General features: G+C 72.0%; 48 protein-coding genes and 2 pseudogenes (1 of these 50 cut by a window edge). 27 read left to right on the top strand and 23 right to left on the bottom strand.

All coding sequences use genetic code 11. The annotated features are described in order from the left end of the window. The first annotated feature begins 74 nt into the window (after positions 1 to 74). From ACFU95_RS06535 to ACFU95_RS06525, 3 genes and pseudogenes are all read left to right on the top strand, one after another. Positions 75 to 1,316 carry an endonuclease/exonuclease/phosphatase family protein gene (locus ACFU95_RS06535; protein ID WP_383822624.1) on the top strand — a complete coding sequence of 414 codons (1,242 nt, stop codon included), beginning with the start codon at positions 75 to 77 and terminating at the stop codon, positions 1,314 to 1,316. A gap of 95 nt (positions 1,317 to 1,411) precedes the next feature. Further along, complete coding sequence (locus tag ACFU95_RS06530; RefSeq protein WP_383822622.1) at positions 1,412 to 2,212, top strand: alpha/beta fold hydrolase; 801 nt, start codon at positions 1,412 to 1,414, stop codon at positions 2,210 to 2,212. Next, positions 2,209 to 3,529 (top strand): annotated as a pseudogene (locus ACFU95_RS06525) (cytochrome P450). The gene ACFU95_RS06530 and the pseudogene ACFU95_RS06525 overlap by 4 nt, the downstream one beginning before the upstream one ends. Before the next feature lie 31 nt (positions 3,530 to 3,560). Here the strand turns inward: ACFU95_RS06525 and ACFU95_RS06520 are convergent. The 3 genes from ACFU95_RS06520 to ACFU95_RS06510 all read right to left on the bottom strand — a co-directional run bounded on the left by ACFU95_RS06520 (position 3,561) and on the right by ACFU95_RS06510 (position 6,439). Next, positions 3,561 to 4,748, bottom strand: a complete 1,188-nt coding sequence (locus ACFU95_RS06520; RefSeq protein WP_383822619.1) for a damage-control phosphatase ARMT1 family protein — start codon at positions 4,746 to 4,748, stop codon at positions 3,561 to 3,563. Between the two features lie 31 nt (positions 4,749 to 4,779). Further along, a complete protein-coding gene (locus ACFU95_RS06515; RefSeq protein WP_383822617.1) occupies positions 4,780 to 5,427 on the bottom strand; it encodes a ScbR family autoregulator-binding transcription factor in 648 nt (215 codons plus the stop codon). A 70-nt stretch (positions 5,428 to 5,497) separates the two neighbouring features. Further along, a complete protein-coding gene (locus ACFU95_RS06510) occupies positions 5,498 to 6,439 on the bottom strand; it encodes a ScbA/BarX family gamma-butyrolactone biosynthesis protein (RefSeq protein ID WP_383822615.1) in 942 nt (313 codons plus the stop codon). Positions 6,440 to 6,618: 179 nt separating this feature from the next. Here ACFU95_RS06510 and ACFU95_RS06505 point away from each other — a divergent pair, with 179 nt between their 5' ends. Next, a complete protein-coding gene (locus tag ACFU95_RS06505; RefSeq protein ID WP_383822612.1) occupies positions 6,619 to 7,296 on the top strand; it encodes a ScbR family autoregulator-binding transcription factor in 678 nt (225 codons plus the stop codon). A 171-nt stretch (positions 7,297 to 7,467) separates the two neighbouring features. Here the strand turns inward: ACFU95_RS06505 and ACFU95_RS06500 are convergent, their stop codons facing one another. Next, positions 7,468 to 9,276, bottom strand: coding sequence for a S8 family serine peptidase (locus ACFU95_RS06500; protein ID WP_383822609.1), 1,809 nt, complete (start codon positions 9,274 to 9,276; stop codon positions 7,468 to 7,470). 424 nt (positions 9,277 to 9,700) lie between these two features. On the opposite strand from ACFU95_RS06500, the gene ACFU95_RS06495 reads away from it, so the two are divergent. Next, positions 9,701 to 10,666, top strand: coding sequence for a lytic polysaccharide monooxygenase (locus tag ACFU95_RS06495; protein ID WP_383822946.1), 966 nt, complete (start codon positions 9,701 to 9,703; stop codon positions 10,664 to 10,666). Positions 10,667 to 10,684: 18 nt separating this feature from the next. Here the strand turns inward: ACFU95_RS06495 and ACFU95_RS06490 are convergent, their stop codons facing one another. Then, the gene (locus ACFU95_RS06490) at positions 10,685 to 11,338 is read right to left on the bottom strand and encodes a Tat pathway signal sequence domain protein (protein ID WP_383822606.1); all 654 of its coding nucleotides are present in this window, start codon (positions 11,336 to 11,338) and stop codon (positions 10,685 to 10,687) included. A gap of 696 nt (positions 11,339 to 12,034) precedes the next feature. On the opposite strand from ACFU95_RS06490, the gene ACFU95_RS06485 reads away from it, so the two are divergent. From ACFU95_RS06485 to ACFU95_RS06445, 9 genes are all read left to right on the top strand, one after another. Further along, entirely contained in the window at positions 12,035 to 12,661 is a 627-nt protein-coding gene (locus ACFU95_RS06485; protein WP_383822604.1) for a DUF6230 family protein, read from the top strand. After that, positions 12,661 to 13,095, top strand: a complete 435-nt coding sequence (locus ACFU95_RS06480) for a DUF6114 domain-containing protein (RefSeq protein WP_383822601.1) — start codon at positions 12,661 to 12,663, stop codon at positions 13,093 to 13,095. Before ACFU95_RS06485 ends, ACFU95_RS06480 begins: the two co-directional genes overlap by 1 nt. A 121-nt stretch (positions 13,096 to 13,216) precedes the next feature. Beyond that, complete coding sequence (locus tag ACFU95_RS06475; protein ID WP_383822598.1) at positions 13,217 to 14,020, top strand: SAM-dependent methyltransferase; 804 nt, start codon at positions 13,217 to 13,219, stop codon at positions 14,018 to 14,020. A 252-nt stretch (positions 14,021 to 14,272) separates the two neighbouring features. Next, positions 14,273 to 15,268 (top strand): substrate-binding domain-containing protein, encoded by a 996-nt coding sequence (locus ACFU95_RS06470; protein WP_383822596.1) that lies wholly within the window; start codon positions 14,273 to 14,275, stop codon positions 15,266 to 15,268. A gap of 185 nt (positions 15,269 to 15,453) precedes the next feature. Further along, positions 15,454 to 17,883 carry a nitrate- and nitrite sensing domain-containing protein gene (locus ACFU95_RS06465; RefSeq protein ID WP_383822593.1) on the top strand — a complete coding sequence of 810 codons (2,430 nt, stop codon included), beginning with the start codon at positions 15,454 to 15,456 and terminating at the stop codon, positions 17,881 to 17,883. Positions 17,884 to 17,894: 11 nt separating this feature from the next. Then, a complete protein-coding gene (locus tag ACFU95_RS06460) occupies positions 17,895 to 18,314 on the top strand; it encodes a roadblock/LC7 domain-containing protein (RefSeq protein WP_048586515.1) in 420 nt (139 codons plus the stop codon). Next, entirely contained in the window at positions 18,295 to 18,675 is a 381-nt protein-coding gene (locus ACFU95_RS06455; protein ID WP_383822590.1) for a DUF742 domain-containing protein, read from the top strand. Before ACFU95_RS06460 ends, ACFU95_RS06455 begins: the two co-directional genes overlap by 20 nt. Further along, on the top strand, positions 18,662 to 19,249 hold the full coding sequence (locus tag ACFU95_RS06450) for an ATP/GTP-binding protein (protein WP_383822587.1): 588 nt from the start codon (positions 18,662 to 18,664) through the stop codon (positions 19,247 to 19,249). The genes ACFU95_RS06455 and ACFU95_RS06450 overlap by 14 nt, the downstream gene beginning before the upstream one ends. Before the next feature lie 162 nt (positions 19,250 to 19,411). Next, complete coding sequence (locus tag ACFU95_RS06445; RefSeq protein ID WP_383822584.1) at positions 19,412 to 20,791, top strand: glycoside hydrolase family 43 protein; 1,380 nt, start codon at positions 19,412 to 19,414, stop codon at positions 20,789 to 20,791. Positions 20,792 to 20,860: 69 nt separating this feature from the next. Here ACFU95_RS06445 and ACFU95_RS06440 read toward each other — a convergent pair whose 3' ends face one another. Next, positions 20,861 to 21,817, bottom strand: a complete 957-nt coding sequence (locus ACFU95_RS06440) for an ABC transporter substrate-binding protein (RefSeq protein WP_383822582.1) — start codon at positions 21,815 to 21,817, stop codon at positions 20,861 to 20,863. 312 nt (positions 21,818 to 22,129) lie between these two features. On the opposite strand from ACFU95_RS06440, the gene ACFU95_RS06435 reads away from it, so the two are divergent. The 4 genes and pseudogenes from ACFU95_RS06435 to ACFU95_RS06420 all read left to right on the top strand — a co-directional run bounded on the left by ACFU95_RS06435 (position 22,130) and on the right by ACFU95_RS06420 (position 26,188). Continuing rightward, positions 22,130 to 24,646 (top strand): ATP-binding protein, encoded by a 2,517-nt coding sequence (locus tag ACFU95_RS06435; RefSeq protein WP_383822579.1) that lies wholly within the window; start codon positions 22,130 to 22,132, stop codon positions 24,644 to 24,646. Next, positions 24,643 to 25,122, top strand: a complete 480-nt coding sequence (locus ACFU95_RS06430) for a roadblock/LC7 domain-containing protein (protein WP_383822577.1) — start codon at positions 24,643 to 24,645, stop codon at positions 25,120 to 25,122. The genes ACFU95_RS06435 and ACFU95_RS06430 overlap by 4 nt, the downstream gene beginning before the upstream one ends. Before the next feature lie 23 nt (positions 25,123 to 25,145). Next, positions 25,146 to 25,623, top strand: a pseudogene (locus ACFU95_RS06425) (DUF742 domain-containing protein); the annotation flags it as partial. 37 nt (positions 25,624 to 25,660) lie between these two features. Next, positions 25,661 to 26,188 (top strand): ATP/GTP-binding protein, encoded by a 528-nt coding sequence (locus tag ACFU95_RS06420; RefSeq protein ID WP_383822943.1) that lies wholly within the window; start codon positions 25,661 to 25,663, stop codon positions 26,186 to 26,188. Positions 26,189 to 26,338: 150 nt separating this feature from the next. Here the strand turns inward: ACFU95_RS06420 and ACFU95_RS06415 are convergent, their stop codons facing one another. Genes ACFU95_RS06415 through ACFU95_RS06405 form a run of 3 tightly spaced genes read right to left on the bottom strand, consistent with a single transcriptional unit; the run spans position 26,339 to position 28,844 of the window. Further along, a complete protein-coding gene (locus ACFU95_RS06415) occupies positions 26,339 to 27,007 on the bottom strand; it encodes an ABC transporter permease (protein WP_383822574.1) in 669 nt (222 codons plus the stop codon). Further along, positions 27,004 to 27,690 carry an ABC transporter permease gene (locus tag ACFU95_RS06410; protein WP_383822571.1) on the bottom strand — a complete coding sequence of 229 codons (687 nt, stop codon included), beginning with the start codon at positions 27,688 to 27,690 and terminating at the stop codon, positions 27,004 to 27,006. The genes ACFU95_RS06415 and ACFU95_RS06410 overlap by 4 nt, the downstream gene beginning before the upstream one ends. After that, complete coding sequence (locus tag ACFU95_RS06405; protein WP_383822568.1) at positions 27,687 to 28,844, bottom strand: ABC transporter ATP-binding protein; 1,158 nt, start codon at positions 28,842 to 28,844, stop codon at positions 27,687 to 27,689. The genes ACFU95_RS06410 and ACFU95_RS06405 overlap by 4 nt, the downstream gene beginning before the upstream one ends. A 220-nt stretch (positions 28,845 to 29,064) precedes the next feature. Between ACFU95_RS06405 and ACFU95_RS06400 the strand changes: the two genes are divergently transcribed. Next, positions 29,065 to 31,002: an ArnT family glycosyltransferase gene (locus tag ACFU95_RS06400; protein ID WP_383822565.1), complete on the top strand. Its 1,938-nt coding sequence runs from the start codon at positions 29,065 to 29,067 to the stop codon at positions 31,000 to 31,002. Positions 31,003 to 31,039: 37 nt separating this feature from the next. Here ACFU95_RS06400 and ACFU95_RS06395 read toward each other — a convergent pair whose 3' ends face one another. Beyond that, a complete protein-coding gene (locus ACFU95_RS06395; RefSeq protein WP_383822562.1) occupies positions 31,040 to 32,506 on the bottom strand; it encodes a sensor histidine kinase in 1,467 nt (488 codons plus the stop codon). Next, positions 32,503 to 33,192, bottom strand: coding sequence for a response regulator transcription factor (locus tag ACFU95_RS06390; protein WP_383822560.1), 690 nt, complete (start codon positions 33,190 to 33,192; stop codon positions 32,503 to 32,505). The genes ACFU95_RS06395 and ACFU95_RS06390 overlap by 4 nt, the downstream gene beginning before the upstream one ends. A gap of 152 nt (positions 33,193 to 33,344) precedes the next feature. Between ACFU95_RS06390 and ACFU95_RS06385 the strand changes: the two genes are divergently transcribed. The 4 genes from ACFU95_RS06385 to ACFU95_RS06370 all read left to right on the top strand — a co-directional run bounded on the left by ACFU95_RS06385 (position 33,345) and on the right by ACFU95_RS06370 (position 36,673). Further along, positions 33,345 to 34,682, top strand: coding sequence for a ferric reductase-like transmembrane domain-containing protein (locus tag ACFU95_RS06385; RefSeq protein WP_383822558.1), 1,338 nt, complete (start codon positions 33,345 to 33,347; stop codon positions 34,680 to 34,682). 19 nt (positions 34,683 to 34,701) lie between these two features. Then, positions 34,702 to 35,115, top strand: coding sequence for an FMN-binding protein (locus ACFU95_RS06380; protein ID WP_383822554.1), 414 nt, complete (start codon positions 34,702 to 34,704; stop codon positions 35,113 to 35,115). A gap of 22 nt (positions 35,116 to 35,137) precedes the next feature. Next, positions 35,138 to 35,857, top strand: a complete 720-nt coding sequence (locus ACFU95_RS06375) for an FAD:protein FMN transferase (protein ID WP_383822940.1) — start codon at positions 35,138 to 35,140, stop codon at positions 35,855 to 35,857. Between the two features lie 108 nt (positions 35,858 to 35,965). Continuing rightward, a complete protein-coding gene (locus ACFU95_RS06370) occupies positions 35,966 to 36,673 on the top strand; it encodes a DUF2470 domain-containing protein (protein WP_383822551.1) in 708 nt (235 codons plus the stop codon). An 80-nt stretch (positions 36,674 to 36,753) separates the two neighbouring features. On the opposite strand, the gene ACFU95_RS06365 is transcribed toward ACFU95_RS06370, so the two are convergent. From ACFU95_RS06365 to ACFU95_RS06320, 10 genes are read right to left on the bottom strand one after another with little or no spacing between them, the layout of a single operon-like run. Next, positions 36,754 to 38,304 (bottom strand): ABC transporter ATP-binding protein, encoded by a 1,551-nt coding sequence (locus tag ACFU95_RS06365; protein ID WP_383822548.1) that lies wholly within the window; start codon positions 38,302 to 38,304, stop codon positions 36,754 to 36,756. Continuing rightward, positions 38,301 to 39,095: an ABC transporter permease gene (locus ACFU95_RS06360; RefSeq protein ID WP_383822546.1), complete on the bottom strand. Its 795-nt coding sequence runs from the start codon at positions 39,093 to 39,095 to the stop codon at positions 38,301 to 38,303. Before ACFU95_RS06360 ends, ACFU95_RS06365 begins: the two co-directional genes overlap by 4 nt. Next, positions 39,092 to 40,060 carry an ABC transporter permease gene (locus tag ACFU95_RS06355; RefSeq protein ID WP_383822937.1) on the bottom strand — a complete coding sequence of 323 codons (969 nt, stop codon included), beginning with the start codon at positions 40,058 to 40,060 and terminating at the stop codon, positions 39,092 to 39,094. Before ACFU95_RS06355 ends, ACFU95_RS06360 begins: the two co-directional genes overlap by 4 nt. 59 nt (positions 40,061 to 40,119) lie before the next feature. Further along, a complete protein-coding gene (locus ACFU95_RS06350; protein WP_383822543.1) occupies positions 40,120 to 41,685 on the bottom strand; it encodes an ABC transporter substrate-binding protein in 1,566 nt (521 codons plus the stop codon). 25 nt (positions 41,686 to 41,710) lie between these two features. After that, positions 41,711 to 42,493: a class I SAM-dependent DNA methyltransferase gene (locus ACFU95_RS06345; protein ID WP_383822541.1), complete on the bottom strand. Its 783-nt coding sequence runs from the start codon at positions 42,491 to 42,493 to the stop codon at positions 41,711 to 41,713. Then, the gene (locus tag ACFU95_RS06340; protein ID WP_383822538.1) at positions 42,490 to 43,698 is read right to left on the bottom strand and encodes an MFS transporter; all 1,209 of its coding nucleotides are present in this window, start codon (positions 43,696 to 43,698) and stop codon (positions 42,490 to 42,492) included. Before ACFU95_RS06340 ends, ACFU95_RS06345 begins: the two co-directional genes overlap by 4 nt. Then, positions 43,682 to 44,728, bottom strand: a complete 1,047-nt coding sequence (locus tag ACFU95_RS06335) for a dipeptide epimerase (RefSeq protein WP_383822535.1) — start codon at positions 44,726 to 44,728, stop codon at positions 43,682 to 43,684. The genes ACFU95_RS06340 and ACFU95_RS06335 overlap by 17 nt, the downstream gene beginning before the upstream one ends. Beyond that, positions 44,725 to 45,801 (bottom strand): PLP-dependent cysteine synthase family protein, encoded by a 1,077-nt coding sequence (locus ACFU95_RS06330; RefSeq protein WP_383822533.1) that lies wholly within the window; start codon positions 45,799 to 45,801, stop codon positions 44,725 to 44,727. The genes ACFU95_RS06335 and ACFU95_RS06330 overlap by 4 nt, the downstream gene beginning before the upstream one ends. Then, complete coding sequence (locus tag ACFU95_RS06325; protein WP_383822530.1) at positions 45,798 to 46,643, bottom strand: hypothetical protein; 846 nt, start codon at positions 46,641 to 46,643, stop codon at positions 45,798 to 45,800. The genes ACFU95_RS06330 and ACFU95_RS06325 overlap by 4 nt, the downstream gene beginning before the upstream one ends. Continuing rightward, on the bottom strand, positions 46,640 to 47,896 hold the full coding sequence (locus tag ACFU95_RS06320) for an ATP-grasp domain-containing protein (RefSeq protein ID WP_383822526.1): 1,257 nt from the start codon (positions 47,894 to 47,896) through the stop codon (positions 46,640 to 46,642). Before ACFU95_RS06320 ends, ACFU95_RS06325 begins: the two co-directional genes overlap by 4 nt. A gap of 142 nt (positions 47,897 to 48,038) precedes the next feature. On the opposite strand from ACFU95_RS06320, the gene ACFU95_RS06315 reads away from it, so the two are divergent. Beyond that, positions 48,039 to 49,547: an alpha/beta hydrolase gene (locus ACFU95_RS06315; protein WP_383822523.1), complete on the top strand. Its 1,509-nt coding sequence runs from the start codon at positions 48,039 to 48,041 to the stop codon at positions 49,545 to 49,547. 21 nt (positions 49,548 to 49,568) lie between these two features. On the opposite strand, the gene ACFU95_RS06310 is transcribed toward ACFU95_RS06315, so the two are convergent. Continuing rightward, positions 49,569 to 52,460, bottom strand: a complete 2,892-nt coding sequence (locus tag ACFU95_RS06310) for a SpoIIE family protein phosphatase (protein ID WP_383822520.1) — start codon at positions 52,458 to 52,460, stop codon at positions 49,569 to 49,571. 184 nt (positions 52,461 to 52,644) lie between these two features. On the opposite strand from ACFU95_RS06310, the gene ACFU95_RS06305 reads away from it, so the two are divergent. Together ACFU95_RS06305 and ACFU95_RS06300 are read left to right on the top strand one after the other, a co-directional pair. Beyond that, positions 52,645 to 53,679, top strand: a complete 1,035-nt coding sequence (locus tag ACFU95_RS06305) for an alpha/beta hydrolase family protein (protein WP_383822518.1) — start codon at positions 52,645 to 52,647, stop codon at positions 53,677 to 53,679. 119 nt (positions 53,680 to 53,798) lie between these two features. Further along, positions 53,799 to 54,548, top strand: coding sequence for a DUF4142 domain-containing protein (locus tag ACFU95_RS06300; protein WP_383822515.1), 750 nt, complete (start codon positions 53,799 to 53,801; stop codon positions 54,546 to 54,548). A gap of 69 nt (positions 54,549 to 54,617) precedes the next feature. Here ACFU95_RS06300 and ACFU95_RS06295 read toward each other — a convergent pair whose 3' ends face one another. Continuing rightward, complete coding sequence (locus tag ACFU95_RS06295) at positions 54,618 to 55,199, bottom strand: hypothetical protein (RefSeq protein ID WP_383822512.1); 582 nt, start codon at positions 55,197 to 55,199, stop codon at positions 54,618 to 54,620. A 173-nt stretch (positions 55,200 to 55,372) separates the two neighbouring features. Between ACFU95_RS06295 and ACFU95_RS06290 the strand changes: the two genes are divergently transcribed. Further along, positions 55,373 to 56,528 carry the beginning of a beta-N-acetylglucosaminidase domain-containing protein gene (locus ACFU95_RS06290; protein WP_383822509.1) on the top strand. Its footprint extends 1,946 nt past the window's final position, so 1,156 of the gene's 3,102 nt are visible here — the first part of the coding sequence; its start codon is at positions 55,373 to 55,375; its stop codon lies off the right edge, out of view.

The following is a 56,528-nucleotide window of genomic DNA, read 5'->3' as shown; positions in this document are numbered from 1 at the left end:
GCCTTGTGGCGTTCATCTCTACGCGCGCAGACTTCTCCCACCTCATGTGTCCACCTCCCTTTTCCGGAGTCGCGATGAACCTCACCGGATCGCTCTCACGCCGCACGGCGCTCGCCTCCCTCGCCGGGGCGGCTCTGGCCACGACCGCGGCGCTCCCGGCCTCGGCGGCCGAGCGGCACGGCCGCCGGTCCGTCCGGTTCGCCACCTTCAACGCCTCCCTGAACCGCTCCACCCAGGGCGCGCTGATCACCGACCTGTCCACACCGGACAACGCCCAGGCGCGCAACGTGGCCGAGACCATCCAGCGCGTCGACCCGGACGTCCTGCTGGTCAACGAGTTCGACTACGACGAGCAGGGCAGGGCGGTCCGTCTGTTCCTGCGCAACTACCTGGCCGTCGGTCACAACGGGGCGAGGCCGGTCCGCTTCCCGTACCACTACACCGCTCCCGTGAACACGGGCGTCGCCTCCGGCGTGGACCTCGACGGGAAGAACGGCGCCGTCACGACGCCCGGTTCGGACGCGTACGGGCAGGACGCCTACGGCTACGGCTGGTTCCCGGGGCAGTACGGCATGGTCGTGCTGTCGAAGTTCCCGATCGACACGCGCGCGGTGCGCTCCTTCCAGCGCTTCCTGTGGAAGGACATGCCGGGGCACGTCATGCCCCCGGCCTACTACAGCGACGAGGCCCGCGCGATCCTGCGGCTGTCTTCGAAGAGCCACTGGGACGTACCGGTGTGCGTCGGGAACTCCACCGTGCACTTCCTGGTCTCGCATCCGACGCCGCCCACCTTCGACGGCCCGGAGGACCGCAACGGCCGCCGCAACCACGACGAGATCCGACTGTGGGCCGACTACATCGGCGGGCGGCGCCGCAGTTCCTACCTCTACGACGACAAGGGCAGGCGCGGCGGGCTGCGGCCCGGTGCGCGGTTCGTGATCGCGGGCGACAACAACGCCGATCCGTACGACGGTGACAGCTACTCCCACGCCATACGGCAGTTGCTCGACCACTCCGCGGTGAATCTTCCGGCCGGCCCGCCGGCCAGTGCGGGCGGCGTGGAGGCGGCGAGGCTCCAGGGCGGCGCCAACGCCTCGCACCTCGGCGACCCGGCGTACGACACGTCCGACTTCGGTGACACCGCTCCCGGGAACCTGCGCGTCGACTACGTCCTGCCGTCCAAGGGGCTCACACCTGGTGCGAACGGTGTCTTCTGGCCGACGTCCGACGACCCGCTGTACCGGCTGGTGGGGAACGGTACGACGGTGCCGACGTCCGATCACCGGCTGGTGTGGCAGGACGTGCGCGTGGGCTGAGCGGCGGGTTGAGGGAACGCCGACGTGGACGAACAGCACACAGACCCGGACGCGTCAATCTGTCGGTCTTCACCGATATGCGCCACCTTGGTCGCATGACCTCCTTCACACTCCCCCACGAGCTGCACGGCGATGGCGCCCACAAGGTGTTCGCCGTGCACGGATGGTTCGCCGACCGGTCCGCCTACGCGGGCGTCCTCCCCGACCTCGACCGAACGGAGTTCACCTACGCCCTCGTCGATCTGCGCGGCTACGGCGACGCGAAGGACGCCGCCGGCGCCTGTACGACCACCGAGGCGGCCCTCGACCTGGTGGAACTGGCCGACCGGCTCGGCTGGGAGCGGTTCTCGGTGGTCGGGCACTCGATGGGCGGCGCGGTCGGGCAGCGCCTCCTCTCCGTCGCCCCGCATCGACTGCGCAGGCTGGCCGGGGTCTCCCCCGTGCCCGCGTCGGGGCTGGCCCTGCCGCCGGAGCAGTGGGAGTTGTTCGCGGACGCGGCGCACACTCCGGGCAACCGGCGCGCCATCATCGACATCACCACCGGTGGCCGTCGGCCGGCCGCCTGGCTGGACCGTATGGTCGCCCGTTCGCTGGCGGTCAGCGACCAGAAGGCGTTCCGCGCCTGGCTGGACTCCTGGGCCGGGGAGGACTTCCACACACAGGTCGAGGGCTCGCCGATCCCCGCGCTCGCCGTGACCGGCGCCCTCGACCCGGCCCTGTCCACCGACCTCGTCCGCCTGACGTGGATGACCTGGTATCCGCGGGCCGAGCTGCGTGAACTGCCCGCCGCGGGCCACTACGCGATGGACGAGACCCCGCTGGAACTGATCCGCGTGGTCGAGGACTTCCTGCGCGCGGACGGCTCGGACCGCGCGGCCCAAGGCGAGCGGGCGTGACCGTCCCCGACGCACCGCCCGTCCCCGATGTCTTCGACCCCCGGCAGTACGCCACCGGCGTGCCCTACGACGCCTATCGCGTCCTGCGCGACCGGCACCCCGTGGTCCGGCAGGAGGAGCACGAGGTGCTGGGCCGGCCGGCCGGGCCCGGGTTCTGGGCGGTGACCCGGCATGCGGACGTGGTGCGGGTACTCAAGGACTCGGCGGCGTACTCGTCGCACCTCGGCGCGACGCAGATCCGCGATCCCGACCCGGACGACCTGCCGTTCATCCGGCGCATGATGCTCCATCAGGATCCGCCGGGGCACGGCCGGTTGAGACGGCTCGTGAGCCGGGCCTTCACTCCCGGCCGTATCGAACGGTTCACCAGGATCACGGAGCGGCGGGCCCGCACGCTCCTCGCGCGGGCCCTGGAGACGGCGCGCGCGGCGGACAGCACCGTCGACCTGGTCACCGCCGTGACCGACGACTACGCCCTGCTCAACCTGGCCGACCTGCTCGGCGTGCCGGAGGCCGACCGCAAGCTTCTGCTGCACTGGACCCAGCGGGTGATCGGCTACCAGGACCCCGACGAGGCGGGGCCCCCGGTGCTGGACGCGCACGGCAGACCGGTCAATCCGCGGTCGCCCGCGATGCTGCGGGACATGTTCGGATACGCCCGCCAACTGGCCGCGCACAAACGGCGCTGCCCCGACGACGACGTGATGACCACCCTCGCCCTCCCCCAGTTCTCGAATTCGCTCGAACCGGGCGGTGCCCCCATCGCCGAACTCACGGGGCCCGAGCTGGAGATGTTCTTCTTCCTGCTCACGGTCGCGGGCAACGACACCGTCCGCGGCGCGGCACCGGGCGGGCTGCCGGCACTGGCGGAGCACCCGGAGTCGTACCGGCGGCTACGCGCCGGTCAGGCCGAACTCCCGTCCGCTGTCGACGAGTTGCTGCGCCGGCATCCGCCGGTCCTCACCTTCCGCCGCACCGCCGCCCAGGACACGGAGCTGGCCGAGCGGCGTATTCGCGCGGGCGACAAGGTGGTCGTCTTCCACGCCTCCGCCAACCGCGACGAACGGGTCTTCACCGACCCGCACCGGCTGGATCTGTGCCGCGCCCCGAACCCGCATGTCTCCTTCGGCGACGGCCCGCATGTCTGCCTGGGCGCGCTCCCCCAGAGGGGGTACCCCCATCGCGCGGCTCCAGCTGCGGGTCCTCTACCGGGAGGCCCTGCGGGTCCTGCCGGAACTACGGACGGCCGGGCCGCCCAGGCGGCTGGTGTCCAACTTCATCAACGGACTCAAGTCGCTGCCCGTGCGGATCACTTGAGCCGAGGGCGCCGACCGGCGGGACGGGGCCGTCAGCTCCGCACCTGGATCAGCGCATGCGTCCCGCCCGTCCGCCACCGCTGTCCCTCCGCGGCCACCAGCGCCGCCTCCGTGCGCGCGTCCAGGCCGGTGATCACGTCGGACTTCAGGGTGCGCAGGGCGGCGACCGGGCCCGGAAAGTGGGCGGTGACGTCGGCGAACGGCGTGGTCGGCGGCCAGCGGCGGTCACCGACGAGGCGCCGGTAGTTGAGGTCGCCCTTGAGGACGGTGAGGGTGGCGGCGGCGAGCTCCGCACGGAGGTCACCGGGCATCTCGGCGTAGGGCAGCGGGGCGCAGGAGAAGGGGTGGGCGCGGACGGTGAGGCGGCCGTCCGTCATCGCCGACCAGAGGACCTGGCCGTACGCGGCCGCCGCGCCCGGTGCCGACGTCAGCCGGCGCAGGGCGTCGAGCACGTCGGAGTGCGTGGCGTCGGAGACGTAGTACGGATGCGTCTTGATGTGCAGGACGGCCCGTCCGATCCGCCCCGTGGTGAGGAGGTGGGCGATGAGGAGCAGGTCGGGGACGAGCTCGCGGCCCGCGTTGTCGGCGATCAGGCACAGGGTGGCCGAGCCGGAGGGCGGGAGCAGCGACCAGAGGGCCTCGCTGTCGTCGGCCACCAGGGGCGGGGTGTCCGCGGAGGTCCCGTCGGGCGCGGCCGACAGCCGGAAGCCCAGGTCCGCCCGGTTGCCCCAGAGGGAGCCGTGCAGCAGCGCCCGGTCCTGCTCGTCGGTGGGCAGGTCCGCGAGGGCGTCGAGGGCGGACAGTTCCTCGTCGGTCTCCGGGGCGTCGAGTTCCGCGCTCTTGGAGGGGCGGAAGGGGTCGATGCCCTGCCAGGGACCGGGGGTGAAGTAGCCGACGGCTTCGAGGAGTTGGCGGTAGAAGTAGCTCTCCGACCACAGCCACGGTACGTCGAACCAGGACCGGCCGGTGTACGCGTCGGCGCCCCAGGCCGTCCAGCGGTCGCCGTCGTGCGCGTCGGCCGGGAGCGGTTCGATCACGCCCTTGGTGCACTGCGCGAGGAGCGCGTCCAGCGCGCGGTGCCGCTCGGGGCCGTACGGGAAGGACTCCCGCACCTGCCGGATGATCGCCGGATGCCGTTCGGCGAGGACGCTGTGCGGGAACGAGCCGGGTTCGTTCCCGAGGAGCAGGGGCGCGGGCGGGGTGTCGGACCTCTCGGGCATGCGCCTCACGGTACCGCGCGTGCCATACGGCTCATACGGCTCTGATCTCCCGCTCCAGCTGTGTCGCGAGCGTCAGGTAGCGGGCCCGGCGGGGTACCGGGACGAGGCCGCGGATCATGATGTGCCACATCTCGGCCACCCGGCGGGGCTGGCGTGCGACGGGTTCGAGGGAGCGGCCGACGACGCGGGTGCCGACGAAGAAGCAGACGAGGGAGTGCGCGGCGGCCTCGGCGTCGATGTCCGGGTGTATGTCGGACTCCTTTGCGGCGCCGAGGAGTCTGCGGGTGGTGATGTCCAGCAGCTCCGTGTAGGGGTGCCGCAGCGGCGGCCGTATCACCACTCCCCCGGTGGCCAGGCGCAGGCCGGCCCGGGGGATCGGGCCCTCGACCGACAGGCGCGCTATGCCGAACGTCGTGCGTATCAGGGCCTCCAGCGAGGTGTAGCCCCGGCCGTCCATCTCGGTCGCCACCTGCCGGGACGCCCGGGACTGAAGCTCCATGATCGCCTGGGCGAGGTCCTCCTTCGCCGCGAAGTGGAAGTACAGGGCGCCCTTGGTGACCTGGGCCTGCTCGACGATGTCGCTGAGACTGGTCGATTCGTAGCCGTGACGGTCGAACAGTTCGGCGGCTGCTGTGAGGATCGTGGTGCGGGTCTGTTCAGCGCGTAACTGCCTCGCCATCAGCTGGACTCTCCTGTGACGGAAAAGAACGGGTCGTGCCGTTTGTTTTCTCCTGCCCGCACACGATATCTCAGTACTCCTCCGTACCCACCCCGCACTCGAATACCGTCGACTCTCCCTGCCGTCCCACGACTTGCACATCGGTGCCGTGCGCTCCTGCCCGTCCCTCGGCCTCGATCCAAAGGGGCAGGTCAAGTTCCGCGTACTGATGGAAGACGGCATGGAACGAAGCCGCTGTCCGGCGGGCGGTCCGGGCCTGGGCCCGCACGGCCTGGCGGACGGCTTCCAGGAGCAGCATGCCGGGTACGTGGTCGAGCGGGTGGTCGAAGAAAACAGCATGGCCGGTATCGACTCGCAGTTGCCAGCGGTCGGGGTGCCCGGCCGGGGCGAGTACGACGTCGTCGGGCAGGGCACGGTCCACCGCGGCGGGCGGCAGACCGGGCGGGACCGGCAGCGCGGACACCGTCGCCGCGGTGCGGCCGCCGCGCAGTCGGCGGTAGACGGCCGCGCTGGTCCAGGTGGCGGCCACGTGCGCGGTCGCGACGCGCACTTCGCCGAGGCGTATCTGCGCCACGTAGCGGAATCCGGCCGGGCGGCCGCCGCGCCTGGTGACCTCGGGGACCGTGATGTGCAGGACGGGTTCGGCGGGCGCGGCGCCCATGACCAGGTGCTCGGGATGCGTGGTGATCCGTAGCTCCTGCAGCACGAACTGGTGGCCCAGGGGTACTTCGTAGGCGGTGTGGGCGATGAGGGTGCCGGCCTGGCGGACGGTTTCGGCGACGAGCAGGGGCTCGTAGGCCGAGCGGTCCGGCGACACGTGTAACTGATGAGCACGCGGCCACTCGGCGAAGACGGTGAACTGGTCTGTGGCAGGGCTGGTCGCGCCCGTGAGAAACGTTTCCGCGACCGAAGCGCGGTGGACGAGCTGGCGAGGTACGGTGGCGGTCAGGCCCTCCGGTACCGTCGGATGCTCGGCGAGCGGCGTTGTGGCGAGTGGCCGCGGATAAGGCATGTCCCCTCCTTGGGTCCCCCGTATGTGCGCTGACAGACGGCGAGGTACCCGTGCCGCGAGCGTTAGAGTACGAGGCGACCGGTTTGTTTTCAATGCGGCCCAGGGTCGCCCGGCAGTGCCCGACCCGCTCCGGCGCACGCCCGGCGCAGAGGCCAACTCGGCGCAGCGGAGGGGCTGTTATGGCGAGGCAGGAGCGCGCCATCAGAACGCGGAGGATGATTCTCGAGGCCGCCGGCGCGGTCTTCGACGAGCACGGGTACACCGCGACGACCATCTCGATGGTCCTGGACCGGGCCGAAGTGACGAAGGGCGCCCTGTACTTCCACTTCTCCTCCAAGGAATCCCTCGCCCAGGCCGTGCTGGACGAGCAGACGCCGTTCGGAGCGGTCCCGCCGCAGCCGTGCAAGCTCCAGGAACTGGTCGACATGACCTTCGTGTTCGGGCAGCGGCTGCTCGGCAACTCCCTGCTCAAGGGCAGCGTGCGGCTGGCGGTGGACCAGAGCGCCCCGCGCGGCGTCGACCACTCCGGCCCGTTCCTGCAGTGGGCGGACCTCCTGGCCGGGCTGCTCGAACAGGCCGGTGAGCAGGGCGAGTTGCTGCCCACCGTGCAGCCGCGGCAGACGGTGGAGATGCTGGTCGGGGCGTTCGCGGGCATCCAGTTGATGTCCCGCGCGCTGACCGACCGGGAAGATCTGGCGGAGCGGATCTCAGTGCTGTGGGGACATGTCCTGCCGAGCATCGCGGTGCCGGGCCTGCTGCTCGGTATCGACCGGGAGCCCGACCGCGGGGCCCGGGTGCTGGCCGCCCTCGACGAGGCCGGCACCGGGCGGGCCGTCGTCGACGCGCCCGGCCGCTGAGCGGGCGCGGTACCGACCGGAGCGGCGGTTTCCGCCCCGGCCGTGGTGGTCGCCACGCACGACGGGCCGGCCGATGCCCCATCCGCATCGGCCGGCCCGCCCGTTCGTGGTGCGCGCCCGTCGCGGGCGCGCGGTCGGTCGTCGGCCGCGAGGCCGGTCGACCAGGTCGAGCTAGAAGGTCAGCTTCCAGCTGTTGAGCGTGCCCGTGTCCTGGGCCGCCGTGTCCTGGACGCGCAGCTTCCAGGTGCCGTTGGCGCTCTCGCTGGAGGCGTTCACCGTGTAGGTGGTGCTGACGTTGTCCGCGGAGTCCGAGGAGCTGGACTTCAGGCGGTAGCTCGTGCCGTCCGGCGCCACCAGGTCGATGACCAGGTCACCGCGGTAGGTGTGGGTGATGTCCACGCCGACCTGGAGGGCCGACGGGGCGTTGCCGCTGCGGCCGCTGACCGCGATGGAGGACTCGATCGCGGCGCCGTTGTCCGGGATGGCGGCGGCCGAGGTGCTGGTGAAGGTGGTGCCCCCCGTGGAGCCGCCGGAGCTGCCGCTCACCGCCTGCACCGTCTTGGCCGCGTCCGCGAGGCCGGAACCGCAGCCGCCGGAGCAAGTGCCGGGCAGCGTGCGGGCGTTGGACTTGATCGCCGACTCGATCTGCGCCGGGGTCAGGGACGCGTTGGCCGACTTCATCAGCGCGGCGAGGCCCGCGATGTGCGGGGCCGCCATGCTGGTGCCCTGGTAGTACTCGTAGCTCTCGCTGGACGGGCCCTGGGAGCCGGAGTTCAGCGTGGACAGGATGCCGTTCGCGGTGACGGAGTTGGTCTCGCCGCCCGGCGCCGCGATGTCGACGACCGATCCGAAGTTGGAGTAGTAGGAGCGGTTCCCCTGGCGGTCGGCGGCCGCCACGCTGATCACGTTGTTGCAGCTGGCCGGCGAGTAGTTGGCGGCGTTCGCGTTGCTGTTGCCCGCCGCGACGACGACCGTCGTGCCACGGTTCACCGCCGCGTTGATGGCGCTCTGGGTGGCGGTCGTGCAGGCGCCGCCCCCGCCGAGGCTCATGTTGATGACCTTGGCGACGTTGGTGTTCGCCGGGACACCGGAGACCGAGCCGCCGGACGCCCAGGTGATGGCGTCGATGATGTCGGAGTCGTATCCGCCGCACTGGCCGAGGACCCGCAGCGGGGAGACCTTCGCGCCGTACGCGATGCCCGCGACGCCCTTGCCGTTGTTGGTGACGGCGGCGATGGTGCCCGCGACATGGGTGCCGTGCCAGGAGGAGGTGGTGGCCGTCCAGTCGGCGGCGCACTGGCCGTCGGTGGTCCAGTCGCCGGTGTCGGCCGGGTTGCTGTCACGGCCGTTGCCGTCGTTGGAGACGGCGGTGTCGGAGATGAAGTCGTAGCCGCCGACGATGTTGGCGCCGAGGTCGGAGTGGGTGACGTAGCCGGTGTCGATGACGGCGACGGTCACCCCGCTGCCGGTGGCGACGTCCCAGGCACCCGGCACGTTCATGCCCGCGGTGGACTCGAACAGGTCCCACTGCTTGCTGTACTCGGTGTCGTTGGGGGTGGCCAGCGGCTTGTTCAGCCGGTCCGGTACGACGTAGGCGACCTGCGGGTCGGCCTGGTACTCGGCGACGACGTCGGCGACGTCGCGCTTGGTGAGCCTCTCGCCCAGGTCGACGAGGGCGGCGCCGGAGCCGAGGCGGCGCTGGAAGTCGAGGTCCTCGCCGGCCTCCTTGCCCTTGGCGGCGGCGTCGGCCTCGGCGGCCTTGTTCGACTTCGCCTCGGCGGCGCCGGACTTGTAGCCGACGATGAGGCGCTCGGCCGGGGTGCCGGGGGCGGACTCGGTCCGGTCCGCCGGGACGGCGGCGGCTTCCCGGGTGGGGGAATCCTGGGCCACGGCGACCGAGGTGGTGGTGGCCGTGAAGAGCGCGGCGGAGACCGCGGCGACGGATATCAGCTTCCGTCTGAGAGAGGCAGAGGTACGCAAGGGAGTGCCCTTTCGTGGCCGGCCGTACTCCGGGCAGCGCGGAGCGGCGGTCGATTCGCTTCGTCCTCGAAGCGGCGGGGGTCCGCCGGGAGGGCGGGTGGGGGAAATACCGCGAAGGCGGGTGGGGCGGTGCGACGAACGCGGGTGGGGCAGTGCGGGGCGCGCGGCGGCCGGCCTGGCGCGAGCTACGACCCGTTCGGGGTTGCCTGTGGGTCGGCTGTGGTCGAACGATAGGCAAAGAGAAGGTCATCGGGATACAGGGGAAACCCTCGATCCGGCCGGAAAGCCACCCTCTACGTCGGACGGTTGACCGGTAATGCCGGGCTTTGCCCGGCTCGTCGGGCGGTGAACGCGCCGGGCCGGTTTCCCGTACTGCACGAGGACACTTGCCGCGTCGGCCGAGGAGACGTTCCGGATGTCCCGGATGCCCTGGATGAGATCACACCGCACCGCCCTGGCGGCCACCGCCGTCGCACCACTGCTGCTCACGGTGTGGGCGGCGGGCCCCGCCGGTGCGCACGGTGCGCCCACGGATCCGGTCAGCCGGGTGTACGCCTGCTCCCCCGACGGCGGCGGCGCGTCCCGGTCGGCGGCCTGCCGGGCGGCGGTCGCGTCGAACGGGGCGCCCTTCACGGCCTGGGACAACCTTCGGATCGCGAACGTGAACGGCCGGGACCGGCAGGTCGTCCCCGACGGACAGCTGTGCAGCGGCGGCCTGCCCGCCTACCGCGGCCTGGACCTCGCGCGCGCCGACTGGCCGTCCACGCGGCTCACGCCGGGTTCGCCTCTGACCATGCGGTACGTCTCGACGATCCCGCACACCGGCACCTTCAAGCTCTATCTCACCAAGCCCGGCTACGACCCGGCGAAGCCGCTGGCCTGGTCCGACCTCCCGGACAAGCCGTTCGCGCAGGTGAAGGATCCGGCGTTGACGGAGGGGGCGTACCGGATCAGGGCGACGCTGCCGTCCGACCGGACCGGACGCCATGTGCTGTACACGATCTGGCAGAACAGCAGCACGCCGGACACGTACTACTCGTGCTCGGACGTGGTGTTCCCGGCGGGCCGGGACGGGGACGGTGAGTCCGAGGGGAGCGGCGGCGGGGGCACGGCTTCCGCCGCCGCGAACGCGGATCGGGACAACGGCCCCACGGCCGCCGGTTCCTCGCCGGCGGCCGAGTCGCGCGGGACCGTCTCACCGACACCGTCCGCCCCGGCCGACGCCGAGGCCCGGCGCACGCGGGACGCCGCCACGCCCGACAGCACGCCGGTGGCCGCCACCGGCGGCGCCGGTTCGGGGCCCTCGACACCGCTGCTGGCGGGCGGCGCCGCCGCGGTGCTGGTACTCACCGGGGGCGCCGCCCTGGCGCTGCGACTGCGTCGGGGGTGAACTTGCCTTCGGTGGGCGTCAGTTGACGTAAACGGCCTCCCCGCCGCTGGTCACCGGGGCGTACTTGGCGGTGAAGTAGCCGTTGGCGAAGCAGAGGGACGAGCCGGAGACCTTGGTGAACTGGGCGGCAGCGAAGTTGATCGTGTTGTCGGCGTTGCTCGCCGTGCCGGACAGGCTGGGGGCCTGGTAGACGCAGTTGATGCTGCCGAGCAGGGTGCGCAGGACGACCGTGGTCTGGATGGTGGAGCCCGCGGCGGGCGTGACGGTGACGCTGCCGTCGGAACCCACGGCGGAGCTGTACGGCAGGTTGTTGACCGTGATGCCGGTGACGCCGAGCACGCCGACCACGTTGGCGGTGCAGCTGGCGGCGTCGAAGGTGTGTGCGGAGACCGACTCGGTCGCGGTGCCGGGCGCGCCGGGGTTGTCCGTCACCGTGGCCGTGAACTGCGACGACGTGCAGGAGATGCCGCTCGTACCGGTCGCGCTGGAGTAGAACGTGGCGGCGGTGCCGCTCGCCAGCGGCGCGGTGAGGACCTCGCCGGCCGCGACGGCCGTACCGCCGACGGACCCGGTGGTGAGAACGGCGCCGTCGGCCGCGGACGCGGAGCCCGCCATCGGGAGGGTGAGAGCTGCGACGGTGCCGGCGAGGGTGATGAGGGTGCGGGTGCGCATGGGGGTGTACCTCGGCTTTCGTTGCGGGGGTGTGCCCTGAGGGCCCTTGGGGCTCAGGGGGATCGGGGAGTGGGGGGGGTGCGCGAGTCGGTGTGTGCCGTCGCCGGTCCGTGGCGCCTTCTCCGTCCGTCCCGGACCGGCGACGGCAGCCCGGCCGGTGACCGGACGGAGACCCTGGGGAGGGCTCCGTCCGGACCGGGCGGGGGGCGTCCTGCACGGGCCGAGGGGGGAAGCGACCGTGACGGCGCCGTGGAGTGATCTCGCGGAATGTGAAGGACATCAGGTCCGGGAACGCGGGCAGAGGCCGCGCGGCACGGCGGATCCGGCGCCACGGATCCAGGGGGGAGCCAGGGAGAGTTGTAGACCTGAGTGTCAGTCAACGTCAAGCATTTACAAGGGAGTTGATGGTTCCGGACGAACTTTTCGAGGCCCCCCGGGGTGTATGACTCACAGACGGCACACAATCAACACTCTTTTTGCACAACCACCTTGACCCTCAGGTGTAACCACCGGTAACTTCCCGGCTTGGCTACTGCGGAGTACGAGAAAACCCTTGCATCCGCCGGGAGTTGCGAGGAGTCGTGCGCCGTGGGTGCTGTCCGCGCCAGGACAACGTGCCGCTGATGCCCTACCCGCACTTTCATGCACCTGGGAGCAGTTATGGCCAACACCCCCGAGAACCCGGAAAGCGGTTCCATGTCCGAAGCGTCCGAAACCTCCGACGGTCCCGCGAGACGCGGGCGGGTCCGGGCGCGCCGCGCCGCCGTGATGGCGGTACCGGCCACCCTGGTCGCCGGCGCCCTCGCGGTGCTCACCGCCGAGGGCGCGCTGGGCGTGCAGTTCGCGATCTCCGGCATGCCCTTCACCGTCACCGCGACGGAGCTCAACGGCACCGGGTTCGAGCAGTTCGGCGGCCTCGACGAGATGGCGCCGGGCAGCCCCAACGCGGGGGACACCGGCGGCCAGGTACTGGTCGTCACGTCCGCGATCAAGAACGCGACGCTCACGAAGCTGTGCCAGAGCGTCGACCTCGGCGGCACGAACCTGCTCATCACGGCGGGCAGCGGTGCGGAGAAGGTGTCCGCGAGCGATCTGACCACCGACTCGACCGAGCTGTCGGGTGACGCCGCGTTCAACAACATCGAGATCGGCAACGACGCGAGTACGTTGACCAAGGCCGGGGTGAAGGGGCCGATCGGCGTCTTCAGCCAGCAGGCGGACACCGTGCGCATCGCCAACCTGCGGCAGACCAACTATGCGACCACGGCGGGGGTGTTCAAGCTTCCGGGCCTGAAACTCCGTTTCAGCAGCACGGGTTGCTGATGGACCCGCGTACGGATCCCCGGTCGGCCTTCCGTCGCTGGCGGGCCGACCGGCCGTTCTGGGGCGGGCTGCTGCTCACCCTGGGCGGGGCGGAGGTCCTGCTCACCATGAAGGCGTCCATGAAGGTCGTGCTGCATGTCGGCATGCAGGGACTGGCCGGGTACCTGTTGCCGGCGCTGATGATGCTGCTCGGCCTGTTGATCCTGTTCAATCCGGCGCAACGGCTCTTCTACTCGATCACCGGGGTTCTGGTGGCGTTGGGAACGTGGCTCACGTCGAACCTGGGCGGCTTCTTCGTGGGGCTGCTGCTGGGGGTCGTGGGCAGCTGTCTGGCCTTCGGGTGGCTTCCGGACCAGGAACCGCGCAAGCGCCGTCGGCAGCGGCGGGAGGAGGCCGCGACGAGGGTTGGCCAGGAGGCCGGGGAGCCCGCCTGAACCGGGTTCGCCGGACCTCCCCCGGCGTCCCCGGCCGCACCTGCGCCCCCGGCCAACTTCCCAGTACTGTCGGCCGGTTGGCCGACTGGGCCCGGCCCGTCGCCCACGTCCCGGAGGCCCCATGTCCGCCGACCCCGTCGACACCGAGACCGCGCACTCCGCCCGTATCTACGACTACATCCTCGGCGGCGAGGACCACTACCCCGCCGACCGGGAAGCGGGCGACGCCATGGCGCGTGAATGGCCTGCCCTGCCCGTGCACATGCGGGCCAACCGGGACTTCATGCATCGCGCCGTGCGGTATCTCGCCGAAGAGGCGGGCATACGGCAGTTCCTGGACGTCGGTTCCGGGATTCCCACCTCGCCCAACATCCATGAGATCGCCCAGTCGATCGCGCCCGCGGCACGGGTGGTGTACGTCGACAACGATCCGCTCGTACTCTCGCTCAGCCAGGGCCTGTTGTCCGGCGCCGGTCAGGGCAGGACGGCGTACATCGAAGCCGACATGCGCGAGCCCGCGACCGTTCTCGGCGCCCCGGCGTTGCGGGAGACGCTCGATCTCGGGCAGCCGGTCGCGCTGGCCGTCATCGCGATCGTGCACTTCATGCTGGACGAGCACGACGCCGTGGGGATCGTGCGACGGCTGCTCGAACCGCTGCCGGCGGGCAGTTACCTGGCGATGTCCATCGGCACCGCCGAGTTCGCGCCGGACGAGGTCGGCCGGGTCGCCAGGGAGTACGCGGCCCGGGGCATGCCGATGCGGCTGCGCACCCTCTCCGAGGCCGAGGAGTTCTTCACCGGTCTGGACCTCGTCGAGCCGGGCATCGTCCAGGTCCACCACTGGCGTCCGGACGGCACGGCCACCGAGTCGATCCGGGACGAGGACATCGCCATGTACGGGGCCGTCGCGCGCAAACCGGGTTGAGACCGCGCCGAGCCCGTTTGCGAGCGCAAGCGGTGGGGCGGGGTGCGCGCCGGCCCGCCCTCCCGCCAGCGGTTCATCACGATGTGGCAGCAACGACTCACGCCGTGTGGTTGCACACTTGACTACCGGTGGTCACACGCGATTGGCTCCGCCCCAGCGAGAGTTCACCAGGTCGGGGGCCTCCCCGTTCGACTCCGGCCGCGCTCTCGTTCGTTCCTCCCGCTCGGCCGCACAGCGAGGTGCCGCACCCTCATGAAGACCCCACCCCCCTCCTCCGTTCTCACTCGCGTCGCGGTCGGCACGGCCGCCGCGTGTCTGCTGCTGGCCGGCTGCTCCGCGGTCGGTGCGACCGACGACGCGTCGGACACGGACGCGGCGGGCACCGCACGGCTGAAGGTCACCCTCATCACCCACGGCGGCGAGGGGGACGCCTTCTGGGAGCTGGTGCAGAAGGGCGCCCAGGCGGCGGCCGCCAAGGACGACATCGACCTCACCTACGCCAACGACTCCGACCCCACGGGCCAGGCGCGGTTGATGCGGGACGCGATCCGGCAGAGAGTCGACGGCATCGCGGTGACCCTGGCCAAGCCGACCGCGATGGCCGGTCCGGTCGCCGAGGCGCGGTCGGCGGGCATACCGGTGGTGGGCCTCAACTCAGGTGTGGACGAGTGGCAGTCCGCGGGGCTCCTCGGCTACTTCGGCCAGGACGAGAGCGTCGCGGGCCGCTCCGTCGGTGACAAGCTGGACGACCTCAGGGCCAAGCACGCCCTGTGTGTCATCCACGAGCGCGGCAATGTCGCCCTGGAAGCCCGCTGTGCGGGCGTGAAGAAGGCGTTCGGCGGCGACACAGAGAACCTCTACGTGGACGGCACCGACATGGACGCGGTGACCGACGCCGTGGCGACGCGGCTCTCCCAGGACCCGAGCATCGACGAAGTCGTCACCAACGGGGCGCAGTTCGCGCTGGCCGCGGTGAAGTCGGCCGAGGAGGCGGACAGCAAGGCCCATGTCGCGACCTTCGACCTCAACAAGGATCTGGCCCAGGCGGTCCAGGACGGCGACGTGCAGTTCGCGGTGGACCAGCAGCCGTATCTCCAGGGCTACCTCGCGGTGGACTCCCTCTGGCTCTACCGGACCAACGGCAACACCCTCGGCGGTGGCGCCGCTCCCGTACTCACCGGGCCGGCGTTCGTCACCAAGGCGAACGTCGCCTCGGTCGCCCGGTTCGCCGCCAACGGAACCCGCTGAGCCGACAGTTCTCCCGACGGTGTCGCCAAAGATTCGGTCACGCGTGACGCGTACGCTCACTAGTGCGGATAGCATCCTGCGCACCCCCTGTGACGTGCCGGACACGCCGCCACCCTTGGCGCTCGTCCCCTTCCGCTTCCGCGCTGACCCCCCTCCCGCCCTCCGCTGATCGCCCTAGGACGACAATGTCTCCACGGACAGGTCCCCGGCGCCGCCTCGGCTCCATCCGTCTCTCCCTGATCCTCCTGGCCCTGGTGCCCAGCGTCACGCTCGCCGCCGTCTGGAGCGTGACGACGATCCAGATGTTCTCGGAGGGCCTGCGGCTGCGGTCGCAGACCGGGCTGAGCAGGTCGACGGGGGCCATGGGCACCGAGGCCACGCTCGCGTTGCAGCAGGAGCGCAGCTACTCCGCCGTATGGCTGGCGTCGCGTCAGGAGGAGGCCCGCACCGCCCTGGACGCGCAGCGGAGCAGGACGGACAAGGCGGTGGCCAAGCTCCTGGCGCAGTCGGAGGAGATCCAGCAGGCGCCCGCCCGCATCAAGGACCGGCTGTACTCGGTCGTGGCGTCCGTGAGCAGCCTGGAGTACTACCGGGGGCAGGTGGACAAGCCCACCGACATCCCCGCCGTGCAGGCCCTGGGCCAGTACACGTCGATCATCGACGACCAGATCCACGCCTTCCAGGAGCTGTCCCAGGTCGACGACGGCGATCTGACCTCGCAGGCCGGTCCGCTCGTCTCGCTGGAGCACGCGGCGGAACTGGTGTCCCGGGAGGACGCGCTGCTGACGCTGGCCTCGCCGTCGAGGAAGATGGACGAGAAGACCTGGACCGAGTTCGCGGAGCTGGTGAACACCCGGCGGTGGCTCGTCGAGGACCAGATCCTGCCCTCGCTCACCGGGGGCGCGAAGGCGGAGACCGAGCGGATCCTGGCGAGCCCGCAGTGGCGGACCCTGGAGTCCGTCGAGGACCGGGTGCTCGCGGCGCGGGCGGCGGCGCGTACCGAGGGCGACATCGCCGTTCCCGACGCGCAGAAGGAGTGGCGGGCCGCGCTGGTCAAGGTCTCGGCCGAGTACGAGGTGCTGATCCGGCAGCAGACGACCGGACTGCTGCAACGCAGCGCTGACAACGCGCGCGGCCTGCTGATCAAGGCGGCGTCGCTGAGCATGGGCGGGCTGGTCGCGCTGCTGCTGTGCGTCGGGATGTCGTGGCGGATCACCCGCTCGCTGTCCCGGCGCCTGCACGGCCTGCGCGAGGCCACCCTGAGCCTCGCGCACGAGCGGCTGCCCGACGTGGTGACCCGCCTGGAGCGGGGCGAGAAGGTCGACGTGGAGCTGGCGACCCCGCCGCTGGACTACGGCCACGACGAACTGGGCCAGGTCGCCAAGGCGTTCAACACCGCCCAGCGCACCGCCGTGCACACCGCCGTCGAACTCGCCGACACCCGGCGCGGCTTCCAGAAGGTCATCCTGGGCATCGCCCGGCAGAGCCAGAACCTGGTCAACCTCCAGCTGACCAAGCTCGACGCGCTGGAGCGCGCGCACCAGGACCCCGAGGTCCTCAAGGGACTGTACGAACTGGACTCCACGGCAAGCCAGTTGCGCCGCTACGAGGAGAACCTCGTCATCATCAGCGGCGAGCGGCCCGGCCGCAGCTGGAGCGAGCCGGTCGCGCTGATCGACATCCTGCGCAGTGCCGTCGGCGAGGTCGCCGAGTACCGGCGGGTGGAGGTGCACACCGAGGAGGAGGTGCACCTCGCGCCGCCCGCGGTGGCCGACGTCATCCATCTGCTGGCCGAGCTGATCGAGAACGCCACCCTGTACTCCCCCGCCCCGGCGCCGGTCACGGTGCGGGCCGCGATGGTGGCCAAGGGGCTGGCCGTGGAGGTCGAGGACCGTGGCCTCGGGCTGTCCGAGGAGGACTACGCCTCCTTCAACGCACAGCTGGCCGAGCCCCCGCAGTTCGACGTGGTGGCGCTCGCCGACGACCTGCGCCTCGGCATGTTCGTGATCGCCCGGCTCGCCCAGCGGCACGGCATCGCCGTCACCCTGCGCTCGTCGCCGTACGGCGGCACCACGGCCATCGTGCTGCTCCCGCACGATGTCGTGGTCCGGGACATCGCCGCCCCGGACCGGGACGAGGTGGAGCACGCCGGCGCCGCCGAACCGGAGGAGCCCGTACGCGAGTCCCGCCCGGTCGTACCGGCCCGCACCACGACCGAGCACACCGCCGCGCCCGAACAGAGCGGCACGCCCGAGCGGACCGCCGCGCGCGTCGTCCGCGGTGACGGCCTGATTCCGCTGCCCCGGCGCGTGCCGCAGACCAGCCTGGCCGCCGAACTACGTGAGGAGACCCCGTCCGCCGAAGAGGACGGATGCACCGACGACTTCACCGCCGAACGCGCCGCCTCCTCGCTCTCCTGCTTCCAGCGGGGGACGCTCCAGGCCCGCGACGAAAACGACCACGAGGCACCGAACGCGCCCAAGGCCGAGGACCAGCGGGTCCCGGCCACTCGGGGGGCGCGTGACGACGGGGACCGAGAGGAGCCGCCCACGGCCGGCTCGGCCCGTTCCGCCTCTTCCGCCACGTCCTGCGCTCCGCCCGCCGACCGTTCATGAAGGACATCGTTATGACACGCCCCACCCCCGCCACGGACACCCAGCTCGATCAGTTGCTCACCGGACTCGTGGAGCGGGTCGCCGACGTCAACCATGCCGTCGTGCTCTCCGAGGACGGTCTGGTGGTGAGCAAGTCGACCGGGTTCCTGCGCGACGACGCCGAGCGGCTGGCGGCGACCGCGTCGGGGCTGATGAGCCTCAGCAAGGGCGTCAGTCTGGACTTCAGAGGCGGGCCGGTGCGGCAGGCGCTGATCGAGATGGCCAACAGCTATCTGATCCTCACCTCGGCCGGGCCCGGCGCCCATCTCGTCGTCCTCACCAACCAGGGCGCGGACGTCGGCGTGGTGGCGTACCAGATGAACATGCTGGTGAAGAAGATCGGCGAGCATCTGTCGGCGGCACCGCGGGCCCATGTCGGCCCTGGCGCGTGAGGTGGCCGGAGACGATTCGGCGGGCCGGCTGGTACGTCCCTTCACGCTGACCGGCGGCCGGACCCGGCCCAGCCGCAGCGACTTCACCCTGATCACGACGGTGACGGCGGTGGATCCGCCGCCGGAGCGGGCGCCGCGTCCGCAGCCCGAGCAGACGCGGATCCTGCGGTACTGCGCCCGGCCGCTCGCGGTGGCGGAGCTGGCGGCCCATCTCGACCTGCCGGTGAGCGTGGTGGCCATCATGCTCTGCGATCTGCTGGAGGCGGGTCTGATCACCGTGCACCCGCCGCACCCCGTCACCCCCCGCACCCCGGATCTGGACCTGCTGCAGAAAGTGAGGGACGGCCTTGGCCGGCTCTGACACCACCGTGGGGGCGATCACGGCCCCCGACACGGTCAAGATACTCATCGCCGGCGGTTTCGGCGTCGGCAAGACCACCATGGTCGGGTCGGTGAGCGAGATCGCCCCGCTGCGCACCGAGGAGTCCCTCACCGCCGCGGGGCTGGGCATCGACGACCTCAACGGCATCGAGGAGAAGCGGGCCACCACCGTGGCCCTGGACTTCGGCCGCATCACCATCAACCGGGAGCTGGTGCTGTATCTGTTCGGTACCCCCGGACAGCAGCGGTTCTGGTTCATGTGGAACGACCTGGCGATCGGCGCGCTCGGGGCCGTCGTGCTGGTCGACGTCCGCCGGCCGGAGTCCAGTTTCGCGGCGATCGACTTCTTCGAGCGCCGGGGCATCCCGTTCGTCGTCGGCGTCAACGGCTTCTACGGCGCCCATCCCTACCCGGCCGAGGACATCAGGGAGGCTCTGGCGCTCCCGGAGCACGTACGGGTGCTGCTGTGCGACGCCCGTGAGCGCGAGTCGAGCCGTGACGTACTGATCGCCCTGATCGACCAGTTGATCGCGGACGCCGAGGAGGCCGACTGAGCCGCGAGCGGTCGCGTCCGTGTGGCGGGAATCCGCCAAGGGTGACCATGTGATTGACGTGGCCTCGGCTCTCTCCTAATTTCTGGTCGATTCCCCGAACCACGTTCGAAATATCGGCCGCAGAGTTGTAAGACAAGCCCCCCGCACCCCCTGGAGAGCCGCATGACGCACCCCTCCCGCAGACACTTCCTCGGCATGGCCGCCACCGTCCCGCTCGCCGCGACCGGTGCCCTCACCCTCGGTGCGGGGACCGCCCACGCCGCCGACTCGGCGTACGCGATGGTCTACTTCACCGAGTCCAACACCATGCTGGAGGCCGACTACAACCTCCACCTCGCCGTCAGCACCGACGGCCTGCGCTGGACCCCGCTCAACCAGAACGCCCCCGTCGCCACCCCCACCCTCGGCGCCGGCGGTCTGCGCGACCCGTTCCTGCTGCGCAAGCAGGACGGCACGTTCACCGTCCTCGCGACCGACCTGAGCGGTACGGACTGGACCCGCACCAGCGTCAACATCCACGTCTGGGACTCCACCGACCTGCGCACCTTCACCGGCTACCGGCTGCTGAAGCTGCACGACATGACCACCACGCACAGCTGGGCGCCGGAGGCCTTCTGGGACGCCGCACGCGGCCAGTACGGCATCCTCTACTCGTCGGTGAACAGCAGCGGCCACAACGTCATCATGGTCAGCTACACGACCGACTTCCGTACGACGACCAGCCCCCAGGTCTTCTTCGACCCCGGCTACGACGTCATCGACGGCAACCTCACCGTCGGCGTGAAGGGCGTCAACTACCTCTACTTCAAGAGGAACGGCACCCTGGTCGGCGCCCGCTCGACGAGCCTGAACCCCGGCAGTTTCACCCCGTTCAGCACGGCGGTGAACCACGGGGGCACCGAGGCCCCGACGGTCGTGAAGTCCCTGACCGGCAACACCTGGTACCTCTGGGGCGACACCTACACGCCGAACGGCGTCTTCTACGTCTGGCAGACGGGCGACCTGGCCTCCGGGACCTGGACTGCGCTGGACCAGAAGCTCTACACCCAGCCGCTGAACTCCAAGCACTGCGGCATCCACCCGATCACGTCGACCGAGTACAACAACCTGATAGCCAAGTGGGGCGCCCCCGCCTGGAACCGGCTCAAGTCGTACAACTACCCGGCGCGCTACGTCCGGCACAGCGGCTTCGTGGGCCGGATCGACGAGTACCCCTTCGACCCGTTCCCCGACTCCCAGTGGAAGCTGGTGCCGGGCCTCGCCGACTCCTCCGCCGTCTCGTTCCAGTCGGTCAACTACCCGACCCGGTATCTGCGGCACTACAACTACGCCCTGCGCGTCGACGCGAACGACGGCACGTCGACGTTCGCGGCAGACGCGACGTTCTACCGGACGGCCGGGCTCGCCGACTCCTCGTGGGCGTCGTTCCGCTCGTACAACAACCCGACGCGTTACATCAGGCACTCCGACTTCGCCCTGCGCATCGACCCGGTCTCCACGGCCACCGAACGGCAGGACGCCACCTTCTACGTGGGCTACTGACCGGCCCCGGACAGCCGTGAAGCGGGGTTGTGGCGGCGCCGACCGGCCACAACCCCGCTTCGCGCCACGTCAGACCAGTCCGGCCGACTTCAGCCAGGCCCTGGCCACGTCCAGCGGGTCCTTGTTCTCCAGCTGCACCTGGGAGTCCAGGTCGAGGAGCGTCTTGGTGTCCAGCTTGGCCGAGACCGCGTCGAGCGCGTCGACGCCCTCCTGGGAGAGACCGCTCTTGTAGACCAGCGGGGTCACGTTGGCGAAGCCGAAGAGGTTCTTCGGGTCCTTCAGGACGACGAAGCCCTCCTTGGTGATGGTCGGATCCGTGGTGAAGATGTCCGCGGCCTGCACGGTGTTCTTCGTCAGCGCCGCCTGGGTCAGCGGGCCGCCCGCGTCCAGCGCCTTGAAGGACTTGAACTTCAGCCCGTACTCGGACTCCAGGCCCTTCAGGCCCTGCTGGCGGGTCTGGAACTCGGGCGAGCCGCCGATCACCAGGTCCGGGGCGATGTCCTTGAGGTCCTCGAGGCTGGACTCGGCGGTCAGGCCGTGCTTCTTCGCCGTCTCGGCGTTGATGCTGACGGAGTCCTTGTTCTCGGCCGGCGAGGATGCCAGCAGCGTCAGCTTGGAGTCCAGCTCGCCCTTCACCGCGGTGTCCACGGCGTCGGCCGACTTCTGCTCCGCCTTGGGGTCGAGGTAGGCGAGCAGCGAGCCGTTGTACTCCGGCAGCACCGTGATGGAGCCGTTCTTCAGCAGGCCGTAGGTCGTCTCACGGCTGCCGATGTTGGGCTTGTAGGTGACCTCGACGCCCTTGGCCTTGAGGGCCTCGCCGTAGATGTCGGCGAGCAGGATGCTCTCGGCGAAGTTGTTCGAGCCGACGACGACGGTGTCGCCGCTCGGCTGGTCCTCGGCGAGAGGGTCGGACTTGTCGTCGGAGGAGGAACATCCCGCCAGCAGCGCGGCCGTGGCGGCGAGCGCGACGGCGGCCACGCCGGGATGGTTCCTGAGGGACCTGCTGCGTGCGGCGGTGAAAGTCACGATTCCCGTTCCGGATTCAGGGGGTTGGGAGAGCTCTTCCACTGATCCAATCCAGCGGGTTCTCGGTCAGTCAAGGGCGGTCAGGTCACCGATTGGACTCAAAAATCGGACGGTAACGGGCAGTTGCGCTCCGATGTGAAGGAGGGACGGTTGGGGTGCAGGGGGTCGTAATGGATTCTTGACGTACAGTTCCGGTCACGGAGACCCAGGGGCGGTACCGTCCCTCGCAGAAAGCCGTTTCATACTCGATCAACAACGGTCACGTGCGACCTTCGTGCGCCGTGCGACGCCCACGAAGGAGAAGGAGGCAGGGTGGCCACTCATGAGGTGGGCGCGCCCCGTCCGCGTCGTACAGGCGGCTTCGCCGACCGCTGGCCGTTCCGACGTAAGCTCAACCTCCTGGTCGGTGTGCCGCTGACCGTGGTGGTGGCCCTTCTCGCCTACCTCATCGCCGACCAGACCGCGCAGTCGCGCGACGCCGCCGACGCCGCCCGGCTGGTCCGGGAGAGCGTCGAGGTCGCGACCCTCGTCGACCGGCTGGCCGCCGAGCACCAGCAGGCGATCCTGCTCTCCGTGCGGCACGAGGCCGCCCGGGGCGGTGAGCCCTCGTCCGCCGTCTACCGCACGGCGCAGTCCAGCGTGAACGCCCAGGTCCAGCGGGTGCGCGACGCCTTCGGGGAACGGCTGCCGGAGACCGAGGCACAGGCCCTGCGCGGGATCGAGGGCCTGAGCAGCCTGCGTGACACCGTCGAGCAGGGCTACCTGCCCGCCAGCAACATCGACCCCGCCTACACGCACGCCGCGCAGGCGCTGATCGACGGCCTGGCCCTGGACCGCAACCCGGATCTCGCGACCGCCTTCACCGGCAACCTGCTCGACTCGCTGCTGCGCGCGGGCGCCGCCCACAGTGCCTTCGAGACCGGCGTCTTCTCCGCGTCGACCGGTGACTCCAACGCGCTCATCGAGTTCATCGGCGCGATCGGCGCCTACGACGAGTACACCCATCAGGCCGAACGCTTCGCCCGGTTCGCCACCGAGGCCCAGGCGGACACGCTCGAAGGGATCAGGTACACCCAGGCCCAGAGCACCATCAGCCGGCAGTACGCCGAGCTGCAGATCGACCCGGGCGCGGTGCAGGCCGGTTCGCCCGCCGAGATCCGCAAGTCGCTGGCGCAGGCGCTCGATTCCTACGGCGCCTACCGCGACCAGGCCAGGACCCGGCTGGCGATCACCACCTCGCTCATCGGGCAGATCGCCGACCAGGCGGAGAGCGCCTCGGACCAGGCGGCGTGGCGCGCGCTCCTGCTGCTGGGGATCGCCCTGTTCGGCTTCGCGGTCTGGCTGGTCCTCGCCATGCTGGTGCGCCGCTCGGTGGTCCGCCCCGTGCAGGCCCTCACGGGGGCCGCGCGGCAGGTCGCCGAGGTCGCCGAGCGCGAGCTGGCCCGGGTGGCCGACGACGACGCCGAGGACGACGGCCCGCCCCGGCTGGGCGCGGTGCCGGTCACCGCACGCGACGAGATCGGCGAACTCGCCGAGACGTTCAACCAGGTGCAGACGATGGCCGCCGCGCTGCTGGAGCGGCAGGTGCTCAGCCGGCGCAACACCGCCGAGATGTTCGGCAACGTGGGCCGCCGGGTCAGCAACCTGACCACCCGCCAGCTGTCCCTGATCGACGCGGTGGAGCGGGGCGAGACGGATCCCGCGCTCCTGGAACGTCTCTACTCCATCGACCACATCGCGGTCCGTCTGCGCCGCAACGCCGACAGCATGATGCTGCTCGCCGGCATCCACGAGACGGTCCTCGACTCCGGACCCAGCGCGCTCACCACCGTCGTACGCGCCGCGCTCGGCCAGATCGAGGGCTACCAGCGGGTGGAGCTGCGCGCGCGGACCGAGGCCATGGTGGAGCCGGAGGTCATCGGCGACCTGACGCTGATGGTGGCCGAACTCCTGGAGAACGCGGTGTCGTTCTCGCCGGAGGGCAGCCCCGTCGAGGTGACGGTGGCGATGTCCGGCAACGACGCGGTGATCGTCGTCTGCGACCACGGCCTGGGCATGACCCCCGAACGCCTCACCGAGGAGAACGCCCGGCTGATCCGCCGCGAACGACTCGACCTCGTACCGACGAAGGTGCTCGGCCTGTTCGTGGTCGGCGCCCTGGCGCGCCGCTGGGAGATCGCGGTCGAGCTGTCGCGTACGCCGGGCGGTGGTGTGACGGCCGAGGTGACGGTGCCGACCTCGCTGTTGGTGACGGGGAGCACGACGGGATCGACGGCTACGGCGGCCCTGGCGGCGGTCTCCACCGAAGCGGCGCCCGTCGCCGCGACGCCCGCGGCCCTCGCCGCCGGGCCCAGGCCCTCGGCCGCCGTGCCGGGGGATGCCGTACGGCCGGACAGCGATGCGCACGACGAGGCGGGCGGGGACGGCCCGCGGCCGCTGCCCCGCCGGGTCTCGCACCGTGGGCCGGCGGAACCGCCGTCCGGGAACGGTGACGGCGACGCGACACCCGTCGACCACGCCCGGGCCGACCACGAGCCGGAGCCGGCCGTCGCCACGGCCCGCCCCCTTCGCCGCCGCGTCCGCGGCGCGACCCTGCGTACGACCACCGAGGCCTCCGAGCGGCAGGCGGCGCTGCGGCAGGAGCCGCCGCGGACGCTCGACGCGGAGGCCGTGCGGGCCTCGCTCGACGAGTTCGAGGCCGCCGTGGAACGCGCGCGGCACGACATTCGGCACGGCGACACCGGAGAACACTCCGTCCTCGCCGCGCCCCTCGTCCCGACCCCCCATGTGCAAGACCAGAACGACCCCCCGGAAGGAGCGGAGCAGTGAGCACGTCGTCGACAGGTGGCACCCCGGTGGGAGGCCCCACACAGGCCGAACTACAGGCCGCCGCAGCCGACTTCACCTGGCTGCTGAATCGCTTCGCGAAGGAGACGGCCGGTGTCGTCGACGCCATCGCGGTCTCGTCCGACGGCCTGCTCATCGCGGTGTCGGAGCTGCGTGAGCACGCCGATTCGGAACGGCTCGCCGCGATCGTCTCCGGCATCACCAGCCTGGCCGCCGGTGCCTCCGGCAACTACGGCCTCGGCGGCCTCAACAAGGTCATCATCGATCTGGAGGGCGGCCACGTCCTGGTCTCCGCGATCGGCAGCGGCGCCGTCCTCGGCGTGGTCACCGACAAGGAGGCCAAGCTGGGCAACATCGCCTACGAGATGACCGTGTTCGCCAACCGTGCCGGGTCCGCGCTCAGTCCGCAGCTCGTGCTGGAGCTGAAGAACAGCGTCGGCACCGCGTCGGCCCGCTGACGCCGGGAAGGACGGACAACCCCATGGCGGACGGCACTTCGACGCCGGAGCCGGACGGGTCCGACCCGGGCGAGCCGGAGGAAGCCGGGTCCGGGTCCGCCCCCGAAGGGCGGCCGGAGCCAGTCGGACCCGCCTCCGCCGTGCGGCCGTTCCTGGTCACCGCCGGGCGGGTGGCGGCCGACACCGACGGCCGGTCGATGCCCGTCGAGACCCAGGTGGTGGCCACCACCGAGGGGATCGACTCGCTCGACCGGCTCGCCTTCGAGCAGCACGACATCGTGGCCGTCTGCCGGTTGCCGCAGTCCATCGCGGAGATCGCGGCCCGGCTGCGGCTGCACCTCAACGTGGTGCGCGTCCTCGCCGAGGATCTGCGCGCCGCGGGGCAGTTGACGGTGCACGTGCCCGACTCCGGCATCGTCCACGACGCATCCGTTCTGCGCAGGGTCATCGCCGGCCTGCGCGCCATCCCCGACTCACGAGGGGTCACTCCGTGACGACGACCGAACCGGCCTCCGTACGCCCACCGCTGCCGGTCAAGATGGTGATCGCGGGCGGCTTCGGCGTGGGCAAGACCACCGCCGTGGGCTCGATCTCCGAGATCGAGCCGCTGACCACCGAGGCCGCCATCACGGAGGTCGCGGCGGGCGTGGACGACCTCACGCACACCCCGCTCAAGACCACGACCACCGTGGCCATGGACTTCGGCTGCCTCACCATCGACCCCACCCTGAAGCTGTACCTGTTCGGCACGCCCGGCCAGGAGCGGTTCGGGTTCATGTGGGACGACATCGTCGAGGGCGCGGTCGGCGGGCTCGTCATCGTCGACACCCGGCGGTTCGACGACTGCTACGCCGCCGTCGACTACTTCGAGCACCGTGGCATCCCCTTCGCGGTGGCCGCCAACGCCTTCGACGGCAGGGTCGAGCACACCCTGGAGGAGATCCGCTGGGCCCTCGACGTCACCGACGGCGTCCCGGTCGTCGTCTTCGACGCCCGCGAGCGCACGTCCGTGCGGGACGCTCTGCTGGTCGTACTGGAACTGGCGTTGGCCCGCGCGGCGGGATGACAAGCGCTCCGCAGGAAGTGCCACGACTGGTAGTCGATCGGCTGCGGCGCCGTCGTGGCTGGTCGCGCCCACGCGGCGGAGCCGCACATCGATACAGGCCCGCGCCCCTTGACGGCGCTGCCGAACCGCCGCTGACTTCGCCAGGGCCGCTCAGCCCCGCCTGCGCACCCCCGGCGACACCGCGAGTCGTGACACCGCCCAGAACAGCCCCAGCGTCGCCAACGCCATGGCGGCGACCAGTGTCGCGCCGCCGACGACCTTCTCGTAGTTGCGCTGGTAGAGGCCGTCGATGATGTAGCGGCCGAGACCGCCGAAGCTGACGTACGCGGCGATGGTGGCCGTCGAGACGATCTGGATGGCCGCCGAGCGCAGGCCGCTGAGGATCAGCGGGAGCGCGACGGGCAGTTCGACCCGGAACAGGACCGCGGTCTCGGCCATGCCCATGCCGCGGGCGGCGTCCACCGGGGCGGGGTCGACCGAGCGCATCGCCTCGTAGGTGGTGACGAGGATGGGCGGGATGGCGAGCACGACCAGCGGGATCATGACGGGGGCCATGCCCAGGCCGAGCAGGATGAACATCAGCACCATCAGGCCGAAGCTGGGCAACGCCCGGGCGGAGGTGGCGATGAGGGCGAGCGCGTTGCCGCCGCGCCCGGTGTGGCCCGTGATCAGGCCGACGGGCAGTCCGACCGCGGCGGCGATGCCCAGGGCCATCAGCGTGTATTCGAGGTGCTCGCCGACGCGTGTCGGGATCCCGTCGTAGCCCTGCCAGTGGGCGTTGTCGCTGAAGAAGGAGTTGATGAAGTTCAGGACGTTCACCGGGCGGCCTCCTTCACGGCGAGGGTGCGTGCGTTCTTGCGGGTGGCGCGCGGCATCCAGGGCGTCAGCAGCACACGGAGGCCGATCAGCGCGGCGTCGACGAGGAGGGCGAGGACGGCCGTTCCCACCACGGAGAGCCAGATCAGACGGGGCTGGTTGTAGATCAGGCCGCTGTTGAGCAGGTTGCCCAGAGCGCCCTCGTTGCCGATCAGCATGCCGACGCTGACGAGGGAGATACTCGACACCGACGCCACCCGCAGCCCGGCGAGGATCGCCGGCGCGGCGATGGGCAACTGCACCTGGAGATAGCGTCGTACGGGCCCGAAGCCCATGGCGGTGGCGGCGGCGAGCGTCTCCTGCGGCACCGACCGCACCCCGTCCACGATCGCCGGGACCAGCACCACCAGGCTGTAGACGGCCAGCGGGATCATCACCGTGAGCTCGCTCAGGCCGGTGTAGTCGATGAGGATGACGAAGAAGGCGAGCGAGGGAATCGCGTACAGCACGGTCGTCACCCACAGCACGGGCGCGTACAGCCAGCGGACCCGCACGCACAGCTGGGCGACGGGCAGGGCCACGAGCAGCCCGGCGAGCACCGGGATCAGGGCCTCGCGCAGGTGCAGTGCGACCAGTCCGAGGTAGCTGTTCTGGAGGTCGCTGGGCAGATCGAAGAGTTCGCTCATGGCGCGACCTTCTCGGCCTTGCCGTCCCCGCCGCGCTCCGCGTCCCCACCGCGCTCCGCGTGCGCACCCCGGATGGCCTCGCCGATGACCTGCTGCGAGACGACCCCGGTGGCCCGGCCCTCGGCGTCCACGGCGACGGCCCACCCGGTGGGCGAGAGCACGGCACAGTCGAGGGCGGCCCGCAGGGAGTCGGTGCCGGTCACGAACGGGCGCCCGTACGACAGCAGTCGGCCGGTGGTGATCTCCCCGGCGGTGAGCTCCTGCGGCTCGCTCCAGCCCAGCGGCCTGCCGTCGGCATCGGTGACGAGGACGTACGGGGTGCCGGCCGCGCCGGCCGCGGTGATCCGCTCGGCGGTGGCGTCCACGGCGACGATCGGCTCGGTCAGCAGTTCCAGGCCGGCCGAGGGGAAGAAGGACAGCCGCCGGATGCCGCGGTCGGCGCCGAGGAAGTCCTCCACGAACGCGTCGGCGGGGTGGGACAGCAGCTCGGCGGGCGGGGCGAACTGGGCGAGCTTGCCGCCGGTGCGCATCACGGCGACCATGGTGCCGAGCTTGACGGCCTCGTCGATGTCATGGGTGACGAAGACGATGGTCTTGCCCAACTGCTCCTGGATACGCAGGAGTTCGTCCTGCAGCCCCTTGCGCACCACGGGGTCGACGGCCGAGAACGGCTCGTCCATCAGCAGCACCGGGGGATCCGCCGCGAGCGCCCGGGCCACACCGACGCGCTGCTGCTGACCGCCGGACAGCTGGTAGGGGTACCGCTTGGCGAGTGCCCCGTCGAGCCCGACCCGCTCCATCAGCTCCCGTGCCCGCGCCCGGGACTTCTCCTTGCCCCAGCCGAGCATGCGGGGCACGGTGGCGATGTTGTCGAGGATCGTGCGGTGCTGGAAGAGACCGGCGTTCTGGATGACGTATCCCATGGACCGGCGCAGGGTGTTGACCGGCTGCTGCCGGCTGTCCACGCCGTCGATGAGGATGGTGCCCTCGCTGGGCTCGACCATCCGGTTGATCATCCGCAGCGTCGTCGTCTTCCCGCAGCCCGACGGCCCCACGAGAACGGTGATCGAGCGGTCGGGTATCTCCAGCGACAGCCGGTCGACCGCCACCGTGCCGTCCGCGTACCGCTTGGTGACTGAATCTATCCGTATCAAAACGCCGAATGCCCTTCGGGTTTGGCTGATTTTGCCCGCTTTCGACCACGGGCGTCGGGCCGTTGAGAGTCTAGACGTGTCGTGTTGCGGGATTGTGTTGCGGGTTTACGGCCCTGCCCGGCTCCGCCCCGCTGTGACCTACCTGTGAGTCCGCTGATTCTCAGACTTCCCTCAGCACGGGCTCAGAGATCCCCCAGAAGCAGCCCCGATGGTCACTGCCATGACGACTCTCGCACCGCCCTCCGCACCCGTCCGGAACGCCGGCCCCCGCCGGTTGTTCACCGGTCCGCCGCAGGACCCCCGTTGGGCCCGCCCCGCGTTCTGGGCGGTCCTGGTCCTGGCCGCGGCTCTGTACGCGTGGAACCTGTCCTCCGTCACCGGCAACACCTTCTACAACGCGGCCGTCTACAGCGGCACACAGAGCTGGAAGGCGTTCTTCTTCGGCGCGCTGGACGCCGGCAGCTTCATCACGGTCGACAAACCGCCGTTCGCGCTGTGGGTGATGGGCCTGTCGGCCCGTGTGTTCGGCTACGGCACCTGGCAGTTGCTGCTGCCGATGGCCGCCGTGGGCGTCGGCTCGGTGGCGCTGCTGTACCGGATGGTCAAGCGGGACTTCGGGGTGGTCGCGGCGACGATCGCGGCGCTGGCCCTGACCCTCACACCGATCACCGTCGCCATCACCCGCGACACCAACCCCGACCCGGTCCTGGTCTTCCTGATGCTGCTCGGCGCCGCCGCGCTGATGAAGGCCGTGCGCACCGGGCGGCTGATGCCGCTGGTGTGGTCGGGCGTGGCGATCGGCTTCGCGTTCAACACCAAGATGATGCAGGCGTACGTCGTCCTGCCCGCGTTCTTCCTGGTGTACCTGTGGGCCGCCCACGCCTCCCTGGGCCGGCGGATCCGCAATCTCGCCGTCGGCACGGTCGCGCTGGTGGTGAGCAGCGCCTGGTGGATGGTGGTCGTCGATCTGGTCCCGGCGTCCCAGCGGCCGTACATCGGCGGGTCCACGGACAACACCGTCTGGGATCTCGTCATCGGCTACAACGGCTTCGGCCGGATCTTCGGGGCGAGTTCGTCGGTGGGCTCGCAGGGCAACGGCGCGAGCTTCGGCGGCGAGGCCGGGCTGTACCGGATGTTCAACGAGATCATGGGCGGCCAGATCTCCTGGCTGATCCCGTTCGCGCTCGTGGCCCTCGTCGGCGGTCTGGCGCTGCGCGGGCGGGCCCCGCGAACCGACGCCCAGCGGGCGGCGCTCGTGCTGTGGGGCGGCTGGTTCGTCCTGCACTACCTGACCTTCGCCCTCGCCGAAGGCACCTTCCACCCGTACTACGTCACCGCCATGGCGCCCGGTGTCGCGGCGCTGGCCGGCATCGGCGGTGTGATGCTTGAGTGGGGGAGGGGCTGGGTGCTGCCGGGTGCGGTCGCTGCGAGCGCCGCGTGGGCGGTCGTGCTGCTGGAGCGGGTCTCCGGTTCGGGGACGCTGTACACCGTCGCCGAGGTCGTGGTCGGGGTCGCGGGCGCGGTCGCGGTGGTCGGGCTGGTGGCCGGGCGGTTCCTGAAGCGGCGGCGGCTGATCGGGGTCGCGGCGCTGGCGGCGGCCGTGGCACTGCTGGCCGGCCCCGCCGCGTACTCGGTGTCGGCGGCGACGACCGCGAGCACCAACGGCACGAACCCGACGGCAGGGCCCAGCACCGGGGGCGGTATGGGCGGGGGCGGGGCCATGGGCGGCGGCCAGCGGCCGGGCGGCGGCACCTCCAGCGGTGGCGCGGCCAAGACAGCTGGCTCGGCCAAGACAGGTGCCGGTGGTCAGATGGGCGGCGGCACCCAGGTCACCTCCGAGATGATCACGTACCTGAAGAAGAACCAGGACGGCGCCACCTGGCTGGTCGCGGTGGCCACCGACCAGACCGCCTCCTCGATCATCCTGGAGTCCGGTGAGCCGGTGATCTCCATGGGCGGCTGGTCCGGCACCGACGAGGCCATGACGCTCGCCAAGCTCAAGGCCCTCGTCAAGTCCGGCGAGCTGCACTACCTCGTCATCAGCGGCGACGGCGGTCAGAGCACCAACACCGAGATCGCCACGTGGGTCAAGAAGAACGGCACGGCGGTGAGCGACTACAGCGGCCTGTACCGCCTGGACGCCTCCGACGTCGGCTGACGGCCGGCGGCTGCGCGGGCCGGCGGGGGAAGCCCCCTCACCGGCCCGCGTCGGCCGACCGCGTGCTGTCCACGGCCAACGGGATCGTCACCGTGAACACCGTCGCCCCCGGCTCGCTGGTCAGGTCGATGCGGCCGCCGTGGGCCGCGACCAGTGACTGGGCGACCGCCAGCCCCAGCCCGCTGCCGCCCCGGTCGCGGCTGCGGGCCTTGTCGACGCGGTAGAAGCGGTCGAAGACACGCTCCCGGTCGGCGGGCGGGATGCCGGGGCCGGCGTCGGCGATGCGGGCCTGGGCCGCGCCGTTCGCGACCGACACCGCCACGGACACCTCGGTCCCGGCGGGGGTGTGCACCGCCGCGTTGGTGAGGAGGTTGTCCAGGACCTGGCGGATGCGCTGGGGGTCGAGGCGCAGCTTCAGGGATCCGGGTCCGGGCGCCACCGTCAGCGGGTGGTCGGCGTGGGTGACCCGGAACGCGTCCGCCGCCAGCTCGACCAGTTCCACCAGGTCCGCCTCCTGGAGGCGCAGCGGCGTCTCCACCTCCGCGGCGTCCAGGCGGGCGAGCAGCAGCAGGTCGTCGAGGAGGAAGCCCATGCGGGCGGCCTCGGCGCGCAGCCGGGCCAGGTGCCTGTCCCGCTCCTCGGGGGCGTTGGCGGCGGCGTACTGGAAGAGGTCGGCGTAGCCCCGTACCGACATCAGGGGCGTACGGAGCTCGTGCGAGGCGTCCGCCACGAAGCGGCGCAGGCGCTGTTCGGCCTCCGCGCGCACCGCGAGGGAGTCGTCGATGTGCTCCAGCATCGTGTTGAACGCGGTGCGCAGCTCCTCGACCTCGGGGCCGCCGCTGCGCCCGTCGTGCCGCACCGGCAGCCGTGCCGAGTCCGTCAGGTCGTGCGAGGTGATGCCGCGGGCCGTGTGCGCCATGTCGCTCAGCGGCTTCAGGCCCCGACGCAGCATCCCCCGCCCGAAGACGACGAGGGCCAGCAGCGCGAGCCCGAAGGTGACCACCTGGATCGTGATCAGCTGGCCCACGGTGTCCTCGATGTCCTCCATGGGCGCGGCGCTGACCAGCACCACTCCGGGCTCGACCTCGCAGGCGCGCAGCCGGTACTCGCCCTTGCCCCGGAGGTGCTCGGTGCGCAGGATCTCCTGGTGCGCGGTGTTCTGCGCCTGGGCCAGGGACGCGAAGTCGTCGACGTCCTCCGGCAGGTCCGCGGGGTCCTCGGGGCGGCGCAGCTCCGGAGTGCCGTCCGCCACGTCGTACACGGCGTAGTACCAGCTGTAGTACTTCTTCCCGGACAGCGTGCCGTAGTCCGCGATGCTCTTGGACTGGGCGACCTGGCCCTGCGCCAGCTGGGTGTCGAGCTGGGCCGACAGGTAGTCGCGCATGTACGTCGTCAGCGCGGTGCCCACGACGGCGAACACCCCGAGCGACAGCACCGCGAGGCCCAGCGCCAGCCGGGTCCCGAGCCGCATCCCCCGGTACGTCCGCCGCAGCCGCCCGATCACTCGGCCGCCTGCCGGATCACGTAGCCGAAGCCCCGGACGGTGTGGATCAGCGGGGTGCCGGTGTCCTCCAGCTTGCGGCGCAGCCGGCTGACGACCAGCTCGACGACGTTGGAGCGGCCGCCGAAGCCGTACTCCCACACATGGTCGAGGATCTGCGCCTTGGTCAGCACGGTCGGCGACTTGCGCATCAGATAGCGCAGCACCTCGTACTCGGTCGGGGTGAGCGTGAGCAGCTTGTCGCCGCGGCGCACCTCGCGGGTGTCCTCGTCCATCATCAGGTCGGCCACCCGAAGGACGGAACGCTGGAAGCCGGGCCCGGCGCTGCGCCGCAGCACGGTCCGCAGCCGGGCCATCAGTTCCTCCACCGCGAACGGTTTGACCAGGTAGTCGTCGCCGCCGCGGGTCAGCCCGGCCACCCGGTCGGCGACCCCGTCGCGGGCGGTGAGGAACACCACGGGCACCATCGTCCCGGCGCCGCGCAGCCGGTCCAGGACGCCGAATCCGTCCAGGTCGGGCAGCATCAGGTCCAGCACCACGATGTCCGGATGGAACTCGGCGGCCAGCCGCAGCGCCTCCTCGCCGGAGTTCGCGGTGATCGCCTGCCAGCCCTCGTAGCGGGCGACCGTCGCGACGAGGTCGGCGATGGGCGGGTCGTCGTCCACGACCAGAAGGCGTACTTTCTCCACCCGTTCATACTGCGGCACCGGGCGCCCTTCCCCGGGTGCGGTTCGGGTACCGCGGCCACATCGATAGACACTTGAAAGATGTACGACAGCTTTTCGACAGCTGCGGCCGGACAAGCTCGGTATCCACAGACGAGATCAAGGAGCTGTCGCCCGTGACGACCGTCCAATCGCCCCCTGCGCCCCCCACGGCGATACGCCCCAGGGTGGTCGCCCGCACGGGCCTGTACGCCCTGCTGGCCGCGAACGTGGCCGTGGTGCTCTACTTCTTCTTCGCCGCCGGTTTCGCCTCGAACACCCTCATCGTGCTCGGCCGCCTCACCGGCCTGTTCGGCGCGCTTCTCATGGCCTTCCAGCTGCTGCTGGTGGCCCGGCTGCCCTGGCTCGACCGCCGGATCGGCATGGACCGGCTGACCTCCTGGCACCGCTGGACCGGCTTCAGCGTCCTGTGGGCCCTCCTCGCGCACGCCGTGTTCATCACCTTCGGCTACGCCGAGTCGTCCTCCCTGGACCCGGTCAACCAGCTGATCGACCTCGCGGAGACGGTCGAGGGCGTGCTGCGCGCCGTCGTCGCGCTGGGGATCATCATCGTGATCGGCGTGGTGTCGGCCCGCTTCGCGCGCCGCAGGCTGGCGTACGAGACGTGGCACTTCATCCACCTGTACACCTACGTCGCGGTGGTCCTGGCGTTCACGCACCAGGTCGCCGTCGGTACGTCCTTCACCTCCTCCTCCGCCGCCACGGCGTACTGGTACGGCGTGTGGGGCGTCGCCCTCGCCGCGGTGTTCACCGGCCGGCTGGTCCTGCCGCTGTGGCGGAACTGGCGCCACCAGCTGCGCGTCTCCGCCGTCGTCGCCGAGTCCGACAACGTCGTCTCCGTCTACGTCACCGGCCGCGACCTGGACAGGCTGCCCGCGCGGGCCGGTCAGTTCTTCCTGTGGCGGTTCCTGACGAAGGACCGCTGGTGGCAGGCCAACCCGTTCTCCCTGTCGGCCGCGCCCGACGGCAACCAGCTGCGGCTCACCGCCAAGGCGGCCGGTGCCGGTTCTGCGGGCCTGCGGCACATCAAGGTCGGCACGCGCGTCTTCGCCGAGGGCCCCTACGGCGCCTTCACCACGATGCACCGCACCCGGCCGGAGGCCGTGCTCATCGCGGGCGGCGTCGGTGTCACCCCGATCCGGGCGCTGCTGGAGGAGCTGCACGGCCACGCGGTCGTGATCTACCGGGTGGCCACGGACCGGGACGCCGTCCTGTACGGCGAGCTGGCCGAGCTCGCCCACGCCAAGGGCGCCGAGCTGCACCTGGTGACCGGCCCGCCCGTCCCCGACCGGCTGGCCCCGGCGGAGCTGACGCGGCTGGTCCCGGACATCACCGACCGGGACGTCTTCCTGTGCGGCCCGCCGCCCATGATGAACGCGTTGATCGGCAGCCTGCGCGAGCTGGGCGTGCCCAGGCAGCAGGTCCACTTCGAGCGTTTCAGCCTGGCCGGCTGAGCAGGACGGGAAAGACAACGTGAAGCGAGCAATACCTGTCCTGGTCCTGAGCGCCGTGGGCCTGATCCCGGTGTGGCGCTACGAGCCGTCGCTCGGCACCGCCACGGAGGCCGCCACCCCGGCCTCGACGCCCTCGGCGTCCTCCTCCGCCGCGTCGGGTTCGGGTTCCGGCAGTACGGTCGTCAAGGGCTCGACCGTGCAGACCGAGAAGGGTCCCGTGCAGGTCGAGGTGACCTTCGAGGGATCGAAGATCACGGCTGTGAAGATGCTCCAGCAGCCGAACCACCCGCAGACCACGGCCGCCGTACCGAAGCTGATCGCCGAGACGCTGGAAGCACAGAGCACGGACATCGACACCGTGTCCGGCGCCACGATCACCAGCGACGGCTACAAGGAGTCGCTGCAGGCCGCCATCGACGCCAAGGGCGCCTGACGTGCACCGCGTCGAGCATGTGATGGGGTTCCCGGTCTCGCTGCGGGTCGACGACGAGCACCTCGGCGAACAGACGGCCGACGCCGTGTTCGCGTGGCTGCGTGAGGTCGACGCCCGGTTCAGCCCGTTCAGGGCCGACAGCGAGGTGTGCCGGCTGGACCGGGGCGAGATCGCGCGGAACGAGGTCGGCGCGGACCTCGCCGAAGTCCTCGGCCTGTGCGAGGAGTACCGGGTCGCCACCGGCGGCGCCTTCGACGTACGGCTCCCCGGGCGCGGGCTCGATCCGTGCGCGGTGGTGAAGGGCTGGTCCGTGCAGCGGGCGGCCGAGCTGCTGAAGGCCGCGGGAGCGAGGCGCTTCGTGCTGAACGCCGGTGGTGACGTGGTCGCCGCCGGCGGGCCCTGGCGGGTGGGGATACGCCACCCGGAACAGGCCGACAAGGTGTGCGTGGTGGCCGAGCTCACCGACGGGGCGGTCGCCACGTCCGCGCGCTACGAGCGCGGCGACCACATCATCGACGGCCGGACGGGGCGGCCGGCGACGGGGCTGCTCTCGTTGAGTGTGGTGGCGTCCTCCCTGACCGTGGCGGACACCGTGGCGACGGCCGCGTTCGCGATGGGCGCGGAGGGCGTCGCGTGGGCCGCCTCGCGGCCGGGCTGCGCGGTGTTCGCCGTGGACGCGGAGCGGCGCGTGTTCCGTACGGAGGGCTTCCCGGTGGCGTCCGCGCAGGCGCGGGCGGCGTGACCGGGTAGGTCGTCGTACCCCGGCTCACCGCGTGTCGGCGACCCAGAGACGCCAGAATAAGGTTAGGCTTACCTAAGTCGAACGCCTCAGGCTTCTCGAAGGGTCTCCATGTCTGCTGCCCCCTGCCCTGAGCCGACGCCCGCCGAGCGTGCCCGCTCGGTGCTGGCGGCGGCCGGCTCGCTCACCGTCACCACCCAGGGCCACCGCGTCGAGCTGATCGGCCTGCACACCGTCGACGCCGCGGCACGGCTGCTCCTGCACAACCCGCCGGACAGCCATCTGGCCGCCGAGCTGGCCGTGGCACCGAAGGGCGATCTCGCCACCCTCGTGGAGTTCACCGACGTCGCCGCCGTCGCCGTGCGCGAGCGCGTGCGCTCCCGGCTGACGCTGGGCGGCTGGCTCAGCGCGCTCGGGCCGAAGAACCTGGTGTTCCATCCGGCCCGGGCCGTGCTCACCGAGGACGCCGGGACGACCGTCATCGGCCTCGACGAACTGACCCTCGCCTCCCCGGACCCGCTGGCCCGGCACGAGGCGGAGATGCTGGCCCGGCTGGACGCGGCCCACGCCCACACCGTGGCCCCGCTCGCCCGGCTGCTCCCGGCCCGGGAACAGCTCGGCGCGACTGCCGTACGGCCGCTGCGGCTCGACCGGCACGGCCTGGTCCTCCGGCTGGAGACGCCGGGCTCCCATCACGACGTCCGGCTGTCCTTCGCCACCTCGGCCACCCACCCGGGAGAGGCGGTGCGTCAGATCCACGCCCTGCTCGCCGAGGCCACCGCCCGCCCGCGCGGCCGTCACCTGCCGACCAGGTCGTAGGGCGCCCCAAAACCGCCGACCTCCGGGCCACTCGCGGAGGCCTTCCCGTCTCCTCCGCGAAGGCGCCCGGAGGTCGGCTCTCACCCTCGGGTCCCCGTCTCCAGACGCTCGGTGGTCCGCATGAGGGAGACCGTGAACGGGTGCTGGGGCTCCGTCAGGACCTGCTGCCCCGGCCCTTGTTCGACCAGCTCACCCGCGTCCAGTACGGCGATGCGGTGCGCCAGGCGTGCGGTGTCGAGGTCGTGGGTGATGAGGACGAGGGACAGGTCGTCGCCCTCCCCGACCAGACCCGCGAGGACGTCGAGCAGGGCCCGCCGGGAGACCGTGTCCAGGCCGGACGTGACCTCGTCGCAGATCAGCACCCGGGGACGGGCGAGCAGGGCCCGGGCGAGGGAGGCGCGCTGGAGTTCGCCGCCGGAGAGTTCGCCGGGGCGGCGGTGGGCCAGGTCCGCCGCCAGGCCGAGTCGGTGCAGGGTGGTCAACGCCTCGCCCGTGGCCGCCCGTTCGTCCACGCCGCGCAGCCGCACCGCCGTACGGGCCACCTGGGTCAGCACGGGCCGGTGCTCGTCGAAGGCGGCTCGGGCGTCCTGGAAGACGTACTGCACGGCGGCGAGTCGGGCCCGGTCGCGGTGGCGCAGGCTGCGCGGGAGCGGTGCTCCGTCGAGCAGGATCTCCCCGTCGTGGTCCCGGTGCAGGCCCGCGAGGCAGCGGGCGAGCGTGGTCTTGCCGCTGCCGGAACGGCCGACCACGGCGAGGGACTCGCCCCGGTGGAGGGTGAGGTGCGGGGCGCGCAGGACGACGGTCCCGCCGTCGTGCACGGCGGTCAGGTCACGTACCTCCAGCACGGGTCGCCCCGTGCCGTCGCTCGCCCCTGCCCGCCCTGCCGCGCGCTGTTCGTCGAGCAGCCGACGGGTCCACTCGTGCCGGGGCGCCGTCCACAGCCGCTCCACGGGGCCGGACTCGACGACCCGGCCCGCGCGCATGACGAGGACCTCGTCGGCGAGGGCGCGGACCACGTCGAGGTCGTGGCTGAGCAGGACGACCGCGATGCCGCGAGCCGCCACGGCGGCCAGCTGCTCGACGATACGGCTCTTGGTCAACGCGTCCTGCCCGGTGGTGGGTTCGTCGGCGACGATGACGCGGGCGCCGAGCAGCAGGGCCTGGGCGAGGACGACGCGCTGCTGCTGACCGCCGGAGAGCTGGTGCGGATGGCGTCTCAACAGAGCTTCGCCGTCCGCGAGTTGGGCTTCGGACAGGGCCCGAAGGACCAGTGCGCGGGCGGCCGCACGGCGTTCGGCGCGGCGCAGGTGGCGGACCTGGGGGCGGGCGATGTCGTCGAGGAGGGCGCCGACCCGGCGGGCCGGGTTGAGGACGGCCGCCGGGTGCTGCGGCACATAGCCCACCGGGCCGTCTCCCGGCCGCCGTACCTCGCCCGTGACCCGGGCGCCGGGCGGGTACTCCCCCAGCAGCGCCAGGCCGGTCGTGGTCTTGCCGCTGCCCGAGGCGCCGACCAGCGCGGTCACCCTGCCGGGCGGCACCCGCACACTCACGCCGTCGACGATCGCACGGCCGTCGATCTCGACGCGCAGGTCGCGGATCTCGGCGACCGCCGCATCCGTCGCTCGGTTCACCGGCGTCGTCCCTTCTTCTCCAGCGCTGCGTCGAAGAGCAGGTTGGTGCCCATCGTCAGCGCCACGATCAGCAGCGCGGGCACCACCACGGCCCAGGGCTGCACCAGCAGTCCGGTGCGGTTGCGGTCGACCATGACCGCCCAGTCGGCGGCGTCCGGTGCGACGCCGACGCCGAGGAACGCGGCCGTCGACACCAGGTACAGCACGCCGGTCAGCCGGATCCCGGCATCGGCGGCGAGGGTGCGCAGCGCGGACCGGCCGACGTACCCGACGGCGATCCGCCACCAGGTCTCCCCCTGCATCCGCAGCGCCTCGACGGCCGGGCGCGCGGCGGCCTCCCCCGCCGCCGCCCGCACGATCCGGGCCGCGTCGGGCACGTTCACCAGCGCCACGAGCAGCGCCAGCCCGACGGCTCCCGGCGACAGCACCGAGGCCACGAGCAGGATCAGCAGCAGCGACGGCACGGCGAGCAGCACGTCCAGCGGCCGCATCAGCAGTTCCTCCAGCCCGCGCAGCCGGGTGAGGGCGCTGACCAGCGCGACCGGGACGGCGACGAGATACGCGAGCGCGGTCGCCGCCAGGGCGGTGAGGACGACCGTACGGCCGCCCAGCAGGACCTGCCGCGCGACGTCACGGCCGACGAAGTCGGTGCCGAGCCAGTGGCCGCCGCCGAGGGTGAAGGAGGTGGCGCGCGGGCCCGGGTCCCCCACGAACAGCGGTCCGAGGAGGGCTAGCACGAGGGGCACGGCGACGACCGCGACACCGAGCCCGAATCGGCGGTACGTCGTCATGCGGCCACCCCCGCACGGGGAGTGAGCCGGTGGGCCACCAGGTCGGCGCCGAGGTTGAGCACGACCGTCAGCACCCCGAACACCACGGCCAGCCCCTGCACCACCGGTACGTCGCGTTCGGCCACGGCGTTGAGGAGGACCGTGCCCAGGCCCGGGATCACGAAGAGGGCCTCGACCACGATCACCCCGCACAGCAACCAGTCGACGGTGCGGGCGAGTTGCTGCGCGGCCGGAGCGAGGGCGTTGGGCAGGGCGTGGGCGTAGCGCACACGGGCGCCGGGGACGCCGTAGCGGCGGGCGTGGGCGGCGTAGGGGGAGGCGAGCGCGTCGACCATGCCGGCCCGGACCAGGCGGGACAGGGAGCACACCGGGCGGGACAGCAGGACCAGCACCGGCAGCACCAGCGCCGCCGGATGGCCGAGCAGGTCGGTGCCGTAGCCGACCGCCGTCGGCGGCAGCCAGGCCAGCTTCAGGGCGAGGACCGTCACCAGCAGCACCCCGAGGGCGAACTCGGGGACGGCGTACACGGCCAGCGTCACCGAGCTGACCAGCCGGTCGACGAGCCGTCCCTCATGGCGGGCGGCGAGCACACCGAGGCCGAAGCCGAGCGGGATCAGCAGGGCGAGGGTGAGCGCGGCCAGGAGCAGGGTCGGGCCGAAGCCGTCGGCGATGTACTGGGTGACCGGGCGGCCGGAGGCCAGCGACGTGCCGAAGTCGCCGTGCAGCAGGCCCGTCGCCCAGTCGGCCAGCCGCTCGTACGCCGGCCGGTCCAGGGCCATCGCCTCGCGGATCGCGGCGATGCGGGCGGGGTCCGGCTGGTCGCCCGCGAGAGCCACGGCCGCGTCGCCCGGCAGCGCCTCGGTGAGCGCGAAGACCAGGAGCACGACGGCTACGGTCTGCGCGACGCCGAGGATCAGTCGCCGGGCGACGAAAGAGCTACTCGCAGTGCCGCGACCGGCCGTCATGCGGCTGCGGCGCCGTCGCGGCCGGTCGCGCCCCGGGGCGGAGCCGCCCCACCACGTTGTCACGCCAGCCACACCTTGTCGAAGCGCGCCCAGTCGAGCGTGTTTGCCGGGGCCTTCGTCTCAACCCCCCTCACCGTGCGGGCCGTTCCGATGATCCAGTCGGCGAAGCCCCAGATGAGGAAGCCGCCCTCGGCGTACAGACGGCGCTGCATCCGCTCGTAGACGGCGGCGCGTTGGCTCTTGTCGCGGGTGGACTGGGCCTGCTGGTAGAGGGCGTCGAAGTCCTTGTGCCGCCACTGGGTGGCGTTGGTGGTGGAGTCGGTGAGGAGGCGCTGCGAGAGATGGGCCTCGATGGGCATGGCGCCGGAGCGGTAGCAGCACAGGGTGCCGTTGTCGAGGATGTCGCTCCAGTAGGAGTCCTTGCTGCCCATCTTCACGTCGACGGTGACGCCCGCCTTGGCGGCCTGGTCGCGGAAGATGCCGGCGGCCTCGGTGAAGCCGGCGGCGACGGCCGAGGTGTCCAGGGTGACCTTCAGCTTCTCGGCGCCGGCCTTCTTCAGCAGAGCGCGTGCCCTGTCGAGGTCCTGCTCGCGCTGCGGCAGGTCGGCGGCGTAGTACTCGTAGCCCTTGCCGAACAGGTCGTTGCCGACCTCGCCGGCGCCGGACAGCGCGCCGTCGACGAGTTCCTGGCGGTCGGCGATCAGGAAGAAGGCCTCACGGACCCGCTTGTCGTCGAACGGCGCCCGGTCGGTCTTCATGCAGAACGCCTGCATGGCGCTGTTGCGCAGTCGCACGATCTCGATCTGGCCGCCGTTCTCGTGGGCGCGGGCGGTCGTCGGGTTGAGCTCGTGCGCGTACTCGACCTGGCCGCCGAGGAGGGCGTTGACGCGGGCGGACTCCTCGTTCGCGACGACGAACTCGATCTCGTCGAGGAGCGGGGCGCCGTCCCAGTAGTCGTCGTTGCGGCGGAAGACGGCGGAGCGGCCGGGGGCGAAGGAGACGAACCGGAAGGGGCCGGAGCCGACCGGCGCGTCGTCGAACCCGGTGGCGTTCTCGGGCACGATGTACGCGCCGAACGCCGCCAGGACGTTGGGGAACTCGGCGGTGGGCCGCTTGAGCACGAACTCGATGCTCCGCTCGCCGGTGGCGCGGCTGGCATCGTGGTCGATGGGTTCCAGGGACGCCTTCGCACGGAACGCCTGCTTCGGGTCGGCGATACGGCGGTAGCTGTAGAGGACGTCCTTGGCGGTGACCGGCCTCCCGTCGTGGAAGCTCGCTTGACGCAGCGTCACCTGCCAGCGGTCGAGCGTCTTGTTGGACTCCCACTTCTCGGCGAGCCGGGGCTGGGCGGAGAGGTCGGCGCCGTAGTCGGCGAGCTTGTCGAAGAGCGCCTTGGCGCGGGCGACGTCGGCGAAGAGGTTGGCCAGGTGCGGATCGAGGGTCTCGCTCGCACCGCCTCCGGCGAACGCGGCACGCAGCCGTCCGCCGCGCTTCGGGGTGCCGGAGCCGGCGGCCGCCTTGTCGTCGGTGCCGCCTGAGCAGCCGACGAGGGCGAGGGCGGCGGCGCCGGAGGTGGCGGCGAGGAAGCCGCGTCGGCGCAGGCCGGGGAAACGTTCGTCGTACATGACTGGTCCTTACTGGTGCTTCGCGTCAGTGGGTGGTCCGGCGCGCGACGACGTGCAGCCGGTCCGCGTCGGTGGTGGTGCCGGGCAACTCGCCCTGCCGCCAGGGGGGTTCGGTGCGCGGGCCGGGCCCGTCGTGCAGTTCGAGCACGTCGAAGCCGTGCGCGGTGAGGAAGCGGCGCAGCTCCTGCGGGAACAGCAGCCGCCAGGCGGAGCGCTGTTCGACCGGCGGTGATCCGTCGTCGGCGCTCCACACGCGCGTACGGCGCAGGAGTTGGGCCGTACGGTCGACGGTCAGGGTGGTCGCCGACCGGAAGGCGATGCCCTGCCAGGTGAAGGCGTTGGCCGTCGGGGTGTCGAGGAGGTCCGTACGGCCCAGGAAGTACGCGCCGTTGCGCATCTCCGCGACCAGCAGCCCGCCCGGCGCGAGGGCCTGGCGGCAGGAGGCGAGGAAGCTGTCGAGCTGGTCGTTGGTGTGGCAGTACAGCAGGGAGCTGTCCAGGCAGACGATCGCGTCGAACCCGCCCAGGTCGAACCCGTGCAGGTCGGCGTGGACGTAGTCGGGGCCGGGATGCCGGGTCCGGGCGTACGACAGCATGGTCTCGGAGATGTCGGCGCCGGTGACCACTCGGCCGGCGGCGTGCAGGTGCGCGGCGTCACGGCCGGTGCCACAGCCCATGTCCAGGACGCGCGGCCCCGCGTCGTACCGGCGCAGGCAGTCCTCCGTCCAGCGTCCGGCGAGCCGGTCGGTGTCGGGGAAGCGGGCCTCGTAGAGGGCGGGGTGGTCGGTGAGGAGGTTGCCGTCGGTCATGCGTGGCTCCGCTCGGCGACCTCGGCGGCCCGTGGCAGCGCCCCGCGCCGGTGCAGCCAGGCCACACCGCCGGCCGACACCAGCCCGATGACGGCGCAGCAGACCCACGGCAGCCTGTCCCCGGTGTCCATGGCCCAGCCGACGACGGCGTTGCCGACAGCCGCGGCGACCCCGGACACGACGTAGAAGATCCCGAAGTACGTGCCGGTCAGCTCGGATCGGCCGAAGCGCGGGATCAGCTCCATCACGAACGGCGACGCGATCATGATCCCGAGGTAGAGCAGCAGCGTGCTGAGCAGAACGGGCACCACGCCCGTCCCGACGGCGGGCGGCAGGAAGGCCAGCCCCATCGACGCGAGTCCGACAGCGATCCAACGCGCCCTGTCGCCACGGGACTTGAGGCTCTTCGTGATCCTCAGCTGAAGCGCCAGATTGGCCACCGTGCCGACGAGGAAGACGATGCCCGCCGCGCCGTCCCAGCCGGTGGCCTCGCGGGCGCCGTCGGGCAGCAGCAGATACAGCTGGTTCTCCAGGGTGAACATGCCGACCATGGCGAGCGCGAAGGCGAGGAAGGCCCGGTTGCCGAGCACCTCGCGCCAGTCCCCGAGGACACCGCTGTTGCCGCTGGGCTCGACCTCGCGCGCGGGCAGCACCATGGCCTGCGCCACGGTGAGCACCGCGAAGATCCCGGCGGCGGTCAGCGCGGACGTACGGAAGTCGACGAGCAGCAGGGCGCTGCCCAGCAGCGGCCCGATGAGCGCGCCAGTCGTGGCGAACACGTTGAACAGCGCGAACGCCTCCGCCTTGCGCTCCCCCGACTCCTGCGCGAGATAGGCCCGCACGGCCGGGTTGAACAGCGCCCCCGCGAGCCCGCTGAGCACGGACGCGGCGAGCAGCACCGCCAGCCCGTCGCCCAGGGCGAACAGCCCGAAGCCGACGGTCCGCAGGGCGCACCCGGCGATGATCACGCCCCGCGCCCCGAGCCGGTCCGACGCCGAGCCGCCGATGATGAACAGGCCCTGCTGGCTGAGGTTGCGTACCCCGAGGACGATGCCGACGACGGCCGCCGACATGCCCAGGTTCTCGCCGAGGTGCGTGGCGAGGTACGGGATGAGGAGGTAGAAGCCGGTGTTGACGCCGAGCTGGTTGACCAGCAGGAGCTGGACGGCGAGCGGGAAGCCGCGCATCTCACGCCACGTCCTCATACGCCGTCACCTCCTCGACTCCCAGGCCGGGTCGCGCACTGGGGCGTACGGTGCCGTCCGCGCCGCCGATCCCCGTCCACGGGTCGCGGGCGAGCAGCAGATGCCCGTCCAGGTCGACCCAGCGGGCACGGTCGGCGAGGTGGACGGCGGGCGCGATGCCGAGGCTGCTGGCGGTGAGGCAGCCGAGCATCAGTTCCGTCCCGCTGCCCTCGATCAGCTCCGCGATCCGCAGGGCCGCTCGGACTCCCCCGCACTTGGCGAGCTTGACGTTGACGCCGTGCACGCGCCCGGCCAGCCGCCGTACGTCCTGCTCGCTCACCGCGTCCTCGTCGGCGATGACCGGCAGCGGCGACTTCTCGGCGAGGGCACCCAGCGCGTCCGGGTCACCGGGCGTCAGCGGCTGTTCGACGGCCTCGACCCCGAGTTCGGCGAAGCGGGGGAGCAACCGCTCGGCCTCGGCGAAGCTCCAGGCACCGTTGGGGTCCAGCAGCAGCCGTGTGCGAGGGGCCGCGTCACGGATGACCCGTACGCGCTCGACGTCGTCCTCGGCGTCGGTCGAGCCCGCCTTCACCTTGACGACCTGGAACCCGCTCGCGGCGAGGCGCCGGGCCTCGGCGGCCGCGTGCGCGAGCGAGGTGATGCCGATGGTGCGCGCGGTGGCGGCGCCGAACGGTGTCGGAGTGCCCACGAGCCGGTGGACGGGCACACCGTCCCGTTTGCCGACGAGGTCCAGCAGCGCTGACTCGACGGCGGCGGTGACGGCGGGCGGAGCGGGCGCGACGGCGTCGCGGGACAGGGCCTCCAGGGCGCTCTCGGGATCGGCGAACCGTTCCAGGCCGACCGCCGAGATCAGCCGGACGAGCGTGTCGGCGTCCAGCCCGTAGTACACGCTGCTGACGGCCTCGCCGTAGCCGGTCACTCCGTCGTGCTCGACGCCCAGCCACACGGCGTCGCGGGCGGTCATGGTGGAGCGGGAGATGCGCAGCGGCTCGGCGAGTTCGAGACGTACGGTGCGCAGGCGGGCCTTCATCGCGTCCTTCCGGGAGAGAGGGGATCGGCGACCCGCGCACACCGCACCCACCCGTTCGCCTCGGCGGCGTACGGATGCGGTATCTCCACGGGCCGGGTGGCGGCCCCGGCGAGGTCGAGGCCGTGGGCGGTGAGGAAGTCGTCGTCGTAGACGGTGCCGAGGTAGCGGTGCGGCCCGTCGGGGAACACGGTGGCGACGACCGCCCCGGGATGCACGCGGGCCGCCCAGGCGGAGACCCTGGCGACCGCGCCGGTGCTCCAGCCGCCGCTGACGAAGCTGCCCCGGGCGAGCCGTCGGCAGCTGTCGACGGCTTCGGCGGGGCCGATCCAGTGGACCTCGTCGAAGGCGTCGTAGGCGACGTTGCGCGGGTGGATGCTGCTGCCGAGGCCGCGCATGAGACGGGGGCGGGCGGGCTGGCCGAAGATCGTGGAGCCGGTGGCGTCGACGCCGATGAGCCGGAGGCCGGGCCAGCGCCGGCGCAGCGGGCCGATGATGCCGGCGCTGTGGCCGCCGGTGCCGACGCTGCACACCAGGATGTCCAGGTGGTCGAGCTGCACGCCGAGTTCGGCGGCCAGTGAGGCATAGCCCGCCGTGTTGTCGGGGTTGTTGTACTGGTCGGGCCAGTAGGCGCCGGGCAGTTCGGCGAGCAGTTCGCGCAGCCGGTCGATACGGGCTGCCTGCCAGCCGCCCTGCGGCGCCGGGCGGTCGACGAGCTCCAGCCGGACGCCGTGCGCGCGCAGCAACTGCCGCATGGACGGCTCCAGTTCACTGTCGCCGACCAGGACGACCGGGTGGCCGAGCACCTGTCCGGCGAAGGCGAGCCCGATGCCGAGGGTGCCGGAGGTGGACTCCACCACCGGGGCGCCGGGCCGCAGTTCGCCGCGCTCCCGGGCGCCGAGCAGCATCGACACGGCGGCCCGTGCCTTCATGCCGCCCGCCGCGAGCCCTTCGAGCTTGGCCCAGAAGCCGGGGTGGGCGTGCGGCAGGCCGGCGGTGATCCGGACGACGGGCGTCCGGCCGAGCAGGGTGAGCAACTCCGGGTGGGCGGTGGGACGTACGGCGGTGGCGGTCATCGCGCGCCTCCGGAACACCGGTAGCGGTGGACGGTGCCGGGCCCGCCGTCGAGCCAGAAGAAGGGGTACGGCTCCGCGCACACCGCGCTCACGCCGTGCCCGAGGAAGCGGGGCAGGATCGCGCTGCCGGTCTGCGCGAACATCACCAGCTGCTTGCCGTGCCGCAGCGCGTGCTCGCGCAGGGCCTCGAAGCTGCCGTTGCCCAGGGTCATCCCGGACACCAGCAGCGCGTCACAGCCGTCGGCCGCGGTGAGCGCGTCCACGGCCACCGGCTCTCCCCACTCCGTCACCCCGCCCTTGAGGTCGCACGGGAGGTAGCCGAGCCCACGCGAACGCAGCGCCTCCAGGAGGGAGTTGACGACTCCGACCACGAGCACCGTGGCCCCGCCGGGCAGGTCCAGCAGCTCCACCACGGCCCGCGCGCGGGTCGTGGACTTCGCCAGCGACGATCCGCCCGGCAGCGCGACCGGCTGGGCCCCGTGGGCGGGCGTGTGCGGGGTGACGTGCATCAGGTAGGCGTCCAGGGCGGCGACCCGCACCGCCGCCAGCGGGTGCTCCAGCAGCCGTGCCACGTCGGCGCCCACGCAGTCGTCGAGCGCGCCGTCCGGCAGTTCCCCGGGCTCGACCGCGCACGATCCGACGGCCTCGGCGAGGCGCAGGCTGAGGACCTCGTTGCGGTAGCCGCTGCCGCGCCCGTCGTGCCGTACGGCCTGCCGGGTGGTGAAGGCGACGGCGACGCGCTGGGTGCGGGGGTCGGGGCCGAGGGCGCCCGCGCGGACCTGGGCGACGAGATCGTCGTACGTCCGGCAGGGCGCCGTCGGCGAGGCGCCGGCGGTGGTCATCGGATCACCATCCCCGCGCGCAGCCCGGCCAGCAGGTTCTCGACGCGCTCGCGGGCGCCGGGCCCGTCGGGGTCGCCGGCCATGACGTGGCCCAGGTACTCGTTGTTGCTGCCCGCCGCCTTCACGGCCTTGCCGGGTTCGGCGAGCAGCACCTCCAGCACGTCCTGTTCGTCCGCCAGTCGCCCGGCGTCGAGTGCTTCGAGCGTGCCCGTGCGGTCCGGGACGAGGAAGCCGACGGCTGCACTGCGCAGCCCGGTGTCCGTGTGCCGGAGGTCGGGCCTGCGGCCGAGGGCGACGTCCACGAAGGCGGCGGCGAGGTCGATGCCGGTGACATGGCGTACGAGTTCGGTGATGCGGTTGCCCGCGGGCCGGGGGTTGACCTCGACCACGCGCGGCCCGGCGGAGGTCAGCTTGATCTCGGTGTGCGCCACGACCCCGTCCGTCAGCCCGAGGGCCTTGAGCGCGCCGAGGGCGGTCTGCTCGGCGGCATCGAGGTCGGCGAGCGTCAGGGCGGCGGGGAACATGTGGCCGGTCTCGATGAAGGCGGGCGCTCCGCCGATGCTCTTGTCGGTGACGCCGACCATGTGCACGGCGCCCGCGTACGACACGGTCTCGACGCTCACCTCGGGGCCGTCCAGGAGCTCTTCGAGGAGGACGGCGGGAGCACGGCGCTGACCGCGGGCGTTGACCGGGAATTCGCTCAACTCACGGACCAGCTCGGCGAGTTGGGACTCGTCGTCGACGCGTCGCACATACATGCCCGCGCACAGGTCGACCGGTTTGGCGACGAGCGGATAGCCGATCTCGTGTGCGGCCCGCGCGAGGTCGGCCCATTCCTCGTGCACGGCGAAGCGCGGTCCCGGCAGGCCGGCGTCGGCGAGGACGCGGCGGGTGGCGTCCTTGCGGCAGGCGTTCTCCACCGCCTCGGGCCCGGGCCCGGGCAGGCCGAGGTGCCCGGCGATCCGGGCCACCGTCGGCAGGTAGTAGTCGCAGGAGGTGATCACCCCGTCGAAGGCCAGCACCGAGTGCAGCCGCGCCACCTCGGGCAGCAGGGCGTCCAGGTCGTTGGTGTCGGTCGTGATCACGTTGCGGGCGCCGAGCAGTGGGTGCGCCGCCCCCTCGGGCGCCGAGCGCAGGTAGTGATGCAGGTCACGGGTGAGGAAGGTGAACTCGTGTCCGCCCTCCCGGATCGCCCGTGGCAGCAGCCTGCTCATCGACCCGACCCAGCTCTCTACCACCAGCAGATGAGCCACAACTCCCCTTTTCGTGCCGTGAGTTCAGACGCCAAGGCAGCCCTGGCGCCCCTCGGTCGGAGGGGTGCCGGACTTGACGCGCACACGTTAGCGATAATCATTTTCATTTACTAGCCCGTTCTTACCCAACCCGGGAGTGACCGTGTCCGTCCCACCCCGTCCCACCGCCCTGCTGTGCGCCCTCGTGGCCGCGGCCGCCCTGATCCCCACCGCCGCCCCCGCCTCGGCGACGGCTTCCCTCACCTTCGGCGCCTGCCCGGACTCCGTTCCGGCGCCGCCCGCACCCGACCGCGTGGAATGCGGCCGCCTCACCGTCCCGCTCGACCGGAGCAACCCGTCCGGCCCGCGCATCGAGATCGCCGTCTCCCGGGTCCCCGCCTCCGGCACCCCGGCCGAGCGGCGCGGCATCCTGCTGGTCAACCCGGGCGGTCCGGGCGGCTCCGGGCTCCCTTACGCGGTGACCAAACGCGCCAAGCTCCCCGCGAGCGTGCGGCGTTCGTACGACGTCATCGGCTTCGACCCGCGCGGCGTCGGCCGCAGCACACCGGTCGACTGCGGCGCGATGGGCGGCCTGTTCGCCGGTCCGGGCGCGGACCCGGTGCCGGTGGGCCCGCGAGCGGAGCGGGCGTACCTCACGTCACAGCGCCGCCTGGCCGACGACTGTGCGACGGGCGCGGGCACGGCGGTGCTGCCGTACCTGTCCACCGAGCAGACGGCGTACGACATGGACGCGATCCGCGCCGCGCTGGGCGAGCCGCGGACGAGCTTCCTCGGCGTCTCGTACGGCACCTATCTGGGCGCGGCCTACGCGGCGCACTTCCCGCACCGGGTGGGCCGCATGGTCCTGGACAGCGTGGTCGGGCCCTGGGACTGGTACGACTTCGACGTGGTCCAGAGCCGGGCCATGCTGCGCGCCCGCGCCACGTTCCTCGCCTGGACCGCCGCGCACGAGGAGCGCTTCGGGCTGGGCGGCGGCACGGATGCCGTACGGCGGTCGTATCTGCGGGTGCGCCGGGGCCTCGCCGCCCGCCCGGTCAGCGGCTTCGGCCCGGCGGAGTTCGACCGCGCCGTCTACCGTGCCCTCGGCCGCACCGAACGCTGGACGGGTCTGGCGGACGGGCTGCGCACCTACCTGACCGAAGGGAGCGTGGCCGGCCTGCGCCCCGCGTCCGCCTTCGACAGCCCGGAATCCCGCAACTACGAGGCGGCCAACCGGATCGTGAAGTGCGCGGACGGTCCGGGTCCGGCCCCGCGCGAGATCGTGGCGGACATCCGCCGGATACGGCGGCTCGACCCGCAGCCGGTCCTGACCGGCCTGGAGGCCTCGGCCTGCGCGTACTGGCGGCACCGGCCCGAACGCCGTACGGCGCTGGGCAGTTCGGCCGCGCCGCCGGTCCTGCTGGTCGCGTCCGCGCACGACCCGGTGACGCCCGTCGAGGGCGCCCGGCGACTGCGGGATGTGCTGCCCGGTTCCCGGCTGGTGGTCCTCGACGACGACTACTCGCACGGCGTGTTCGCCAGCCGGGGGAACGGGTGCGTGGACGGCACGGTGGCCGCGTATCTCGTCGACGGGACGGTGCCGGAGACGGATGCACGGTGTGCCGGACCGGGGTTGCCTACGCCGGCACCGGCCAGCCCGTCCGGAGTTTGAGGACGAGGCCCGTTCCGGGCGTCACGGCAACGGCTGCTCCGTCCAGATGATCTTGCCGTTGGGGGTGTACCGCGTCCCCCAGCGCTCGGTGAGCTGCGCGACGAGGAACAGGCCCCGGCCGCCCTCGTCCGTACTGCGCGCGCGGCGCAGCCGGGGTGAGGTGCCGCTGCCGTCGGAGACCTCGCAGATCAGCGCGCGGTCGCGGAGCAGGCGGAGCTGGACGGGGCCGGTGGCGTGGCGGATGGCGTTGGTGACCAGTTCGCTGGCGATGAGCTCGGTGGTGAAGGCCAGGTCCCCCAGGCCCCAGGCGGCGAGCCGGTCGGTGACCGCGGCGCGGGAGCGGGAGACGACCGCCGGGTCGCTGGGCAGGTCCCACTGGGCCACGTGGTCGGCGGCCAGGGTGTGGGTGCGGGCGACGAGCAGCGCGACGTCGTCGCCGGGGCGGGCCGGGAGCAGGGCGTCGAGGACGGCCTCGCAGGTCTCCTCCGGAGGGCGCCCGGCCCGGGCCAGGACCGCCCGCAGCAGGTCGAGTCCGGCGTCGATGTCCCGGTGCCGGTCCTCGACCAGACCGTCGGTGTACAGCACGAGCTGGCTGCCCTCGGCCAGTTCCAGCTCGACCGTCTCGAAGGGCAGGCCGCCCAGGCCGAGGGGCGGACAGGAGGGCAGGTCGACGAACTCGACCGTGCCGTCGGGGGCGACGACCGCGGGCAGGGGGTGCCCGGCGCGGGTGAGGGTGCAGCGCCGGGACACCGGATCGTAGACGGCGAAGAGGCAGGTGGCTCCGACGATGCCGGAGTCGGGGGTGCCCTCCGCCGCCCAGCCCTCGCCCCGGTCGAGCCGGCCGACCAGGTCGTCGAGGTGGGTGAGGAGGTCGTCGGGCGACAGGTCCAGGGAGCAGAAGTTGTGCACGGCGGTGCGCAGCCGGCCCATCGTGGCGGCGGCGTGCAGCCCGTGCCCGACGACGTCGCCGACCACGAGCGCGACCCGGGCGCCGGACAGCGGGATGACGTCGAACCAGTCGCCGCCGACGCCGGCCTGCGCGGGCAGATACCGGTACGCGACCTCGACGGCGCTCTGCTCGGACCGGCCCCGCGGCAGCAGGCTGCGCTGGAGGGTGAGGGCGGTGTTGTGTTCCCGGGTGTACCGGCGGGCGTTGTCGATGCAGATCGCCGCGCGGCCCGCCAGTTCCTGGGCGAGGGAGAGGTCGTCGTCCTCGAAGGAGGCGGGCTGGAGGGAGCGGTAGAAGCTGACCACGCCGAGGGTCGTGCCCCGCGCCCGCAGCGGCACCGTGATCAGGGAGTGGATGCCCGCCGCCAGCACCCGTTCCAGCCGCTCCGGGTCCTGCGCGATCCAGCCGCCCGCCTCGGCGAGGACGGGTTCCAGCACGGACTGCCTGGTCTCCAGGGAGCGGGCCTGCGGCGTGGACGGCACGTACTCGACGGTGTCGCCGACGTCGTACAGGTTGTGGGGATCCTTGCGTACGGATCGGATGGCCACCCGGCGCAGCGCGGTCCGGCCGCCGAGCTCCTCCGGTTCCTCGCCGCGCAGCACCGGGTCGGGCAGGTCGACGGCGACGAAGTCGGCGAACCGGGGGACGGTCACCTCGGCGAGTTCCTCCGCGGTGCGGGTGACGTCCAGGGTGGTGCCGATCCGCACGGTCGCGTCGTGCAGCAGCTCCAGACGCCGCCGCGCCAGCACGGCCAGCCGCCCGACGCCGGGCTCACCGACGAGCAGCAGCCAGCCTTCGGCGCCGACACCGTGTCCGTCCGGTTCGGCCGGGCCGGGGGCCTGGGGCTCCGGTACGACGGTCCCGACGGTGCGGGTCACGGCGGGCGGGGGTGCGGCGGGCGCCGGGATGTCTTGTCGCGGGGTCGGTGCGGGAGGGCGCGGCGCGGTGGTGGGTGCGGCGGGCGCCGGTTCCGTGGCTGTCGCGGCCCGCCCGGCGGACGTGTTTTCCGTGCCCCGCGCGGACAGCGGCGACGGCGCGACGTGGCGCAGGCGGGGGCCGCCGAGGACGCGGGCCTCGACCGCCACGCCGATCTCCCCGGCCTCGCCCGTGACCTGGCGGCGCAGCAGGGTGGCCGTCCGGCCGCTGGGCAGGGCGACTTCGTCGAGGGTGCGGTGCGGCGAGGCGAGGAGTTCCTCGGCCTTCGCCCGCAGCACGACCAGATCGAGCCGCGGCAGGGCGGCGACACCCCCGTCCGGACCGGACGACAGCCCCTCGGGCTGTTTCGGCCAGGTCTGCGGATGGCCGTCGGCCCGGCGGTACGCGGCGAGCAGCGCGCGCTCACGCCGGGTGGCCTGGTCCAGCAGCCGGGCCTCGATGCTCCGGGCGGCCTCCCGCACCGTGCGCACCATGGCCGGGTCGCCCTGGTCGCGCAGGCAGGTGAGGTCGAGTACGGCCTCGATACGCCCGCTGAGCGGGTCACGGACGGGCGCGCCCGCACAGGCGAAGGGTTGCAGGCAGTCGGCGAAATGCTCACGGCCCGATACGTAGACGGGGCCGCGCTCGACCAGGGCGGTGCCGACGCCATTGGTGCCCACGACCGTTTCCGAGGCGTCGAAACCGGGCGCGAACCGCACCTCGTCGAGGCGCTCGCGCAGCCCTGGGTGACCCCCGAGCCGCCGCACCATCCGGCCCCGCCCGTCGCAGAGGGCGACCGCCATGCCGAAGTCGGCGAGGGACGCGGTCAGGTCGTTCAGGACCGGGTCCGCGGCATGCAGGAAGTGGTCGTCCAGCGTCACGTCCGCGCGGTAGGGGACCAGCAGCCGACGCGGCTCCAGCCCCGCGGAGCGGCACCGTTTCCAGGAGTCGAGCACGGAGTCCCGCACGTCCGACTCGATGAGGGAGCCGGCCAGGAAACGTTCATGGGCATCGACGAGGCCGCCGATGTCGTCCCAGGTGACGGACAACGAGATCACTTCCTCGCCCGAGCGGCCCCGGCCGCGCGCCGCGAGTCGCCGGCGGACCGGCGAGGGCCTCCAGGCGATATCACCCTAGACCTGCGTGATGCCCATCACAACAGGACTATTGCCCGAGTACCGGGCGCGGGCGCCGCGCAGGCCAACACCGCCGCAGCGCGGAATACTTGGCCGTATGCGGTTCTGGCGGTGCGTGGCCCGGGCCGGCGCCGGGCTGGTGCTGGTGGCCGCCGTCGGCTGTACCGGAGGCGGTGACGGCGAGGCGGGGCGCACCCGGTCGCCGGAGTCGAGCCGCGCGACTCCGAGCGCGACGCCCACCGCCACCCCCTCCCCCACGCCCGCCGACCCCGTCTCCCTCCCGGCCCTGATCCAGCGCGAACACCACGGCTCCGGCCTGCGACTCGGTGCCGTACGGCTGCGCACCGACGCCTACACGCAGTACGCCGTCACCTACCGGTCCAACGGGCTGACCATCTCCGGGATCATGAACGTCCCGCGGGGCGAGGGCCCCTTCCCGGCGCTGGTCCTGGCACACGGCTATATCGACCCGGACGTGTACACGACCGGTCGGGGCATGCCCCGGGAGCAGGACCTGCTCGCCCGCAACGGCTACGTCGTCCTGCACACGGACTACCGCAACCACGCGGGCTCCGACGACGACCCCGACAACGACGTCAACCTGCGGCTCGGCTACACCGAGGACGTCATCACCGCCGTACAGGCCCTGCGGTCCGCCGCCCGGCCGAACGTGGACGACGAGCGGATCGGGCTGCTGGGGCGGTCGATGGGCGGCGGGGTCGTGTACAACGCGCTGGTCGTGGAGCCCGGCCTCGTCGACGCCGCCGTCGTCTTCGCGCCGGTCAGCTCGCGCCCGCAGGAGAACATCGACCGGTTCCAGCGGCCCGAGGGGGACCCGCTCGTCGAGGAGATCGAGGCCGCGCACGGCACCCCCGAGGAGAACCCCGGGTTCTGGCGCCGGGTCTCGCCGGTCACCTATGTCGACCGGGTCACCGAGCCTTTGCTGGTCCACCACGGCACCGCCGACGACACCTGCCCCCTGGCCTGGTCGAGGAGCACCGTCGCCGCGTTCGAGGCCGCCGGGAAGGACGTGGAGCTGCGGACGTACGCGGGCGAGGGGCACACCTTCGGGCCTCGGTGGCCGGACTCCATGGACGCCACGATGGCGTTCTTCGAGCGCCACCTGGGCTGAGCGCCCGTTTGTGACGCACCACGCACAGCCGACCGTAAGTTTTTTCCCTCGGCGATGATTGTTTCGCGCGTCCCGTCCGTACCTCCTGGAGTACTGAGCCGTTCATCTCTGGAGGCACGATGCCCATCTCGCGCCGCATGGTAGGAACCGTCTTCGTGGGAGGCGCCCTCGTCCTGACCCTCTCCGCCCTCGCCTACCCCGCCATGCTGGGCGTGGAGACCACCTCCGCCAATCAGGACCGCGTCATCGCCAACACGCAGTACGGTCCGCTGACCGAGGCCGACCGGGACTTCGTGGTCAAGGTCCGCGCGGCCGGCCTGTGGGAGCACCCGCTGGGCATGATGGCCATGCAGCGGGGCACCACCCCGGCGATGAAGGAGGCCGGCGAGCACCTGGTCGTCGGACACGCCCGGCTCGACCTCGCCTGCCGCAAACTCGCGTCCGAGCTGAACATCACGCTGCCGAACCAGGCCAGCCCGCAGCAGCAGCAGTTCGTGGCGACCGTGGACTCCAAGACGGGCAAGGAGTTCGACGCCACCGGTGTCGCCATCATGCGGGTGACGCACGGGCAGATCTTCCCGGCCATCGCGAAGATCCGGGGCACCACGCAGAACACCTTGGTCCGTCAGCTGGCCGACCTGGCGAACGACACCGTGCTCGACCACATGACGGTCCTGGAGAAGACGCAGCTGGTCAACTTCGACGCCAACAACTTCCAGCAGACCACGCCGCCGAAGCTGCCCAAGGACCAGATGACGCCGCCCGCGCCCCAGCCGGGCTCGCCGGTGCTCACGCTTGCCATCCCCAAGGGCCTGGAGGACCTGAACACCGCGTCCCCGTCGGCGCTGCCGAGCGCGGACGTCAAGTGACGCGGGCGGCGCCCCGGAGTCCCACCACGGGTTCCGCCGGGGCGCCGCCACCCGCGGTGGGCCGCCGTGTCAGCCCGTCTTCCACCCCCACGGGGTGTCCAGCCGCTCCCACTCCGCGCCCCACTGCTCCAGCCGCCGCCGCTCCAGCCCCAGCCGGACCACCCAGGCCGACCCCAGCACGAGACCGGCGCTGCCCGCCCCGGCGAGGATGCCGCCGGCGATCGAGTGCAGTGTCATCTCGCTCTCGGAGAGCGGCTCGTTGGCGACGACGCCGTTGCGGTCCGTCCACACCTCGATCTTGCTGCCCGCATGCGTCCCGGGCGGTACCCGCGCCTCGTCCGTGTGGACCGTGCCGCCCGGGTCGGTCCAGCGGACGGGCGTCCACACGAGATGGTCGGTGGTGACCCGCGAGCCCCCCGGATCCTCCGCCTCCTTCACGAGCACAGCCGTCACCCTGCGGCTCTCGGCGCGCTGCTGCTCCGCGGAGGCGACCACCGCGTCCGCCGCCGCCCGGCCCGCGAACACGGCGCCGACCAGCGCGAACAGCCATGCGCACAGCACGATCCAGCCCTCGATGACGTCACTGCGCCGCCTCAGCGGGCTGCGCCGCCACCGCCACAGCCGCACTCTCGGGCACCCGGACACAGCCATGTCGACACCCCCTTGAGCACCGACAGCACTCTTCCAGTGTGCGCCCACCCGCCCTCGGACGCGCGCGGTCCGGCCCCTCGGCCCGCAGGCTCGGCTCGCGGCGCCATTGAATGAAGCATTCAGCATCCCTAGCATCCTCCGATGGATACATTCATCCATCCCGGGAGGGACCCGTGCTTCCAGCCGTTCGTGTCAGACGCCCCCGGCACCCGCTGATATCGGCCACCGCCGCCCTGCTCCTGGCCCTCGGCCTCACCGCACCAGCCACGGCCGCCACCGCGCCCGAGCCCCGCACCCGCGCTCCCCAGGTGTGGCCGACGCCGAAGAGCATGCACACCGGCCCGGCGCGGCTCACTGTGCCGGACCGGGTCGTCGAGGTGGTCGGCCCGCGCACCGACCCCGCCGCCCGACGCCTCGTCGAATCCGTCCTGCGCGACGCCGGCGCCGAGCACATCGTCACCGTGCCCGCCGGCGAGAAGCCGCCTCCCGCCGGCCTCACGGTCCACGTCGGCGGCCCCGAGGAGAACTCCGCGACCGCGGCGGCGCTGAAGGAACTGCGGGCCAAGTCCCCGGCCGGCCTGCCCTCCGGCGGCTACGTCCTGGCCGCCGGACGCGCCCACGGCCGGGCCCTCCTCGCCCTCTCCGGCGTCGACACCACCGGCACCTTCTACGCGGCCCAGACCCTGCGCCAGCTCGTCACCGGTCACCGCCTGCCCACGGTGACCGTCCGCGACTGGCCCACCGCGGGCCTGCGGGGAGTGATCGAGGGCTTCTACGGCACCCCGTGGTCGCACGCCGAACGCCTGGCCCAGCTGGACTTCTACGGCCGTACGAAACAGAACGTCTACGTCTACTCCCCCAAGGACGACGACTACCTCCGCGCCCGCTGGCGCGACGCCTACCCGCCCGCCGAACTGACGAAGCTGAGGGAACTGGTCGACCGGGCGCGCGCCAACCACGTCCGCTTCACCTACGCCCTCTCCCCCGGCCTCTCCGTCTGTTACTCCTCCGACGCCGACGTCAAGGCGCTCACCGCGAAGTTCGACTCGCTGTACGCCATCGGGGTGCGCTCGTTCGCGATCCCGCTCGACGACATCAGCTACACGAAGTGGAACTGCGCCGCCGACGAGGCGGAGTTCGGGACCGGCGGGGGCGCGGCCGGTACCGCGCAGGCGCGTCTTCTCAACACGGTATGGCGGGAGTTCACCGCGGACCACACCGGCCTGAAACCCCTGGAGATGGTCCCCACCGAGTACTCCGACCTCGCCGACTCCCCCTACAAGAAGGCGCTGCGCGAGAAGCTCGACGCGTCCGTGGTCGTGGAGTGGA

The sequence above is a fragment of the Streptomyces sp. NPDC057623 genome (assembly GCF_042800355.1).
Classification (GTDB): Bacteria; Actinomycetota; Actinomycetes; order Streptomycetales; family Streptomycetaceae; genus Streptomyces.
Note: the sequence above shows the minus strand (reverse complement) of the source record. Positions and strands in the feature narration are given on the sequence as shown.

Excerpts from the sequence above, each read along its gene's own strand:
- ACFU95_RS06340 (WP_383822538.1), bottom strand. The coding sequence starts at position 43,698 with ATGAGGACGTGGCGTGAGATGCGCGGCTTCCCGCTCGCCGTCCAGCTC.
- ACFU95_RS06520 (WP_383822619.1), bottom strand. The coding sequence starts at position 4,748 with ATGCCCGAGAGGTCCGACACCCCGCCCGCGCCCCTGCTCCTCGGGAAC.
- ACFU95_RS06305 (WP_383822518.1), top strand. The coding sequence starts at position 52,645 with ATGCGGTTCTGGCGGTGCGTGGCCCGGGCCGGCGCCGGGCTGGTGCTG.
- ACFU95_RS06410 (WP_383822571.1), bottom strand. The coding sequence starts at position 27,690 with ATGAGCGAACTCTTCGATCTGCCCAGCGACCTCCAGAACAGCTACCTC.
- ACFU95_RS06370 (WP_383822551.1), top strand. The coding sequence starts at position 35,966 with ATGTCTGCTGCCCCCTGCCCTGAGCCGACGCCCGCCGAGCGTGCCCGC.
- ACFU95_RS06470 (WP_383822596.1), top strand. The coding sequence starts at position 14,273 with ATGAAGACCCCACCCCCCTCCTCCGTTCTCACTCGCGTCGCGGTCGGC.
- ACFU95_RS06350 (WP_383822543.1), bottom strand. The coding sequence starts at position 41,685 with ATGTACGACGAACGTTTCCCCGGCCTGCGCCGACGCGGCTTCCTCGCC.
- ACFU95_RS06455 (WP_383822590.1), top strand. The coding sequence starts at position 18,295 with ATGTCGGCCCTGGCGCGTGAGGTGGCCGGAGACGATTCGGCGGGCCGG.
- ACFU95_RS06515 (WP_383822617.1), bottom strand. The coding sequence starts at position 5,427 with ATGGCGAGGCAGTTACGCGCTGAACAGACCCGCACCACGATCCTCACA.
- ACFU95_RS06420 (WP_383822943.1), top strand. The coding sequence starts at position 25,661 with ATGGTGATCGCGGGCGGCTTCGGCGTGGGCAAGACCACCGCCGTGGGC.
- ACFU95_RS06490 (WP_383822606.1), bottom strand. The coding sequence starts at position 11,338 with ATGCGCACCCGCACCCTCATCACCCTCGCCGGCACCGTCGCAGCTCTC.
- ACFU95_RS06465 (WP_383822593.1), top strand. The coding sequence starts at position 15,454 with ATGTCTCCACGGACAGGTCCCCGGCGCCGCCTCGGCTCCATCCGTCTC.
- ACFU95_RS06530 (WP_383822622.1), top strand. The coding sequence starts at position 1,412 with ATGACCTCCTTCACACTCCCCCACGAGCTGCACGGCGATGGCGCCCAC.
- ACFU95_RS06495 (WP_383822946.1), top strand. The coding sequence starts at position 9,701 with ATGCCCTGGATGAGATCACACCGCACCGCCCTGGCGGCCACCGCCGTC.
- ACFU95_RS06475 (WP_383822598.1), top strand. The coding sequence starts at position 13,217 with ATGTCCGCCGACCCCGTCGACACCGAGACCGCGCACTCCGCCCGTATC.
- ACFU95_RS06485 (WP_383822604.1), top strand. The coding sequence starts at position 12,035 with ATGTCCGAAGCGTCCGAAACCTCCGACGGTCCCGCGAGACGCGGGCGG.
- ACFU95_RS06345 (WP_383822541.1), bottom strand. The coding sequence starts at position 42,493 with ATGACCGACGGCAACCTCCTCACCGACCACCCCGCCCTCTACGAGGCC.
- ACFU95_RS06505 (WP_383822612.1), top strand. The coding sequence starts at position 6,619 with ATGGCGAGGCAGGAGCGCGCCATCAGAACGCGGAGGATGATTCTCGAG.
- ACFU95_RS06375 (WP_383822940.1), top strand. The coding sequence starts at position 35,138 with ATGGGGTTCCCGGTCTCGCTGCGGGTCGACGACGAGCACCTCGGCGAA.
- ACFU95_RS06360 (WP_383822546.1), bottom strand. The coding sequence starts at position 39,095 with ATGACGACGTACCGCCGATTCGGGCTCGGTGTCGCGGTCGTCGCCGTG.
- ACFU95_RS06400 (WP_383822565.1), top strand. The coding sequence starts at position 29,065 with ATGACGACTCTCGCACCGCCCTCCGCACCCGTCCGGAACGCCGGCCCC.
- ACFU95_RS06335 (WP_383822535.1), bottom strand. The coding sequence starts at position 44,728 with ATGAAGGCCCGCCTGCGCACCGTACGTCTCGAACTCGCCGAGCCGCTG.
- ACFU95_RS06355 (WP_383822937.1), bottom strand. The coding sequence starts at position 40,060 with ATGACGGCCGGTCGCGGCACTGCGAGTAGCTCTTTCGTCGCCCGGCGA.
- ACFU95_RS06460 (WP_048586515.1), top strand. The coding sequence starts at position 17,895 with ATGACACGCCCCACCCCCGCCACGGACACCCAGCTCGATCAGTTGCTC.
- ACFU95_RS06445 (WP_383822584.1), top strand. The coding sequence starts at position 19,412 with ATGACGCACCCCTCCCGCAGACACTTCCTCGGCATGGCCGCCACCGTC.
- ACFU95_RS06295 (WP_383822512.1), bottom strand. The coding sequence starts at position 55,199 with ATGGCTGTGTCCGGGTGCCCGAGAGTGCGGCTGTGGCGGTGGCGGCGC.
- ACFU95_RS06300 (WP_383822515.1), top strand. The coding sequence starts at position 53,799 with ATGCCCATCTCGCGCCGCATGGTAGGAACCGTCTTCGTGGGAGGCGCC.
- ACFU95_RS06330 (WP_383822533.1), bottom strand. The coding sequence starts at position 45,801 with ATGACCGCCACCGCCGTACGTCCCACCGCCCACCCGGAGTTGCTCACC.
- ACFU95_RS06325 (WP_383822530.1), bottom strand. The coding sequence starts at position 46,643 with ATGACCACCGCCGGCGCCTCGCCGACGGCGCCCTGCCGGACGTACGAC.
- ACFU95_RS06535 (WP_383822624.1), top strand. The coding sequence starts at position 75 with ATGAACCTCACCGGATCGCTCTCACGCCGCACGGCGCTCGCCTCCCTC.
- ACFU95_RS06480 (WP_383822601.1), top strand. The coding sequence starts at position 12,661 with ATGGACCCGCGTACGGATCCCCGGTCGGCCTTCCGTCGCTGGCGGGCC.
- ACFU95_RS06510 (WP_383822615.1), bottom strand. The coding sequence starts at position 6,439 with ATGCCTTATCCGCGGCCACTCGCCACAACGCCGCTCGCCGAGCATCCG.